Source organism: Chitinophaga eiseniae (genome assembly GCF_012641265.1).
GTDB lineage: Bacteria > Bacteroidota > Bacteroidia > Chitinophagales > Chitinophagaceae > Chitinophaga > Chitinophaga eiseniae_A.
Window position 1 is genome coordinate 57672 of the sequence record NZ_JABAHZ010000012.1, and the last position, 57671, is coordinate 115342.

At 46.1% G+C, this 57671-nt stretch carries 41 protein-coding genes (1 of these 41 only partly in view); 18 read left to right on the forward strand and 23 right to left on the reverse strand.

Going from position 1 to position 57671, the window contains the following annotated elements:
* The 3 genes from HGH91_RS29330 to HGH91_RS29340 all read right to left on the reverse strand — a co-directional run.
* A protein-coding gene (locus tag HGH91_RS29330; RefSeq protein ID WP_168742808.1) for a SusC/RagA family TonB-linked outer membrane protein crosses the window boundary here: on the reverse strand, nt 1-3155 show its 5' portion. Its footprint begins 28 nt before the window's first position; 3155 of the gene's 3183 nt are visible here — the first part of the coding sequence; its start codon is at nt 3153-3155; its stop codon lies beyond the left edge, outside the window.
* A gap of 276 nt (nt 3156-3431) precedes the next feature.
* Nucleotides 3432-3821: a hypothetical protein gene (locus HGH91_RS29335; RefSeq protein ID WP_168742809.1), complete on the reverse strand. Its 390-nt coding sequence runs from the start codon at nt 3819-3821 to the stop codon at nt 3432-3434.
* A 182-nt stretch (nt 3822-4003) separates the two neighbouring features.
* Entirely contained in the window at nt 4004-4837 is an 834-nt protein-coding gene (locus HGH91_RS29340) for an N-acetylmuramoyl-L-alanine amidase (protein ID WP_168742810.1), read from the reverse strand.
* Between the two features lie 153 nt (nt 4838-4990).
* Between HGH91_RS29340 and HGH91_RS29345 the strand changes: the two genes are divergently transcribed.
* Both HGH91_RS29345 and HGH91_RS29350 read left to right on the forward strand, forming a co-directional pair.
* Nucleotides 4991-5881 carry a lysophospholipid acyltransferase family protein gene (locus HGH91_RS29345; protein ID WP_247651876.1) on the forward strand — a complete coding sequence of 297 codons (891 nt, stop codon included), beginning with the start codon at nt 4991-4993 and terminating at the stop codon, nt 5879-5881.
* 41 nt (nt 5882-5922) lie between these two features.
* Nucleotides 5923-6951 (forward strand): fatty acid desaturase family protein, encoded by a 1029-nt coding sequence (locus HGH91_RS29350; protein ID WP_168742812.1) that lies wholly within the window; start codon nt 5923-5925, stop codon nt 6949-6951.
* On the opposite strand, the gene HGH91_RS29355 is transcribed toward HGH91_RS29350, so the two are convergent.
* On the reverse strand, nt 6902-7606 hold the full coding sequence (locus HGH91_RS29355; RefSeq protein ID WP_168742813.1) for a DJ-1/PfpI family protein: 705 nt from the start codon (nt 7604-7606) through the stop codon (nt 6902-6904). The genes HGH91_RS29350 and HGH91_RS29355 overlap by 50 nt on opposite strands.
* Before the next feature lie 140 nt (nt 7607-7746).
* Complete coding sequence (locus tag HGH91_RS29360; RefSeq protein WP_168742814.1) at nt 7747-8643, reverse strand: aldo/keto reductase; 897 nt, start codon at nt 8641-8643, stop codon at nt 7747-7749.
* A 1748-nt stretch (nt 8644-10391) separates the two neighbouring features.
* On the opposite strand from HGH91_RS29360, the gene HGH91_RS29365 reads away from it, so the two are divergent.
* Both HGH91_RS29365 and HGH91_RS29370 read left to right on the forward strand, forming a co-directional pair.
* A complete protein-coding gene (locus HGH91_RS29365; protein ID WP_168742815.1) occupies nt 10392-11345 on the forward strand; it encodes an ADP-ribosylglycohydrolase family protein in 954 nt (317 codons plus the stop codon).
* A gap of 134 nt (nt 11346-11479) precedes the next feature.
* Nucleotides 11480-12340: a DUF6515 family protein gene (locus tag HGH91_RS29370; protein WP_168742816.1), complete on the forward strand. Its 861-nt coding sequence runs from the start codon at nt 11480-11482 to the stop codon at nt 12338-12340.
* 68 nt (nt 12341-12408) lie between these two features.
* On the opposite strand, the gene HGH91_RS29375 is transcribed toward HGH91_RS29370, so the two are convergent.
* Nucleotides 12409-14103 (reverse strand): TPM domain-containing protein, encoded by a 1695-nt coding sequence (locus HGH91_RS29375; RefSeq protein WP_168742817.1) that lies wholly within the window; start codon nt 14101-14103, stop codon nt 12409-12411.
* Between the two features lie 52 nt (nt 14104-14155).
* On the opposite strand from HGH91_RS29375, the gene HGH91_RS29380 reads away from it, so the two are divergent.
* The 4 genes from HGH91_RS29380 to HGH91_RS29395 all read left to right on the forward strand — a co-directional run bounded on the left by HGH91_RS29380 (nt 14156) and on the right by HGH91_RS29395 (nt 17270).
* Nucleotides 14156-14683 (forward strand): hypothetical protein, encoded by a 528-nt coding sequence (locus tag HGH91_RS29380; RefSeq protein WP_168742818.1) that lies wholly within the window; start codon nt 14156-14158, stop codon nt 14681-14683.
* 186 nt (nt 14684-14869) lie between these two features.
* The gene (locus HGH91_RS29385; protein ID WP_168742819.1) at nt 14870-15979 is read left to right on the forward strand and encodes a hypothetical protein; all 1110 of its coding nucleotides are present in this window, start codon (nt 14870-14872) and stop codon (nt 15977-15979) included.
* Between the two features lie 37 nt (nt 15980-16016).
* Entirely contained in the window at nt 16017-16481 is a 465-nt protein-coding gene (locus tag HGH91_RS29390) for a VOC family protein (protein ID WP_168742820.1), read from the forward strand.
* A 147-nt stretch (nt 16482-16628) separates the two neighbouring features.
* On the forward strand, nt 16629-17270 hold the full coding sequence (locus tag HGH91_RS29395) for a hypothetical protein (RefSeq protein WP_168742821.1): 642 nt from the start codon (nt 16629-16631) through the stop codon (nt 17268-17270).
* Here the strand turns inward: HGH91_RS29395 and HGH91_RS29400 are convergent, their stop codons facing one another.
* The 3 genes from HGH91_RS29400 to yhdJ are packed head-to-tail and all read right to left on the reverse strand — an operon-like array spanning nt 17271 to nt 19769.
* The gene (locus HGH91_RS29400) at nt 17271-18005 is read right to left on the reverse strand and encodes a hypothetical protein (protein ID WP_168742822.1); all 735 of its coding nucleotides are present in this window, start codon (nt 18003-18005) and stop codon (nt 17271-17273) included.
* Between the two features lie 33 nt (nt 18006-18038).
* Entirely contained in the window at nt 18039-18893 is an 855-nt protein-coding gene (locus tag HGH91_RS31145) for a tetratricopeptide repeat protein (protein WP_211092468.1), read from the reverse strand.
* Nucleotides 18894-18953: 60 nt separating this feature from the next.
* A complete protein-coding gene (yhdJ, locus tag HGH91_RS29410; RefSeq protein WP_168742823.1) occupies nt 18954-19769 on the reverse strand; it encodes an adenine-specific DNA-methyltransferase in 816 nt (271 codons plus the stop codon).
* A gap of 134 nt (nt 19770-19903) precedes the next feature.
* Here yhdJ and HGH91_RS29415 point away from each other — a divergent pair, with 134 nt between their 5' ends.
* From HGH91_RS29415 to HGH91_RS29455, 9 genes are all read left to right on the forward strand, one after another.
* Nucleotides 19904-20935, forward strand: coding sequence for an aldo/keto reductase (locus HGH91_RS29415; RefSeq protein WP_168742824.1), 1032 nt, complete (start codon nt 19904-19906; stop codon nt 20933-20935).
* Between the two features lie 117 nt (nt 20936-21052).
* Complete coding sequence (locus HGH91_RS29420; RefSeq protein ID WP_168742825.1) at nt 21053-22147, forward strand: helix-turn-helix domain-containing protein; 1095 nt, start codon at nt 21053-21055, stop codon at nt 22145-22147.
* 192 nt (nt 22148-22339) lie between these two features.
* Nucleotides 22340-24655: an outer membrane beta-barrel family protein gene (locus tag HGH91_RS29425; RefSeq protein WP_168742826.1), complete on the forward strand. Its 2316-nt coding sequence runs from the start codon at nt 22340-22342 to the stop codon at nt 24653-24655.
* A gap of 855 nt (nt 24656-25510) precedes the next feature.
* A complete protein-coding gene (locus HGH91_RS29430) occupies nt 25511-28738 on the forward strand; it encodes a SusC/RagA family TonB-linked outer membrane protein (protein ID WP_168742827.1) in 3228 nt (1075 codons plus the stop codon).
* A gap of 14 nt (nt 28739-28752) precedes the next feature.
* Complete coding sequence (locus HGH91_RS29435) at nt 28753-30279, forward strand: RagB/SusD family nutrient uptake outer membrane protein (RefSeq protein WP_168742828.1); 1527 nt, start codon at nt 28753-28755, stop codon at nt 30277-30279.
* Between the two features lie 197 nt (nt 30280-30476).
* Nucleotides 30477-31421 (forward strand): SDR family NAD(P)-dependent oxidoreductase, encoded by a 945-nt coding sequence (locus HGH91_RS29440; protein ID WP_168742829.1) that lies wholly within the window; start codon nt 30477-30479, stop codon nt 31419-31421.
* Between the two features lie 30 nt (nt 31422-31451).
* Nucleotides 31452-32348: an AraC family transcriptional regulator gene (locus HGH91_RS29445; RefSeq protein ID WP_168742830.1), complete on the forward strand. Its 897-nt coding sequence runs from the start codon at nt 31452-31454 to the stop codon at nt 32346-32348.
* A gap of 75 nt (nt 32349-32423) precedes the next feature.
* Nucleotides 32424-33461: a bifunctional transcriptional activator/DNA repair enzyme AdaA gene (locus tag HGH91_RS29450; protein ID WP_168742831.1), complete on the forward strand. Its 1038-nt coding sequence runs from the start codon at nt 32424-32426 to the stop codon at nt 33459-33461.
* A gap of 90 nt (nt 33462-33551) precedes the next feature.
* Nucleotides 33552-34979 carry an MFS transporter gene (locus HGH91_RS29455; RefSeq protein ID WP_168742832.1) on the forward strand — a complete coding sequence of 476 codons (1428 nt, stop codon included), beginning with the start codon at nt 33552-33554 and terminating at the stop codon, nt 34977-34979.
* Nucleotides 34980-35016: 37 nt separating this feature from the next.
* Here HGH91_RS29455 and HGH91_RS29460 read toward each other — a convergent pair whose 3' ends face one another.
* Both HGH91_RS29460 and kynU read right to left on the reverse strand, forming a co-directional pair.
* Nucleotides 35017-35976, reverse strand: a complete 960-nt coding sequence (locus HGH91_RS29460; protein ID WP_168742833.1) for a tryptophan 2,3-dioxygenase family protein — start codon at nt 35974-35976, stop codon at nt 35017-35019.
* Between the two features lie 7 nt (nt 35977-35983).
* Nucleotides 35984-37282, reverse strand: coding sequence for a kynureninase (gene kynU, locus HGH91_RS29465; protein WP_168742834.1), 1299 nt, complete (start codon nt 37280-37282; stop codon nt 35984-35986).
* 368 nt (nt 37283-37650) lie between these two features.
* Between kynU and HGH91_RS29470 the strand changes: the two genes are divergently transcribed.
* Nucleotides 37651-40242: a bifunctional YncE family protein/alkaline phosphatase family protein gene (locus HGH91_RS29470; protein ID WP_168742835.1), complete on the forward strand. Its 2592-nt coding sequence runs from the start codon at nt 37651-37653 to the stop codon at nt 40240-40242.
* Nucleotides 40243-40305: 63 nt separating this feature from the next.
* Here HGH91_RS29470 and HGH91_RS29475 read toward each other — a convergent pair whose 3' ends face one another.
* The 12 genes from HGH91_RS29475 to HGH91_RS29530 form a co-directional block, all read right to left on the reverse strand.
* Nucleotides 40306-40719: an LIC_13387 family protein gene (locus HGH91_RS29475; protein ID WP_168742836.1), complete on the reverse strand. Its 414-nt coding sequence runs from the start codon at nt 40717-40719 to the stop codon at nt 40306-40308.
* Nucleotides 40720-40722: 3 nt separating this feature from the next.
* On the reverse strand, nt 40723-41418 hold the full coding sequence (locus HGH91_RS29480) for a class I SAM-dependent methyltransferase (RefSeq protein WP_168742837.1): 696 nt from the start codon (nt 41416-41418) through the stop codon (nt 40723-40725).
* Nucleotides 41419-41476: 58 nt separating this feature from the next.
* Entirely contained in the window at nt 41477-42046 is a 570-nt protein-coding gene (locus tag HGH91_RS29485) for a Crp/Fnr family transcriptional regulator (protein WP_168742838.1), read from the reverse strand.
* 134 nt (nt 42047-42180) lie between these two features.
* On the reverse strand, nt 42181-44160 hold the full coding sequence (locus tag HGH91_RS29490) for a SusD/RagB family nutrient-binding outer membrane lipoprotein (RefSeq protein ID WP_168742839.1): 1980 nt from the start codon (nt 44158-44160) through the stop codon (nt 42181-42183).
* A gap of 11 nt (nt 44161-44171) precedes the next feature.
* Entirely contained in the window at nt 44172-47426 is a 3255-nt protein-coding gene (locus tag HGH91_RS29495; RefSeq protein ID WP_211092469.1) for a SusC/RagA family TonB-linked outer membrane protein, read from the reverse strand.
* A gap of 918 nt (nt 47427-48344) precedes the next feature.
* Nucleotides 48345-51221: a DUF5107 domain-containing protein gene (locus tag HGH91_RS29500; RefSeq protein WP_168742841.1), complete on the reverse strand. Its 2877-nt coding sequence runs from the start codon at nt 51219-51221 to the stop codon at nt 48345-48347.
* A gap of 330 nt (nt 51222-51551) precedes the next feature.
* Nucleotides 51552-52535 carry a virulence protein RhuM/Fic/DOC family protein gene (rhuM, locus tag HGH91_RS29505; protein ID WP_168742842.1) on the reverse strand — a complete coding sequence of 328 codons (984 nt, stop codon included), beginning with the start codon at nt 52533-52535 and terminating at the stop codon, nt 51552-51554.
* A gap of 233 nt (nt 52536-52768) precedes the next feature.
* Nucleotides 52769-54151 carry a tRNA uridine-5-carboxymethylaminomethyl(34) synthesis GTPase MnmE gene (gene mnmE, locus HGH91_RS29510; RefSeq protein ID WP_168742843.1) on the reverse strand — a complete coding sequence of 461 codons (1383 nt, stop codon included), beginning with the start codon at nt 54149-54151 and terminating at the stop codon, nt 52769-52771.
* Nucleotides 54152-54288: 137 nt separating this feature from the next.
* A complete protein-coding gene (locus HGH91_RS29515) occupies nt 54289-54963 on the reverse strand; it encodes an energy transducer TonB (RefSeq protein WP_168742844.1) in 675 nt (224 codons plus the stop codon).
* A 227-nt stretch (nt 54964-55190) separates the two neighbouring features.
* Nucleotides 55191-55781 carry an ExbD/TolR family protein gene (locus tag HGH91_RS29520; RefSeq protein ID WP_168742845.1) on the reverse strand — a complete coding sequence of 197 codons (591 nt, stop codon included), beginning with the start codon at nt 55779-55781 and terminating at the stop codon, nt 55191-55193.
* A 64-nt stretch (nt 55782-55845) separates the two neighbouring features.
* Entirely contained in the window at nt 55846-56505 is a 660-nt protein-coding gene (locus tag HGH91_RS29525; protein WP_168742846.1) for an ExbD/TolR family protein, read from the reverse strand.
* A 70-nt stretch (nt 56506-56575) separates the two neighbouring features.
* Complete coding sequence (locus HGH91_RS29530; protein WP_168742847.1) at nt 56576-57430, reverse strand: MotA/TolQ/ExbB proton channel family protein; 855 nt, start codon at nt 57428-57430, stop codon at nt 56576-56578.
* Nucleotides 57431-57671: the final 241 nt, after the last annotated feature.

Consider the following 57671-nt stretch of genomic DNA (forward strand, 5'->3'; position numbering starts at 1 on the left):
AAGCTGCGGGTAGTGGGTATCTGCAGCGTTTCCAGCCCCTGGCCGTTGCCGGTGTTAAAGGCAGTTTCAGGATCGATATTTGGCGTGTTCTTATGCAGATAAGCCAGGTTGCGGCCTACCAGCGCTACATTCACCGCCTGTAATCCCCATTTCTTCACCAGCGATGCCGGCAGAGTATAACCCAGTTTTATTTCTCTCAGCTTAATGAAGGAGGCGTCATACACCGCGCTTTCGTTCAGGTTACTGCTATATACTGCCTTGTAATAGTTTTGTGCAGAAAGAATAGCGGTATTCTTTTTCCCGTCCACGGTATAGCCATCGAAGATGATACCGTCGTGCCTTACTGTAGCGCCACCCGGTGCGGTTGCGTTATGATCCGGCAAAGGAATATTCTGGGTGCCATTATTGTAGTACGGTAACCCGCCATGTTCCTGGTCACGGCCCGGCATGGTAGCCGCCAGTACACCAGTACTCATCCCTGTGGCGTTGGTTCCTGACCAGATAGAACCACCTTGTTTGGTATCTACCAGGAAGCTCAGATTAAAGCCCTTGAAAGAAAAGTTGTTGTTGATGCTACCAGTCCATTTCGGTGTATAGTAGCCCAGTATTTTCTTACTCGGATCTACCATCGGCGTACCATCTGTGTTTACGAGGATACGATTTTCGCCATCTCTCTTATAGGCGGTGCCATACAGGGCGCCATAACGCTGCCCCTGGCTGGCCAGTACCTGTATATTGCCGGAACTACCAAGTACATAGTTGGTAAGGAAGCCATCGGCATCCAGCTTTACCACCTCGCTTACGTTACGGGCGTAATTCACGTTAACATCCCAACGAAATCCTGAGCGGGTGCTGATGGGCGTTAATCCCAGCATTACTTCTACCCCACGGTTACTGAGTTCGCCCGTGTTCAATGTTTTCTTCAGGTAACCGGTGGTAGCACTCACGTCGGCCAGGAGGATCTGGTTGCGGCTGTGGGAGCTATAATAGGTAAGATCCAGTCTTACCCGGTTATCCAGGAATCCTGCTTCCACACCCACTTCCGTAGAGGTGGTAATTTCCGGGCGAAGATTTTTATTTAAGAACTTATCCGATACGGTGAGCAAGGGTAATGAACCAAAGGGCTGGTTAAACGGATACGTATTTACCAATTGGTAAGGGTCGGTATCTTTACCTACCTGGGCCCATCCACCACGTACTTTCAGCAGCGATAAAGCGGGACTTTGTATATGTAATGCTTCCGTTAAGATGAGGCTGGCATTGGCAGAGGGATAGAAATAAGAATTGCTGCCCCGGGGTAACGTAGAAGACCAGTCATTACGTGCGGTTAAGTTCAGGAAAGCGTAGTTGCGATATCCTACCTGTGCGGCTGCAAATCCACTATATACTTTCTGCCTGGTCAATAAGCTGGTAGAAATCAGCGGATCGCGGGAGTTGTTGAGCGTGTATACGCCTTTTACAGCCAGACGCGGCGCCTGTTGGTAGTTTTGCTCAAACTGGTTGGTGCGCAGGTTAGCGCCCGCCAGTACATCGATATCAAAATCGCTGCCTAACTTCTTTTTGGCATTCAGCGTAAACTCGCCATTGGTTTCACTTACCGCGTATGCATCTTCTGTATAAGAGCCAAACGGCGTACCGTTGGTATAGTAAGCTACGCGGTATTTACGTCTGTCCTGGTAGTAGTCTGTTCCTACGCGTAAGTTGGCGGTAAGCCAGTCGAGCACCTGGTAGGAAAGGCGGGCGTTGCCGAGGAAACGGTTACGCTGCATCCCTACGGTGTTTTCGTACTGGATCCAATAAGGGTTGCTATAATAGCTGTGGTTCCAGTTATAGTCGGTACCATCGGCATTCTTATAATTTTTCAGCCTGCTCACATCTACCTGGCGACCAAACCAGATGAACTGCAGGGTAACGCTGTTTCCTCTTCTTCCATCTACGCCGGGTAGATTGTCTGCGCCGCTGCGTACATAATCAGCATACGTGCTGAGCGTGAGTTTGGGAGTAATACGGAAAGTATTGCTGGCGGTAAAAGTATTCCGCGTGATACCAGTATTGGGCAGTATGCCTTGTTGCTTGGTATTATTGTAAGAGAAGCGATAGTCAATTTTATCGGTAGTACCACCTATAGACAAGCCGTTATTCAGCGTATAGCCGGTAACGTAGAAATCCTTTACGTTATTGGGATGGGCTACGAATGGTACCGCTTCTCCATTGGAAAAGAATTGCGGGATCAGGCGGCCATCCAGTTTCGGCCCCCAGCTTTCATCCACGCCATCATTGATACCTCCTCCTTTACCATCTTTATAGGAGAATTGTCCGCCGGTACCCTGACCGTAGGAATTCTGAAAGTCAGGCAGGATCAGTACTTTATCGAAGGTAGCACCGGAGTTAAGGGTAACGCCCATGCCTCCTTTTGTATCCTTACCGGTTTTGGTTTTGATGACAATAACGCCGCTGGAAGCCCTGGAGCCATATAATGCGGCGGCATTGGGTCCTTTCAGTACACTGACAGATGCAATATCGTCCGGGTTGATATCGGAGATAGCATTGGCAAAGTCGCGCCCGGTACCCACTCCCAGCTGGCTATTATCTACCGGCACACCATCCAGTACGAACAGTGGTTGGTTATTTCCGGCGATGGAGGTTTCGCCGCGGATAATGATACGGGAAGATCCCATATTACCCTGGCTATTGGTTACCTGCACCCCGGCTATCTTTCCGGAGAGGGCGTTTACCAGGTTAGTTTCTTTCGCTTCCGAAATATCTTTCGATTTCAGCTCCTGTACGGCATATCCGAGCGATTTCTTTTCCCTGGAAATGCCCAGTGCGGTTACGACTACCTCTTCCAGTTTCCGGTTGCTGTTTTCGAGAGAGATATTAATTACTTTATTGCTTCCTACGGCTACGACTACTGTCTGGAAGCCGAGAGAAGAGAACTGCAAACTATCATTTGCTTGTGCGGTGATGGCATATTTTCCATCGGGATCCGACTGAGTACCACGATTGGTTCCTTTCACCTGGATGATCACACCAGGGATACGTTGTGCATCTGAGCGGGCAGTAACTACCCCATTGATCCTGATTTCCTGGGCAATACCCTGCTGCAGCCACAGTAATCCTGGCAGCAGGCATAACAGCCTTTTTACGTAATTCATGCTGAATACTTGATTTAATAATTGAGTCCGATCTCGCGGAGAGTGGTTAGCCCGTTATACCCGTTTTGATTTTGGCATATTGTTATTGGTGCATAATTAGCGTGTATTTCCGGGGCAAAAGTAAGGCAGAATTATTAATCTACAAAATTTATAGACTAAATAGGTATTTAGAAGACAATAAATTCAGCACGCAAAGGCGCGGAGAAGCAAAGCAGCAAAGTATGTTGTTAAATACTTTGCTGCTTTGCTTCTCCGCGCCTTTGCGTGAACCAGGTATTACTGGTTGTTCAACAACTTTTTCAGCGCTGCTTTACAGTCCTCTACGTTTTGCCAGATGAGCCGGTCCTGGCATACGATGCCTTTGTAGTGGATAGTGACTTTCGTTTTACGCAGAATCACCTGGTAATATTCCGGGGCATCGGGAGAATTTTCCCAGGTAGTTTTACCGCCTTCTTCAATACCGCCGGCGAATTTGTCTTCAATTACATCCGTCACCTTCTTTCTCATATTTTCTGCAAAGTCAAAGCTAACGTCTGTTTTCACAAGACAGGAGGAGTCTTGTACGGGGAGCTGATGGGTACCTGCGCGGAGGTGTTGACTGGGAATGGTTAACAACAAGGCGCTGGCTGCCAGCAGCGATAACGGGATCAGGTGTGTGTATTTCATAACAAGTAGATTAAGATAACAAGTAGAAATAGGTATATAATAAGTCCGGGAAGATGATTTATGCTATTGATCCGATTTTGGTCTGGTTCTAACTCATTATTAAAATAACATATTTATCCCACTTTACAAAATAAAGTGTGAATGCGTAGGGGTAAACGTAAACAGGGGTGTCTTTATTCAGGTCATTGATATTGCTGCTGCAGGTTAAGCAGAATTTTCTTACCGGCATCACTGAGACCAGGCAGGCTGTCGGCCGGCATAAAATGGCGTTTAAAGGCCATGATGGCGGCGGAAGAATCTTTTACATCATACCCGATAATGCGAAGGGCCAGCAGGGAGTTAAAAGATTCGGGCACTACCGTGGCGCTGGTGTCTTTATACCAGAGGCCAAAGCCTTTATCAGCTAATTGTTGCCAGGGGAAAAATGCGCTGGGATCCACTTTCCTGCCGGGAGCAATATCACCGTGACCTACAAAGTTAGCAGCGGGAATATTGTAGCGGTGCTGAAGCGTATCCAGCAACACCAGCAGGCTGTTGATCTGGGCGGAATCGAAGGGTTCCTTGCCGTTATTGTCCAGCTCAATCCCGATAGAAGAAGAGTTAATATCCGTGAGGTTGCCCCATTTGGCAACGCCTCCGTGCCAGGCGCGGAGGTAATCATTCAGCATATGATGAATGGTTCCATTACGACATATCACATAGTGCGCGCTTACCTGTGTTTTTTGCAGGGTAAATGTTTGCAGTGTTTGTTCACATGAATTCTGAGCGGTATGATGGATGATCACCAGGTTGGGTTTACGCATATTAAAGTTTACCGTTCCTACCCAGGAGGGAGCGCCTATGCCATTGGCGCCAGCCAATGCCCCGGGTTGCTCCCGCAATACTTTCGCATAGGATTTAGCCGTATGCCGGTATTCCTTATTGGTGGCAGCATAAGGGTTGCGGGCGCAATAAGTAGCGCCAAAAACTACTGCTGCAAGGCAGCTAACCCGTATAAAAAAGGAAATGGTTTTCATATGCTAACGTTAAAGTTTAACAAACATGCCTGGATAAAGATACTAAATGAATGGAGGAATCGTTTTTTTCACGGATACTATGAAAAGTGTGCTATAAACCATATATTTACGTTTTCAGTAATACTTTTCGGAGTATCAAAAACCTGTGCCATATTGTCTGCTATTGCCTACTACTTACTCTTACCACTGATCTACGCGTTATCGCTACTGCCATTTCGTGTACTTTACCTGGTTGCTGACACGGTGTACGTGTTGTTATATTATGTGCTGGGCTACCGTAAAAAGGTAGTGCTTGCCAACCTGCGGAATTCGTTTCCGGAAAAGAGTGAAAAAGAAATTCATCGTATCTGCAAAGATTTTTATCATTATCTCTGCGATCTTTTCCTGGAAACATTCAAAACGCTGACCATCAGCAAAACAGCGATGGTGAAGCACTGCAGTTTTACACCGGCAACGGTAGAGCTGTTTAAACGCCTGGCGGCCGAAAAGAAGAGTGCGGTGCTGGTGATGGGCCATAAAGGCAACTGGGAATGGGCTGGCAATACTTTTAGTATATTGTGTCCGCAACAGCTGTATGTGATCTATCATCCATTGGCTAATAAACATTTCAATGGCCTCATGTACCGCATGCGCACCCGCTTTGGCACTAAGCTGATTGCCATGCAGGATACTTTCCGCGACATGGTGCAAAACCGCCATGAAGTGAATGCAACCGCCTTTATTGCAGACCAGGCGCCACAGCCTAAAACAGCGCAGTGGCTTACCTTCCTGCACCAGGACACCCCTGTATTCAAAGGCACCGAAAAAATTGCCCAGAAAATGAATTACCCGGTAGTGTATGTGACCGTTACACGCGAAAAAAGAGGTTACTACACGGTATCAGCGGAAATACTGACGGCCACACCTGCCGACGAAAAAGAAGGAGCTATCACGATAGCGCATACACGTAAACTGGAAGAAGATATTGTAGCACAACCGTCTACCTGGCTGTGGTCGCACAAAAGGTGGAAGCATAAACGGGCAGCTGTTACAACAGAATCATAAGCAACAATTTTAGACACGATTATCCTACAACGAATATTGTTATGCTGGAAGGGAAAGAACTGATCCTGGCTACCAAGCCATATGCATGTGAACACAGGGCCAAAAGCTGGCTATTGACACTTTCTACATTAGCACTGCTGATAGTATCGCTCACCGGTACGCTGGTACTGCCCTACCTGGCCCTGAGGATATTGGCCAGCGTTCTTTCGGGGTTGCTGATTGTACGCATGTTTGTAATTTATCATGATCATCAGCACCATGCTATTTTACATCATTCTGTAATCGCAGAAGCGATCATGCTGACTTTCGGCATTTATGTGCTGGCCCCTTCCAGCATATGGAAACGTTCGCATGATTATCACCACAAGCATAACTCAAAATTATTCAGCGCCAGTATTGGTTCCTACCCGATTATTACCCGTAAAAAATTCGACTCCATCACGGCATCAGAGCGGCGCAGCTATCTTTTCAGCCGCCACCCGCTTACTATTGCAGCAGGCTACCTCTCGATGTTTATGCTGGGTATGTGTGTACAGTCATTTGTGAGCAGCCCCAAAAAGCATATCGACTCCTTAATGGCGCTGCTGATCCACCTGGGCGGTAGCATAGCCGTGTGTTATTTCTGGGGATGGGAAAGTTGGTTGCTTTTTGTTGTAGTGCCATTTACCATTGCCTGTGGACTGGGCGCCTACCTCTTTTATGCCCAGCATAATTTCCCGGGGGTTACGTTTAATGTGAACCAGGAATGGTGCTATGATAAAGCAGCTTTACTGTCTTCCAGCTATATGGTGATGAACCCGGTAATGAAATGGTTTACTGGTAATATCGGCTACCATCATATTCATCACCTGAATGCCCGCATTCCTTTTTATCGTTTGCCGGAAGTGATGCAAAACATCCCGGCTTTACAGCGCGCCAAAGTAACGTCCCTCGGCTTCCGGGATGTATGTGCCTGTTTCCGGCTCAAAGTATGGGATCCGGAGCAAGACAGGATGATCAGTTTACGGGAGGCTCGTTCTATCAGGTTGGCGTTACTGATGCCGAAGCCTGATCCTGCAATAGTTGCCTGATAATTTTCTTCCTGGCTTCCAGCATGGGCTGGGTTAGTTCTTTCGCTTTTTGCAACACCGGCAATCCTGCCGTATGCGGCGAACCCGCTCTGAATGGAGGTTCCGGGCTATATTCCAATTGCAGTTGTATCATCTTGGCCATTTCCTCACCGCCTACCAGGGCTGTGAGCACCAATCCGAAATCGATGCCGGCGGTAACGCCACCGCCGGTGATCCGGTTGCCATCCCGCACTACCCGCGCCTCCACGGTTTCCACTCCAAACATCCGTAACAGCTCCAGCGATCGCCAATGCGTAGTTGCCTTATAGCCGTTCAACAACCCTGCCGCTGCCAGCACCAGTGCGCCGGTGCATACTGACGTAAAATATTTTGCTTTCCCGGCCTGCTGTTGTAAAAACTGCAATACGTTGGTATTGGTGAGTAACGCATTGATCCCCCGACCACCTGGCACAAAAATAATATCCAGTTGAGGGCAATCCGCCATCGCTACTTCGGGCTGGAGGATTAATCCACCTTCTGCCCGGAGCGGCGCTGTACTTTCTCCAATGATAATCACTTCAAAACACGGCGCCTTCACAAATACGTCGTAAGGGCCTGTAAAATCGAGGATAGTCAGATCCGGGAAGAGTAACATCCCCACTTTTAATTTTTGCATACATGGAGGTTTAAACACGATACAATAATACTGCGGCCTGCTGTAAAGAGGGAGCAGCCATTGACGCAAGATACTATGGTACCTATTCATTGCAAAGGACAAATCCAGGAAGCCCTGTACCGCAGCAGCGTCGACCGTTTCTACCGGTGTTGCTCATATTTATTGACGGGAACTGCCAGACGTAATGCTGCCAGCTCACCGTCCGATAGCGCAGGCACTGATACCGCCCGAAGGGCATCTTCGAGTTGTGCGGTGGTGCGTATGCCAACAATGGCGCTGCTCACCGCAGGTTGCTGCAGTACAAAGCGAAGCGCGGTTTGTGCAGCGTCTCTCTCCGGGGAGCTCTCCTGCCGAATGGCTTCCGCAGCCCTGGCCACCTCTTCTGCGGAGTAGTTGAGATAAGGAGCAGCTGGCTTATTCACCAGTACGCCCCTGGCAACGCTGCCCCGCGCCAGTACGCCAATATTATTTTCCAGCAACAAAGGAAATGCACTTTCTTCCGGACGCCGGTCCAGCAGGCTGTATTGCATCATTACACTCACGATATGCGAACGTTGTACATACTCGCGGATCACGTTTGGCCGGATAGATGAAATACCATAGTACCTGATTTTTCCTTGCTGCAGCAATGTTTCAAAGGCTGCAATAGTGTCATCGATCGGATCTTCAAGGGTGCCTCCATGCAGCTGATACAGGTCTATATAGTCTGTTTGCAGTCGCTTCAGGCTGGCTTCTACACAGCTGATAATATACGCTTTACCAGGGTTCCAGTCCCAGCCACTTCCATCTTCCCTCCATTGATTCCCTACTTTGGTAGCAATCACTACATCGGATCTATGTCCCTTTAATGCTTTTCCTACGCTCACTTCATTTTGTCCGTGATCATAAAGATCGGCTGTGTCAAAGAAATTAATGCCCTGTTCAATCGCCTGGTGAATAAGGCGGGCATTGTCGGCATCCGGGCCTGCAAGCGACATACAGCCAAATCCGATTTCGCTGACAGAGAGTGTTGATTTTCCGAGGAGATGATATTGCATGATAACCGGGTTTTAATCTTGATACCTTAGCTAAAGTAAAGTTTTTAATGCTAAGGTTACGTCTTCCCTGGAATGCGCCGCCCCGCCCGGATTCCGGATGCTGATGCTGACCTGGCTGGTAAACAGGTAATGGGCTGTTTTGACAAACAGCCCCCATATTAATTGTTACGTCCACCTCAAAAAAAGAAGTTGTGAGTCATCGCCTATGTACTCCCGTTTTACAACCAGTTAAAAAGTTTGGGCTGCCTGGAAAAACAGCCCGCCGTTTTTTTAGTATGTCCGATCCATCGTATTCACTTCATGAGTAGTTGTTTGGTTAGGAAAAATGGGACCAGCTAGACAGAAGGTCCCTTCCATTCCCAAATCAAATTCGTACTTATGAAAACTCGTTCTTATGTAGAAGACTACCTATGGCAGCCTGATTTTTCTATAGAAAGGGACCGCCTGGAAAAACAGTCCCTGACTTCCGAATCAATCGCAGTATAAATAGTGATTTGTATCTACACTGGGATGTTAACATATGGCGATTACGACTATATAATTGACAATATGCAGCGCATATTGATGTTTTCCTGATAGGGACCGCCTGGAAAAACGGTCCATCAGCTAAGCTTCCATTGTATATTGTTGCACTCCAATAATTATTGCTGAGGGGATGATAAAACAAGGGGACTACCTGGATAAGTGGTCCCGGTCAGCAAGCGTCGCAAAGACTATTTCGTTTATCTCAATTTTCAGAAAAAGTCGGACTGCCTGGAAAAACAGTCCCTTTCAGTTGTATGTACTATTTCCCATTATTGAAAGAAATTAGTGGTTAACAAACAATGATGATCATGTTGATTACTGCATGGCAGCAGCATACGTTTTGCTGTCGGTTAACAGACAGTAAAAAGGTGTCCCCGGTTAGTAGCCGGTTGTATATAAAGGTTCCGGTAAAATCAGTTCAGTTCAAAGAAGAAAAGTTGATGATGATAATACCCTAGAAAAGTGCATGTTTGAAAACGTCTGCTAAATAAAAAAGACTGCATATGGGTTACGGTTTTTCGAGTAAAAAAGAGAATGGTCAGCTGTTCAGGTGTGATGCCCCATCATAATATGTGCCTGTAATGCTATCCAGGGACATGCCTATCATGCTACCGTGGTACATGCTTTTAATGCTACCTTGGAACATGTTTATAATGCTATCCTGATACATGTTTATAATGCTACTCTGGTACATGCTTATGAGGTACTACACAGCATATCCGTATATCACTGCGCAGCAATGCTACAATACGTCATTGTAATATTTCACTGTAAGTGTTTACAATGACAATGCCCAGGAAAATTTCTGTTTGAAACACACTTGCAATAAAGTCTGCATTGGGGTTGATATCGCATATTAAAAAGCATTTAATGGTCAGTTATTCACAATAAAATTGGTTGGTTAACCTCTGTGATAATACCGCCAATAACGGTAACAAAGGATTTTTCAATGGCTACGGACAGTCTAAAAAAATAGATTTCGGGGTAATCTTTCAACGATTGTTATCGTTATAATGCAAAGGTAGGGAGGAATAACACTTGGCAAACACCCATCAACGCTATTATTTCAATGAACGGGAATGAATATTTTCAAAAATGCTGAATAAAATGACAATAACAGGTAGGAGAAAAAATTGTATAAAAGTTATACCTGGTTCTGGCCAATCAACCGTATATTTCATGATATCATTTCATATGTACCTTAACGTTAGTGATCCTATCTCATGCAACAACAAATAACAGGCGCCTTTTATGGTATCGCTATAGGCGACGCGCTGGGTGTACCGGTAGAATTCAAAACGCGCAGCTATCTCTCTGAAAATCCTATTACTACGTTCACCGGTTATGGTTGCTGGAATCAGCCTCCCGGCACTTTTTCAGATGATGCCTCCCTTACGTTTTGTACTGCAGAAAGCCTGATCAACGGCTACGACCTCCATGCGATGGCCCAAACATTTGCGCAATGGGCGCAACATGGATACTGGGGCGCCCACAACGAAGTATTTGATATTGGCCATACTACACGCAGGGCGCTGCAACGCGTGGCTGCCGGCACCGATCCACTGATCAGCGGCGGCTTTGAAGAATTCGAGAACGGTAATGGCTCCCTGATGCGCATGATGCCAATAGCCTTTTACCTATTAAACGAAAATGACATCCACCTGCGTTACCTGCTGGTAAAGGAAGTATCCGGCGTCACCCACCAGCATTTCCGGTCAGTACTGGGTTGCTTTATATACGTAGAGTTCCTCCGGGCCCTGGTTACTGGTAAAAGTCGGCCTGACGCCTATATCCAGATGCAGCGTTCTGTGAATGCCTATCTAAGCAATCAGTCATTTAACCCGGCTGAAATCAAATACTATGAGCGGGTTTTACAACAAAACATCGCAAACCTGTCTAACGAATGGCTGTATAGTTCCGGCTATGTGGTACATACACTGGAAAGCGCACTCTGGTGCCTCTTACATACAAACAATTACCGCGACTGCGTACTAGCTGCAGTCAACCTGGGCGGAGATACGGATACTACCGCTGCGGTGGCTGGAGCCGCCGCCGGGCTATACTACGGCATCGACCGGCTACCGGCAGCATGGGTGCAGCAAGTGGCAAAGTCAGGGGAAATAGGGCAGCTCGCCCAACGCTTTGCTGCCACCATTAATACCGCCAGTACCCAGTAGTTGCCGATCGCTGAAACCGGCCGCATTTTTGCTTAATATCGTTTACCAGTTAAACTTTCCTCCTGTTTTTAGGTCTAATAATTGGTTGAAAAATAGGAGCATTGATGAGACGATTACTACTTAATGTTAAGAAAATGAAAAACAGATTCTATATACTGTTTGTGCTGATAGGCCTCTTAGGCACATTTTCAGTAAGCAGCGCTTACGCCCAGCGATTTGGCGGCGGCCATGGTGGCGGCGGAAGTCATTTTGGGGGTGGTCGCTCTGGCTTTGGCGGAAGTGGACGGGTATATGCCGCTCCACGCATGTCTTCTCCCCGGATTTCAGCTCCTATTAACAGAGGTTATTATCACGGTTCCGGCTATACCGGACGGGTATATGTAGGAGGACATTACTATGGAAGACCTTACTACCGCTACAGGTACAGGTATCCTTACTATAACCCGTTCTATCCCCCTTTAGGCTTGTATGTATCTACACTGCCTTTTGGTTACTTCTCACTGGGAGCCGCTTTCGGTCCTATGTATTACTACGGCGGTAGCTATTACCAATCTACCGGCGATGACAGGGGGTATAAAGTAGTGGAAGCCCCAGTAGGCGCAGCAGTGCCTAACCTTCCTGAGGGAGCCCAGGAAATACAGGTAGACGGAAATACCTATTATGAACTGAACGGCACCTATTACCAGGAAACCATGACAGACAACGGCAGACGTTATGTGGTGGTTGGGAAAAATGGTAAAATAGGCGACAAAACAGTGACAATCACGAACGATCAGGGAAATAATAGCAATACAGCCCCAAACAACAACACCGGCAATAACAACAATCCAGACAATGATCTGATTTCCCAGTTGCCGGACAACTGCCACACCGTGAATATCAACGGTCAACAGTACTTTTTATCACCAGACGGCATGTATTATCAACCTGTTCTAAACAGCGATAATTCTGTAGCGGGATATAAAGTGGTTGGTAAAATGAATGCCGATAATTAACTACAACAGTTATACCCTATAACGAGGAGCCGGTTATTAAACCGGCTCTTTTTTTTGCAGTATACCGGCTACCAGCTGCTGCTGGCCCCTCCCCCTCCCGACGATCCGCCTCCCCAGCTGGAGGAAGAAGACGACGAAGAAGAAAAAGATGATCCGGAAGAAGAACTACCGGAGGAGGAAGAAGATACCTTAGGAATAATAAACATATAATCGTGCTTAAACTTACAGGCCGCGCAGGAAAACTGTTGCGATCCCATGCCCTGTGAGGAGGTAGTTGCTCGTTTCAATGTGACTGTTTTATCACAGCGGAAGGTGTAGTGGTGACAGGAAGGACATTCTGAACAGGTAGAACGCATGTTGGTATAATTTAATACCAGCTGTGTACTACAGCTATCGCACCGCCATATATCATAATCTACCGACTCCAAATGCTCTTCTACCACCTGCGCTTTATCCAGGTAATCATTGTCTTCTACATCATTCAGCCTATGCATGGGATGATTACATTTAGGGCATTCGTATACCTCATTACGCAAGCGATCCATCCGCTTTTTCAGCGCCCACACATATAACCCGAGCAATGGCAATGGAAACGCATAGGCAGCAGGTCCTACGTCGCGCTTTACCATGGCCAGGCAGGCCCACTTTTCGTGCCTGTCTTTTTCATGGAGAACAGCGGCAGCACGTAATAACAGTATGATCACTACGCCGGACATAAACAAACACCAGGCGAGATAGAATATCACAAAGGTTTTGAGGAAACCTACATCTGTATGTCTGACGGAGGCCATATATCCTACTCCCAACAGCCCCAAACCGTATACCAGTATGAATCCCAGGGTACCTGGCCGCAACAGCTCATTGGGGGCATCTTTCAATCGTACCGGCGCGTTGTCTTCTCCCTTCCTGGCCTTTATTTTCCGGCTGAAGAAAACACGTATCATCACTAAAGACGCGATAAACCAGAAAATGAGGCCGGGGAGGGAAGGTTCCCCTATATAGGAAGAGCTGACTGAGGGCGTATTATCAGCGAAATAGCTGGGTGGGGCCTCCACCAGCCCCGGATCTTCTGCTGCGGTATTGCCGGCCACTGCGCTGTCGGCCGCCGCGGTTAAGCCGGGATAATCGGCATTCACCGGGCCGGCAACTGCTGCATCTGCCACCACCAGCGAACTATCCACCACGGGAGGCTCCGGCAGCTGATCATAGGCATAATTGCCATTATTAAATAATGCGGCTACCGACAAGATGCCATCCCGGAAAGCGGCATCATAGTCGTGCTCTTTGATGCGGGGAATCATGTACTCCTGCTGAATGCGGAAACAGATAATATCCGGCATATCTGCTTCAATGCCGGTTCCCGTTTCGAACTCCAGTTTACGGGCATCTTCTACCATCAGGATCAATAAACCGTTGTTCTTCTCCTTACTTCCTATCTTCCAATAGTTAAATAACTGGTGGACAAAATCGCGGGTATCGTTCTGTCCTATGCTGTGCACCACTACAATACCTACCTGCACTTTCCCGGCCCGGTCGAGAGTGCCCAGCTGCTCATTCAGCGAACTTACGGCGGCATCTGACAGCAGATGATCGGGATTACTGACATAACCGCCATCCGTCTTTTTAGGATCTGGTATGTCTGCTACGGTAAATTGTTTTGTTGTACTTTGATCACATGACGCCAAAAATGCTAACAGTAACAACACTAACAGGCGTTTCACTGGAAACGGACAAACTTTCATGGGGATAATTTCTGACCCCAAGATATGTTTATTTAACTTTTTTTTAAAACAGAAAAAGGTACTTTAATAGCCCATGAAACCCTTGCTAAGCATATGGATATTGTTGTTATGCGGCATAGCCGGCCGTAGTTTTGCACAAACCAAAACGCCTGTCGATACGGTAGTGAAGCCCCCGGTACAATTAAAAACCGTGCATATTGTGCAATACAACTTCTTTAAGGATTCCCTGGCCTTCCGCGAGGAATATGCAAAATCCCTTACGTTTCGGCGTCTCAAATGGCATGAGGTATACCAGGGATTCAGTGTAAACATCAATAACCTGTACCGGGTAACTCAGTTTAAGAACAATAAAAAGAAAATAGCGCTCAAACATATGCTGTTAAATAAGGAACAGGAGATGTTTGTAAGCCGTGTTTACACGTCTTCCCTGGTCAACAAGGTAACCCACCTGGATGGCGACAGCCTGCAATTATTTATGCAGCATTACCAGCCTGATTATGCTTTTATTAAAAATGCCTCGGATTATGACCTGTACCTGGCGATAAAAAAGGAATATGAGGCGTTTATGAAAACCCGCGACAGTATCCCCGTTCAGCCGTAAATGGAAGCGGGGCGCTATTTCTTTAGCATTCCGGGCGCATAAAAAATACTATATTCCGGTATCGTTACGTTTTACTAATTACCGTTATAATTGGCTGTAATAGTATGCCTGTAACAAAGATTACATAAATTAGTGATCTCAAACCAGTTAACGTTGTCAGTTTTTAAGATGATCAATACAGCTCACATGAAAAGGTTTTTCATATTGGTGGCGCTATTCGTCCCGGTAATGCTGAGTGCGCAAGCGAAACTCAGTCAAACCGTTATCAACGATTTTTCCGCGAGGGTAGCCGCACACTACCAGCTCCCGCATGATTCCATTACAGGATACATCGCTGAGCAGCTTACCCGCAGCGGCAATGCCGGACTGGACATAGACTCCACCGTATTTGACCTGAAGAAAGACCCGGTAGCACTGGATGCTGCCCTGAAATACCTGTACCAGTACAGTGATTGCAACCGGCAACGGTTTATTGCCAACCTGCGTAGTATGAACCTGGAAACCAACAGCGTATTCCCGTTGGCCACCTATACCGCCAATAAATATAAAAATGATACAAAAGCATTACTGGACGATAAGAAAGACTTCCTGGCTACCTATACCGGTCCGGTTACCGGCAAGAAGCCACCGGCCAGCATTGCAGATGTAGCTGCTGCTAACCAGGCTGCCGCTGTGGCCGAATCCAATGCCAATGCCGCCGCGGAAAGCAATACTGCAGCTGCCGGCAACAACAATACCGGCACAGAAAATACTGCAGCTCCTACTGCCCCGGCTACGGATACACGTAACTGGGAAGTACGGCCGTTATTCCAGGTACGTACCCCCGAACAACTGGTAGAAATGTATGGCGCCAATAACGTTACCCAACACGATGCCATCAACCTGGCAGGTGATAAAGACGGAGAGGCCTACATTATTTATCCGGATACCGACAATGAACTGGAAGTGCAATTTGATGGTGAAAATGGAAATATTGTCACTTTTTCCCATTATCCGTCCAAGTGGAAGTCGCCCTACGGTATTAAAGCCGGCGACCCGCTAGACAAACTGGCCAAAGTAAATGGCCGTCCATTTAAGCTCAACGCTTTTGAGTGGACCAATGGCGGTATGGTATCCAGCTGGAATGGCGGCTCCCTGGAAGGCAAAAGTGTGATTGTGGTGCTGAAAGCCAACAATACCGGCGATCCCAAACAATACGACCAGGTTACCGGCGATAAAACACTACGTTCCGACCTGCCGGCCCTGAAAAAGCTGGACGTTATCGTTGAATCTATTGCGTTTAAAGCAGCAAATTAAGCTTGCACTTTTCAATCCGGCTGATTATCTTGTTAGTATGAAACAAGCTATATTAGCCGGCTGCCTCCTGATATTGGCACTGACCGGGATTTCCACTAACATGAATGCACAAACGAAGAAATATCCATCGCTGAACCATATGGCGTTATACGTGGTGGATCTGGATAAAAGCACGGCCTTTTACCGCGATATTATAGGACTGGAGCCCATGGAGGAACCGTTTAAAGATGGCAGGCACAGCTGGTTTAAAGTAGGCCCGCATAGCCAGGTACATATCATTTCTGGTGCTGCCAGTGCCACCAGCCATGATAAAAACACCCATCTCTGTTTCAGTGTCCCTTCTATGAAGGAATTCCTGACCGTATTACAGGCCCATCACGTTGCCTGGGAGGACTGGCCGGGCAAGGCCGGCGCAGTGAATAAGCGGGTAGATGGCGTACAGCAGATATATCTCCGTGATCCGGACGGCTACTGGCTGGAAATTAACGACGATAAATACTAACTATATTTCAGCTGGGTAACCAGTATTGACACGGCATTGGCGGAAAGATCCACCAATGCCGTTTTCATTATAAGTGATAAAGTTAATACCGGAATCCCCCGTTTTTTCCTTAAATTCCATAACGAGCGTCACTCATACCCAAGCATTATGTCATTATTACTGAATGTTCCTCCAACAGAGAAAGCATATGCCATGTCATTGGGCGTCCTTTGGGATCAGGTAGCCCAGACCTGCTATTTGCCGGAAGGGCAATATGACCGGTTAACTGCGGTAGAACAGTGGATTCCGGAGAAACATCCGGCTATCATCCTGCCCAGCGAAATTACCACCGTGCATGCAGTGGCCGCCTGCCCTAAATGTCAGTGCGATAACCGCGTGGTAGCCCTTGCCGGCAACTATTTCTTCGAAAAAGATGTAAATGACCGGGATGAAGCGGTGTGGCTGGCGCAGGACTTTTTTACACTCTTTCAACAGGTATCGGCGCTCTCCGATAATTTACGGGTATTCCTGAAAGAGCATTATCCACATTTTAAGCAAAGCTGGTCCGACACCGCAGAAGGCCACTTCTGGTACAATCACTGCGAACATTGCCAGCATATACAAGACGACTGGTTCCTGTTTGAAGAAGCAGGGAGCATTTTCCATCCGGTGGAAAAAGAAGCAGCAGGTAAATTGCGCCTACGGCATTTCACCCTCAAATACGCACCGATTATAGATGCCGTGTATTCCCTGGGGGATCAGCTAAGATTGATCAACGAATTTGCCGAGCGTCCCCCTGCTGTTGAATGATTATTCAAACAGCGAATACGGTCTTTCTACATCGAAAAAAACACGCTTCAGTACCTGCTGCGTCCCGTCGGTAAATGTAATCGGGAATACACCTGATAAGCGGGAATCTTCCGTTTCTTCCTCTACTGTATATTGTAACAATTGCGGATCGGTATCTATCATACGTCGTATAGAGGTATCCGTAGTATTGGCCACATAGTACCATACGGCAGCGTCTATTTCCTGTTTACCGGTATCGCTCAGGTCTTTTTGCCGATAGATAGCCTCCAGTGCTGGCTTCTTGCTCTTCAGCAAAGTAACCTTACCAGGATGCAGCAAACGATAATCTACTACAAACTCCCTGGGAAGCGGATTTTCGGGATCGCCCGCAGGCTCGTACACATCCATATTCCACTGCACCAGTACCTGGTCGCCGTTATTTAATTCCGGGGGATTGTTGGTATTAAAGATCAGGAAAGCGGTATCGCGGTTCCGGGCGCAAACGAACAGGCCATCGTCGCCATTTTCATTATAATTGATAAAGGACAGGGTGTCGATATAGGTCTTTCCTTTTATGAGCGTATCCCCATTTCTCAGGTTACTCAGGAATACAAACCGGGCGGTATCTGTTACAGGCGTTGCAACGATGGTGCTGTCAGATCTTTTCCCCGGCGCCTCATCCGCGCGGGTAGTACTTTTGGGGTTGTTGCAGGCTACTGCCGTCAGCAAACAGGCAACAAGGTGAATCGGTTTCATTTTGGATGTCATTTGGATGTTTAAGACAGGGGACTACAATTCCACGCGTCCTTTCAGAAAGTCAAAATACCGCTTATCTTCTTCCGCAAATATTTCGGGGCCTTCCAGCATATATGCTCTCAGTAAATGTTCTACTGCCTTTTCTTCCTGTTTAATTTCGTACAGGCATTCTCCCAGGCGCAGGTGTACAAATCCCACGGCCTGTGCATCGGGGCCGTTTAATGCCTCGTAAAACTGGTGTGCGGCGGCCGCATAATCGGCTTTAAAGAAATACATGTCGCCGATGCTGGCATACAGCCAGGTACTGGCTTCCCACTCATGCCGGGGATCGGGCAACAGCTGCAGCGCAGCGGTGAACTTCGCGATGGCGGCATCGTATTGTTCTTCATCTGCCAGTTCATTGCCTTCTTCCGACAATATCTCTACCTGCTTATAAATTGCTTCGGGGAGTTCTTCTTCCACCACAGCGCTAACGCCTTCAAATACATGCAGGTACTTTTCGTCTTCACCTTCAAACACACGCCCTGCGGAGGCTTGCATAGCTGTAGCAAAGTATCCGGTGGCTTCTGTGATCATCCCATTCTCAAACAACGCTTTTCCCAGCATAAAGATTCTCTCTCCTTCGTCGTCCCGGTCACGGTCGCAGTGTTCCAAGGTTTTGGCCCATTTCAGCATGTTGGGGTAATCTCTCAAGGCGAAATAAGTATCGGCTATGCTAAAGGCAATATCATAACTTTCTTCGTAGCTTTCCCGGGGCCAGGGCAATACATTCCAGGCTTCTTCCAGTTTCAGTGCGTAGCGGGCGGGATCCTGCTCCTCATAGAGCTTTTCTGCTTCCTGCCAGATGGTTTCCAGTGCCGCAATAATTTTCTGATCCTGTAATTGCATATGTTGGTATTAAAAGTCAATGTGCAGTGGATGCCTGCACATTGGCAAAAATAGGATGGATTATTCAAAGGACCGGGATTCCCGTTGCAATTTTTGTCCCTTATATTCCGCTGCGAGGTCCAATCTCCTTAAACCAATTTTAATATATTCTTCTTCTAACTCAATACCAATGCACTTTCTGCCCAATGCTTTGGCTATAGCGCAGGTGGTAAAAGTGCCGGAAAAAGGATCCAGTACCAGGTCGCCGGCATTGGAGCTGGCCCTGATAATCCGCTCCAGCAGGGCCTCCGGCTTCTGTGTAGGATGATGTTCATATTCATCCATCCGATACCTTACCCGGGGAAATTCCCATACATTGCCGGGTACTTTTTCGGTATTGTAGGTAGTGGGTACTGCCTTGCGGTAATCAATCAGCTTACGCCGGGCACCGGTTTTGGCTTCAATCAGGATATCCGTAGCATTGAAGGTGTAATTATGTTTATCCTTTACGCAAAAAAGAATGGGCTCATACATAGACCCAAAATATTTCCTGGCTTGCACGCCGGAGCTGTCGTAGTGCCATATGATGCGGGAAAGGATATTTATTTTATGCCGTAACCAGATATCAAAGTAGGGCATAAACTGGGTAGCGGTCATCACGTAGAAACTACCGCCAGGCTTGAGCTTTCTGATACATATCTCCAACCACCGGTAGCACCATTCGAGGTAGGCATCTTCCGTATCCCACTTTTCAATATGTCCATTAAAATTCTTTCCTATGTTGTAGGGAGGGTCGGCAAAGATCAGGTCCACCGTTTGATCCGGCACCATTGTTTCCAATGCCTGTAGGGCATCTCCATAAATGATTTTATGATGATCCGTGCCGAAAACTTCCATGCTCCTGTTAGTTTCTGTTGATAAATTTACTCAAAAAAAGGCCAGGATTTTAACTTATTCCATGTCACTACATAGATTAATAATAGGTGGTTTTGCGATAAAAATTTTACATTCAGCATCCATTTGTTACTCATATGAAATATACCACACTCGGCAACACCGGCCTGGTTGTATCCAGGCTTTCTTTTGGCGCTATGACCTTTGGCAGCGACCCTTCTATCCCCAGTATTTACAAAGTATCGCTGGATGACGCCCGGAAAATGATAGACACCTCATTGGCGGCAGGCATTAATTTTTTCGATACCGCAGATGGCTATGCCGGAGGACAATCGGAAGAAATGCTGGGCAAGCTGCTGGCCGATCGCCGGCATGAAGCGGTTATTGCCACTAAGGTAGGTTTTCGCAATGGTGCGCCTATCACGCAATCCGGCCTCTCCCGGCGGCATATCCTGTATTCCTGCGAGCAAAGCCTGAAGCGCCTTGGCACCGATTACATTGACCTCTACATTGTACACCGGGAAGACCCGGTTACCCCGCTGGAAGAAACATTGGAGACACTGGACTCCCTGGTAAAAAGCGGTAAGGTAAGGTATATCGGCTTTTCTAACTGGTCGGTATGGAAATCGGCCCTGGCATGGCAGATGCAACGTGATAATGGATGGGCCACTTTCTGCAACGGGCAAATGAATTATACCCTCGTGGGCCGCGATGCCGAACATGACATTACTCCTTTTATGCTGCATGCCGGAATTGGTATGACCGTATGGGGCCCGCTGGCCGGCGGTTTCCTCAGTGGTAAATATACCAGGGAAAACCTGAAGGATGAGAACAACCGGTTGTCTGGCTTCGATTTGCTGCCGTTTGATAAAGAAAAAGGATTTGTACTATTAGACAGGCTAAAAGAAATAGCTGCAACGCATGATGCTACCCCTGCTCAAATATCGCTGGCATGGCTGCTCACCAAACGGGTAGTATCCAGTGTAATTATTGGCGCGAGCAAACTGCACCAACTGGAAGACAATCTAAAAGCCGCCGCTATCAACCTTACAGCGGATGAAATAGAAATATTAAATAACCTCTCCCAGCCTACGCCTATGTATCCGCAATGGTTTAACCAGCAACTGGCAGATCCTGCACACAAGGCTGCGGGGCTGGTAGGCGCTTAATTCAAACAGGCGGAGTGCAGGCATTCCGCCTGTTTTTTTCGGCTACCGGCTATCAAAATTTCAGCTCCATAAATAAAGCATTAACTTAGTCAGGTAGCAGCTGCCTTCCTGGCGGGCATGACAAGATTAACTATGGATATCAGTCAGCAAATACTATTTCTGGTCGGTACATTAGGTGCTGTAAATGGACTGATGGTGAGCATTTATCTTTTTCTGAGTAAGAAGATGAAGTCGCCTGCAGCCCTGTTTCTCGCGATTTTCCTGTTGGCCATCAGCGTCCGTGTCGGAAAATCTGCCTTCCTGTATTTCAACCCTAAACTGGCGAAGATATATTTACAGATAGGGCTTTCGGCCTGCTGGCTGATTGGGCCGTCACTCTTTTATTTCTATAAATCAGCTTTAGGAGAAGTCAGGACCATACCCGTTTCCTGGAAATGGACCTATGGTATACTCATTGGCATTATCATACTGACAGGTGTAATATGGCCTTATAGCTTACAACCTTATGCATGGAGGAAGATCATTGCACCGCTCATTTACCTGGAATGGTGTATCTACCTGGTAGCTACCGGCGTTCTCCTAAAAACGGTATGGCGCAAAGCCTTCTCTGCCGACGCTCAGCTACAACCTGCAGAAAAATTCTGGTTATTGCTGTTCCTGAGTAACTGCATTATTCATCTGGCCTACCTGCTGTCTTATGCCGCCGTGATACATGGTATGTACATTGTTGGCGCAGTATCGTTTTCCTTCTTCCTGTACCTGACCTTTTTCTTCCTGTATAATTCCAATCTCCAAAGCATATACCTGGATGCCCCCATAGGAACGGGTGAAAAGTCGGCCAAAAGAAAGATTCCGCTGCCGGATGCCAGCAATTGGATAGATAAACTGGAAAGAGTTATCCACGAGGAACAACTCTACAAAGACCCCCAGCTTAAACTGAGCGATCTGGCAAAGAAGATCCAGATTTCCAGCCACCAGCTGTCGCAATTGCTCAACGACAACCTCGGAAAAAGTTTTTCCACCTACATTAATGAATACAGGATCAGGGAAGCTTGTCAGTTAATTACTACCGATGACCGTCTCACCCTGGAAGCCATTGGCTACGAAGTAGGTTTTAACTCCAAGTCTACCTTTTATACTGCTTTTAAAAAGATAAAAGACACGACACCAGCCCTATACAAGGAAAATCCAAAAATTCGCAACAACATATAAATCAATAGTTTACTATTTTAAAAGATACGGATTTATAAATCCGGACACCCGGTTTTAAAAATCCGGACCTTGCTCCTCCCCGGCTATTTTAGGTTTGCAGGAAAGCCTTTATGCATGCCGGATACCATAAAAAAATCCCTGATTATTACTTGCGGGATCCTGTTAAGTTTGTCAGCCCAATCTCAAACAACGATGACGGGAAAAATAACCAGTACACATGGCCAACCTATGGGTTATGCTACCATAAGTTTGCTTGCTCACCCCGATTCAACTATTGTTACCCAACAGCTAACAGATTCCGTGGGCGCCTTTACTTTCAACCATATCCGCAACGGCCGGTACTGGTTACGATGCCTGGCCATGGGCTATGAAACAGTGTACCGGGATATTTCAGTTACTAACAATACCCCGCTGCATACCGGCAATATTACCATGACGCCGGTCAGTAGCCTGCTGGGGGAAGTTGTGGTAAGCGGCAGCCAGCCATCGATACAACGGGTGAATGGCAAACTGGTACTCAACATATCCGGCAACCGGCTTTTTAAAGCGGACGTCAATGTATTATCTATTTTAAAGAAAGTACCCGGCCTGGAAGTAGATGGAGAAGGGGCCATCCAATTATCAGGCCGGGTAACCCCAGCCATTTTCATCAATGGGAAACCCACTACAATGAACGCTGCTGAGCTGCAACACTACCTGTCCAGCCTCTCCCCCGACATGATATCCTCTATTGAAGTAGATGCCACTCCTTCCGCCAGGTTTGATGCTGAACATAAAGCCATCATCAACATTCAACTCAAACAAGATATCAACAGGGGCTGGAACGGTAGTATCAGCAGCAGTGTACAGCAAAATGCCTATACACAGGCCAACAACAACCTGCTATTGCAATACAACACCTCCAGGATAACCTATACAGCGAGGTTAGGCTATATCAATGGAAATACCCACCGGCGATACCAGGCTTTACAACACCTCGCCAGCACAGATGTGCTGACTACCCACACCCATACCGTTACCAGGTATAACGATTTCAGTTATCAGCTGGGCGCCGCCTACCATTTCCGGAAAAATCAACAGCTGGAAATAACCGGGCGGGCATACCAGGCTAACCAGGGAATCAATTCCGTTAATACGCTGCTTAGTACCGATGCCGCCGGGAAAAAGGTGGTATTTAGCACCTATACCGGTAACAACGCAGCTCCCAAACGTAGCAACTACGCGGCAGACATTTACTATAACGGGCAGGCAGGCAATAATAGCTGGCAGGTATTAACTACTATTGCCCGGCTAAAAAATCGCAATGCAGAAGAGATACAAACCTATGATGCGCTTAACTCGCAGTTACAGCAATATTGGAAAACAAACCTGAACAACGATATTGTTATCCGTAGTATTCAGGCAGATTTCACTCACCAGGCAGGTAACGCCAGACTTATTGGCGGCGGGAAATTTGCTTACACCACTACGCAAAATAACATTCGTTATGACACCCTGAATACGACAAATCAATTTGAATGGGACAGCAGTAGAAGTAACAATTTCCTGTATCGCGAATATATCAGCGCCGGATACCTGTCGTATGAGGGTAAGTTCCGGAAATTCAGTTATTCAGCAGGCCTGCGGGCCGAGTACACGCGCAGCGTTGCCAACAGCCTGACCACCTTACAAATTACCACCCGGAACTACCTCACCTGGCTACCCAGTGCTACCATCACCTTCGCGGTTAACGAGCAGCAACAATACCAACTCTCTTTTACCAGCAAAATGACGCGGCCCAACTTTGTTCAATTAAATCCTTTCCGGTTTTATAACAGTCCGCTGAATTACTGGATTGGTAATCCGTACCTGTTGGCATCTACCACACGCACGCTCAGCCTGTCTTATAGCAACGGCCCGTTTAATATTTCCGGGAATATTGGGAGAGAATTGTTACCCATGGCCCGTTACCCGGAATACAATCCTGTTACCAATGTGCTGGAATACCTGGGTACTAACTTACCTTACAGCGATTTCGCCGATATCGAAGCCGGCTTTCCCATCAAGGTCAATCAATGGTGGCATATGAACTACAACCTGGGCGGACATTATCGAAAAGAACTTAACCCTTATCACCAGGTAACTTATGCGATTCCGATACTGGATTATACGATCAACAGCAGCCAGGTATTCACCCTGCCCTATCGCTTCACTCTGTATATTAACTACTATTACAAATCTGTTAGTGGAAATAGCTTATACATTTCCCGGCCTATGTCAAATTTCGATGTAGGTTTACAGCGCACCTGGTTGAAAGAAAAGTTGAACACCAAAATCAACGTCTATGACCTCTTCGATACCTATCGGGTGCGATTTATCTTCCGTGAAAAAAGCATTATCGACAATCAACTCTCTCATTGGTTTGGTACAAGACGGGCGGTGTTTACCCTCAGTTATCAACTTGGTAAAGCAGCAGGCAAATCGCCCAAAAGCACTAAAAATGAAGAAGAAGGGCGTGCCAACATGTGATGCATGGCTCATTTCAAAAAAATGCTGCGCACATTTTTTTCTAAAGGCTAGAAAAGTTTAACTTTTTTATTATTTTTGTCGTAGAGCACTAACATCTGTGTAACGTTGAAAAAAGAAAACCGAGCGAGCGATCAATATTCATTTTATCTGCATACTTTTTTGCTATAATGAGAAACAACGTTACAACGAACTAAAACCAAAATGTAGAATTAAAAAACGATAGATTTTACTTAACAACAAACATCTGAACTGATAGCCCAAACCTATACCTGATAGGCCTGTGCATCATTTATGTATCAAACAAAAATAAAGACTGTTAACTATAAAGCCCTTCGCTTTGTACTGGTATATTTTTGTGTTTTAAGATGGGAATTTAAAGATCAAAATCTGAACTAAGGGCGGTAAAAGCAACAACTTTTTACGCCAGGTATTTTGCTATGTATGAACGCTTAAAATCTGTATTCAAACTGGTAGCCATATAGGTATGCAGCCCCTATGGCAGAGAGTTTTTATGTACTGAAATTTTCAATCCGGCATCCGGCATAGTTGCTGTAATCATGTAAAACCTTACAGACAGGGCATTCTATGCCTCCAGGTCAAATACGGAGGTTTGTACTCAGCGCCATAAAGAAACAACTTCTTTATGGTGATGGAATTTCCATGACCATCAAAGTATGGATTCCTCACTAAAGCTATATACGCAAAAACGCAGTATATAGTTAAGGGGGCTTGCCATGCCCGGTAAATAAAATTACTATCAACATCACATGCAGAGGGCTACGGTCCTTATGGCTAACTATTGCCTGCATATAGCGACAATTATCTTTTTATCTCTAACATCTAAATCTGAACTTCATGGGAAAAAGATCACTTATTTTTTTCTTTCTGAGCCTCCTGCCAACACTGCTTGTTGCGCAGGGAAAAAAGATCAGCGGCAAAGTAACCAACACCGTTGATGGAACCGGTATACCGGGCATTTCTGTCATCATCCAGGGTACTTCTTCCGGTACACAAACAGATGCGCAGGGTAACTATACTATCCAGGTACCGCCGGGGAAAGTATTAATATTCCGCGCTGTCGGATTCAACTCCAAAATCGCAACAGTAGGCAACAGCAATGTTATCAACGTGTCGTTGAACACACGGCCCGATGATCTGAGCGAAGTAATTGTAGTCGCCTATGGCCAGTCTAAGAAAGAAGCCCTCACCGGATCGGTAGCCGCTATCAAAACAAAAGATATTGAGAAACGTCCCGTATCCAACGCCATTAGCGTACTGGAAGGAGCGGCCGGTATCCAGGTAAACAACACCACCGGTACTCCGGGCGCCACGCCCAGCGTACGTATCCGTGGTTTTACTTCTGTAAATGGCGACAACTCGCCGCTGTATGTCATCGACGGCGTACCCTTTGCAGGCAATGTTACCGATATCAATCCCGCAGATATTGAATCCGTATCTGTGCTGAAAGACGCCGCCGCCGGCGCATTGTATGGTAACAAAGCATCCAACGGGGTCATCATCATGACCACCAAAAGAGCCGCCAAAGGCAACAGCAGTGTCAACTTCATCATGAACCAGGGCGTGTATACCCGTGGTATCAAAGAATATGAAGTACTGAACGCTAACGAATTTATGGAAACAATGTGGAAAGGATACCGTAACAACCTGCTGTCTACCAATCCTACTACCTACCCTACCAAAGAAGCCGCCGGCGCCAAAGCTACCAGCAGCCTCATTTCCGACTACCTGTACCTCAACATTTACGACAAACCTGCTAACCAGCTATTTGACGCCAACGGTAAAATGGTAGCCGATGCCAAAATTTTACCTGGATATGCCGGCGACCTGAACTGGTTCCACGACATTGAAAAAACCGGCTATCGCCAGGACTATGCCCTGAATGGTAGCGCCAACAACAAAAAGAACAGTCTTTATTATTCTGTTGGCTACCTGGATGAAAACGGGTATATCACCAACACCAGCTATAAAAGGTTTACCGGAAGAATTAACGCCGACATACAGGCAAGAGACTGGTTCAAATACGGATTTAACCTCTCCGGTACCCACCAGATCACCAGCAATGTTTCTGCTACCTCTTCCAGCGCGGCTGCCTTCGTGAATCCATTTATGTATGCCAGGAGCATTGCCCCTATCTACCCGGTACATCTGCATGATGCCGCCACCGGCGATTTTAAACTGGATCGTAACGGCCAACCGCAATACGACGATGGCAGCACTTCCCGCAACCAATACGTAGGCAGACACACTATCTGGGAAAATGATTTAAACCGCGACATGATATACAGGAATACGGTAAACGGACAGGTATTCCTCGACTTCAAATTCCTGAAAGACTTTACATTCAGCGTAAAAGGTGATCTGAATGTGCGCAACAGCGACGAACATGTATATAACAATGCTGTTATTGGCGACGGCGCCGGCAACGAAGGCCGCGCCTCCCGCACCAACTATCGCTATAAAAACTATACCGGCCAGGAAATCCTTAACTGGAATAAGTCCTACGGTCTTCATAGCATAGAAGCCCTGGCAGGACACGAAAATTACTACGACAATTACAACTACCTGTACGGTTATAAAACAACCGAAGCATTTGCCAATGCCACAGAGCTGGTGAACTTCACCAAGATCACCAATCTAACCGACTACCAGGTAGACTACCGGTCAGAAGGCTATTTTGCCCGTGCACGTTACAGCTATGACGAAAAATATTTCCTGGATGGTTCTTTCAGAAGAGATGGTTCTTCCAAATTCTACAAAGACAACCGCTGGGGTAATTTCTGGTCACTGGGCGGCAGCTGGCTGATATCCAGGGAAGCATTCTTCGCGCCCCTCTCCAGGTATGCAGACTATGCCAAGCTACGTGCTTCTTACGGCCAGATCGGAAACGACCTGAGTGCCAGTACCTACGCTTACATGACACTCTATACACTCGATCAGAACAGCAATCGTATTGCACTATATAAAACACAAAACGAGGCCAGGGATCTGAGATGGGAAACCTCCTCTTCTATTTCCGCAGCGCTGGAAACCCGCTTATTCAACCGTGCCAATTTAACCGTTGAATACTTCGACAAACGTTCCCAGAACCTCTTATTTGACTTCAACCTGCCATTATCTGCCGGCGCTACCTCCAATAGCAATGCAGAGGCTATCATCAGCAAAAACCTGGGTACTGTTTCCAACAAGGGAATTGAACTATCACTGGATGTAGACGTGCTGAGAAAGAGAGACTTTAAATGGAATGTTGGTGTAAATGCCACCTGGCTGACCAACAAAATTGTTACCCTGCCGGAACAGAACAGGGAAAAAGGTATCATAAGCGGCAACTACAAATACATGGAAGGTCACAGCATCTATGATTTCTGGACTTACCAATACGCAGGGGTAGACCAAATGACCGGTAGCGCCCTGTACCTGGCCGATGATGCTAATTTCGATCCTAAAGATACCAATGGCGCCCATTATAAATACCTGGTAAATATTAACGGCACCAACTATACTACCTATACCACCTATGCTAAGCGCGACTGGTCAGGTAGCGCGATTCCGAAAGTATTTGGCAGCTTCTCCACAGGTATTACCTACAGAGATTTCACCCTGTCTGGTATCTTCACTTATTCCCTGGGCGGCAAAGTGTATGACGACTCTTACCTGAGCCTGATGACGATGTCGGGCAGCGTAGGTCAAATGCACAAAGATGTACTGAAATCATGGGATGGAGCACCGGAAGGCATGACTGCTACCTCTGCAGACCGGATCAATCCCAAAGGAGTGCCGGTAATGGATTTCTCCAAGAGTACCTTCAGTAACAGCATGTCGACCCGGTTCCTGCAAGATGGCTCGTACCTGGTTATTAAAAACATTGCGTTAGCCTACCAGATGCCCGGATCATTACTGCAGAAAATAGATATCAAATCAGCCCGTTTAACAGCCAGCATTGAGAACCTCGCCACCTTCACGAAATTGCAGGGCATGAACCCCCAGCAGTCTTTCAATGGCAGAAGTCTCAACGCTTTTGTAACACCACGTGTGTTATCCTTTGGTATCAACATTGGCTTATAATTAAATTGAAAAGAATGAATAAAATATATCAGGCAGGTTTGCTGGCATTGGCATTATGCGCCGGCTCCTGCAAAAAAGACTATCTCAATACAACGCCCACCAGTTCTACCAATCCGGCCGTTACCTTTGAATCTACCACCAATGCAAAACTGGCGATCAATGGATTGGCTAAGATGATGACCACACAGTACCTGTCCTCCCAGGGATTTAATGGGGAAGGCACCATTAAAATGTACTATGGTAACTATCCCGGCAATCACTTCTTTGTAAACCTTTCAGGATGGGCCACCCTCATCAATGGTACACTGAATGAAAATGTGAGCAGCATTTATGACTATTATCCCTGGTATTATTACTACAAGATAATTGCCAATGCCAATGCTATCATTACCTTCATTGACGCCGCGTCCGGGACAGATGCAGACAAAAGCTTCATTAAGGCACAGGCCTTAACTTACCGCGCCTACAGCTATATGATGCTGGCACAACTATATGGCAACAGGTGGGCTGACTCCGACAATGGCAACTCTCCGGGGCTGGTGCTTAGAGCCGATATGTCTGACGGCGATCTTAAAAGATCTACTTTATCAGAAAGCTATGCTTTTATTTACAAAGACCTGGACAACGCCATCGCGCTATATACTTCTTCCGGCAAATCCCGGGCACAGAACTTTGAAGTAAACGTCAATGTAGCCTATGCGGTATATGCCCGTGCAGCCCTCAACCGCCAGGACTACGCTACCGCTGAAAACTACGCCGTTAAAGCCAGAACAGGGTATCCGCTGATGTCTGTGGCAGATTATAAAGCAGGGTTCTCCAACCCAAACAAGGAATGGATATGGAGCAGTTACGGTGCCTCCGATGAAACATTGTACTTTTACTCCTACCAGGCATATATCGCTTACAACGCCAGCGCATCGGCCGTAAGATCTACGCCTAAGTGTATCAGCCGGGAGTTGTACAATAAAATTCCGGATACCGATATTCGCAAAGACTTGTTCCTGGATCCTAAAACAGATCCTTACACTACCGCTACGGGCGCAGCCGGGGCGGCATTGAAGGCCAGGGCTTTTAAGCTGTACCCTGATATCTATCCCACATCGAACGTTTTCGCCTATATGCAGTTCAAGATTAAAGCCAATGATCAGCCGGGCGTGGGCAATTTAAACCACTTCCGTTCCTCCGAAATGTACCTGATCGAAGCAGAGGCTAAATACTTCCAAAACAAGCCTGCCGCTGAAATTCAGCAGGTGCTTACCGATCTGACCCAAGGTTCTGGCCGGAATGCCAGCTACACCTGTACAAAAACCGGCGCCGATCTGCTGGCCGAAATTAAAACCTATCGCGCCATAGAATTGTGGGGAGAAGGATTCGACTGGTTTGATATGAAGCGTTGGGGCGATACTATCGTACGTCACAACTATGCTGCCGGCGGTAACTTCCTCACTGCGCTGGCTGTGACCATTACACCGCAAAGTAATAATAAATGGACCTGGAAGGTACCATTGAAAGAAACAGATTACAATGGAGCGTTAGAATAGGGTTAATTGTCTATTGTATTTGGAATTGGCAGCCAGGCTTGAAGTCTGGCTGCTTTTTTTTAGATTGGAGAAGAGATAGATCCCATCCAGGAAATGTATGCACCTCAATACTCCTGATCCGCATAACGATTGATTTGATTCGCATAACTTTCAAAAAATCTGCTGGCTTAATTTTGTGCGATTAAGTGTTCTTTTATATGACCAGCATCCAACAACCCATTCACTCCCACTTTAATGCCAATAGCACAGCTGCTGAAATAGCCGCCGGATATGACCTCAAAGGAAAAACCGTTCTGGTGACCGGGGGTAATTCCGGGATCGATTATGAAACCGTAAAGGCGCTGGCTAATGCCGGCGCCACGGTAGTCGCTACCGGGCGGGATGCCCACAAAGCCAGTGACCGGCTTTCGGCACTTCCAAATGTATCTTTTATGCCGTTAGACCTGGCTGACCCGCTATCAGTTGATACGTTTGCGGAACAGTTTCTCGCCACCCACCCTCATCTGCACTTGCTTATCAATAATGCAGGGATCTTTCGCCCACCGCAGCTGCAGAAAGATCAGCGCGGTTATGAGTTCCAATTTGGCGTTAATCATCTCGGGCATTTTCAGCTCACCGGACGGCTGTGGCCGGCCCTAAAAAATGCCGGCGGCGCCAGGGTGGTAGTGCTCTCTTCTGTTGGTCACCGGCGCAGTGAGCTCGAACTCGATGACCTTCAATTTAAGCATCATCCCTACGACAGCGCCAAAGCATATGGGTTGTCGAAAACCGCCAATGTGCTCTTTGCTGCGGAGCTGGACAGGGCGGGTGCACCACACGGCATCAGGGCATTTTCGGTACATCCGGGCGCCGTACAGACCGATATCTTCCGCTATATGACGGATGACGAGCGACAAACCTGGGACCAGCAAATAACCCACTTTAAAAGCCAGGAACAAGGGGCGGCTACCACGGTTTGGTGCGCACTGAGCGACCAGCTGAATGGTATGGGCGGCATTTACTGCGAAGACTGCAACATCGCACCCATTGTTCCTAACGATGCACCTCCAGGACGCGGGGTGCGCGGTTTTGCACTCGATCCCGGCAGGGCCAGGGAGCTATGGAAGTTCAGCGAAGCGGCTACCGGCATATCATGGCCCTGACGCCCTTTTTTATTTTCATACCTTAGTGCAATGAATTCCCGCGAGCAGATAACGCAGTTTTTCACAAGGCATGGTGTTCCCCATAGCCCCAATGAAATATTCCAGGTACAGCTGGTGGAAGGCGATCACCCACCCCGCCCTTCTTCATTAATGCGGAGAGATTACTATAAAATAGCGCTCCTGCTGGAAGGCGAAGCTATTATTACCTATGCCGACAGGAGTATCCAGGCAAAAAGCGGTACGCTGATTTTTAGCAACCCGCTGATACCATATGCCTGGCAACGTGTCACTGAAAAACAACGCTACTATTACTGCCTGTTTACTGAAGCCTTCCTGCATAACCGGTTAAAACGGGAAATACCGGCGGCCGCTTCCTTCTTTAAGGTACAGGGCGACCATATCCTGTTTCCCGACACCACTGCCCGCGAAAGGATCATCCACATCTTTGACCTGATGCTGCAGGAAGCAGCAGGTGACTACGCGCATAAACATGATGTATGGCGAAGTCACCTGCAGCTCCTGATTCACGAAGCACATAAGATCATGCCTCCTGATTCGGAATATACGAAGACTACGTCTGCAGCCAGGATCACGGAGTTATTCCTGGAACTGCTGGCGCGTCAATTTCCATTAAGTGACGCCCGTCAACAGGTACGGCTTAAAGCGGCCAGCGAATTTGCCGCACAGCTCTCCCTGCATGTCAACTACCTGAACAAGTCTGTAAAGGCAGTTACCGGCCACACCACCACTGAGCTAATTGCGCAGCATATGGCCAAAGAAGCCAGGGCGATGCTGCAAAACACCCGCTGGGATGTGGCACAGATCGGGTATTGCCTGGGATTTGGGCATGCCTCCAACTTTAATGCGTTCTTCCGCAGAATGACGGGGGAAACGCCTCATCATTTCCGGGAGAAATCTACCCGATAGCCTCTCTAAAAATAGTTGTCAATTTTCCGGTTGTTCCGGCCTGCCGTGGCGCTTTACTTTTGTAGAAAAAAGATTATGCTTACACATCAAACGATGTATAATGCCATCGTCGCCAAGGATACTTCTTTTGAGGGAACGTTTATCACCGGCGTAAAAACTACCGGTATCTTTTGCAGGCCTACCTGTACCGCCAGGAAGCCCAAAGCAGAAAATGTTGAGTTTTTTAAGACCGCAAATGAAGCCATCAGCAGGGGATACAGGCCTTGCAAGATATGCCGGCCGCTGGAACTGATTGGCGAAACACCCGACGATATAAAACAACTATTGCAGGAGCTGGAAAAGGATCCATCTACAAAACTGAAAGATGAAGACCTGGTGGCAAGGGGACTGGAACCGCATACTATCCGGCGCTGGTTCCTGAAAAATCACGGCCTTACCTTTCATGCTTTTCAGCGGATGAGCCGTATCAATGCTGCCTTCAAAAAAATCCGGGAAGGGGATACCATTACCGCCGTAGCATTTGAAGCCGGCTATGAATCATTGAGCGGCTTCAATGATTCTTTCAAATCTATTTTTGGCATGTCGCCATCGCATCGCAGGGATAAACGGCTGATTAACCTACACCGCCTGGAAACGCCACTGGGCACTATGATTGCCTGTGCCACTGAAGAAGGCATTTGCCTGTTGGAATTCAGCGACCGGAAAATGTTGGAAACAGAATTGAAAGACCTGGCCAGGCGATTAAATGCCGATATTATACAAGCCAGCCATCCTCACTTCGAGTCATTAAAAACGGAGCTGGGAGAGTATTTCCAGGGAAACAGGCAACGGTTTTCCGTACCGCTTTTCACACCGGGAACAACATTTCAGCAACTGGTATGGCAGGCGCTGCAAACCATTCCTTATGGAACAACGGCGTCTTATAAACAACAGTCGCTGTTTATCCGCAAGCCGGAAGCCATTCGTGCCGTAGCCAATGCCAACGGCATGAACCGGGTATCCATCCTGGTTCCCTGTCATCGTGTTATCGGCGAAAATGGCCAGCTTACAGGCTATGGGGGCGGTTTGTACAGAAAGCAGTGGCTGCTGGACCTGGAAAAAGCAAACGGGTAACCTTTATCATCTCTCCCTTATTCATTCAACTATAATTCCCCGTATTACTTTTATCCCAGCGGATAAAGCGGGATACGCCTGCTTAAGATTATGAAAAATAACCCGACATCTAACAAATGGTTCGCGCTGACCATTGTGCTGACAGCACCTTTACTGTATGTTATTGACATCTTTATTATCAATATGGCCATACCTGGCATCCAGCAAGGAGTACACGCCACCAACGGAGAAATGCAGCTGGTAATAGCCGGCTACCTGCTGGGAAGTGCGGCTCTGCTAATCATTGGCGGACGCGCAGGCGATTACCTGGGAAAAAAGAAGGTATTCTTATGGGGTATGATGCTATTTACGCTCAGCTCCTGTTGCTGTGGATTATCGCAAACCGCCATGCAGCTGAACATAATGCGCTTTTTTCAAGGGGTAAGTTCTGCCCTGATGGTACCACAATCTATTGCCTATATACAAGTGCTATTTACAGATTCCAAAGAAAGGGCTAAAGCGATTGGCTGGTATGGAGCTACGCTCAGTATCGCAGCCATTATTGGCCAGATCCTGGGCGGCTGGCTGGTAGATACTCACCTTATAATAGCAGGATGGCGGCTCATCTTTTTTATTAACCTGCCAGTAGGCATAGCTGCTACCTGGGCCATTACGCGGTTTCTCCCCGAAACCGATAAGACAGCCACGGGTAATTTTGATTACACTGGAGCAGGAATACTCACCACAGGCCTCATTTGTTTAATTTATCCGTTGACTAAAGGCCGGGAACTTGGCTGGCCTGCATGGAGCATATGGTTGATGCTGTTATCATTGTTCCTGTTCACTTATCTGTGTATAGATCAAAAAAAGAAGAAAAAACAGCTCAAAATCCCATTGCTCGACATTTCTCTTTTTACCGTGAAGGAATTTAATCTCGGTTTACTGGCAGTGTTATTCCATTTCATGATGCATACAGCTTACCTGTTGATGATCGCCGTTTATTTACAGGATGGCCTTCACCTCAGTGCATTGGAATGCGGAACGTACTTTCTACTTCATGCTGTTTTATTTATGATTACTTCAATGCTGGCAGGGAGGCTGATTCCCCGGTATGGCAAGCGGGTTTTGCTGGCAGGAATAATGATTATATTTTTCTCTTTTTTATTACAGGTAAAAATCTATCAACCTCAAATGCAGTGTTGGTGGCCCATTGCACTTATTGGGTTATATGGGCTTGGCAATGGAATGGTATTGCCGTCTCTCCTGACAATTGTGTTAAGAAGCATCCCGGTAAAATTTGCAGGCACCGCCTCCGGCGTATTCTCCACATTCCAGCAAACAGCTTCCGCACTTGGCATCTGTATTATTGGAGGCGTGTTTTATCATGTGATTGATATTCAGCCCCATCCAGATTACCTCACCGCTTTTAAAAGCGGGATGGCCGCAGATATAGCCTGTTTGATCATGGTAGCGATTATACTCTGGCTATTGCCGGTACCGGTAAGCAACGACAGCCGGGAAGCTATAGCCATGGAATAGCATCGGGCAGGAGCGGCTACCCCCTGCCCGCAACAGGCTATACCCTATATGATTTCAGCACATTCATCACCCAGGACTTGCCCCATTGATCCACCTGCTCTTCTGTCCACAGGTAAGGGAAGAATATCCTTTTCTGGAATCTCGGAGGAAGGTATTTCTGCCAGTTGGTGCCACCGGTAGCGGCAATGTCTACCGGGTCGCGTTCCAGGTAACGAACGGCGGATTTATAGTGTGACAGCGGCCATTCTACATTCACAAATAAATCCAGCTTCCGGAGCTCTTCTTCTACGGATTCCATGTTTTCACCACGTTGACGCAGCGACCGGTACAAGGCAGAGAAGTTGGTATGCACATTGTCTTCTGCGAGTTGCAGGAACTGCGCTGCATATTTGGCGATAAACTGTTGCAGCGTGAGGGTTTGCTTGCCGGTAGATAATTCAGAGGCGCCGGACTTCCAGTAAATATGTTCAAACTTTTCCTTGATAGTAGCGTGCTTCAACTCCTCCCGTTTGGCCAGGCTTACCAACTGTGTGAAATCGGTGGCATAAATTTCTATCATACGGTATTGCCCGGACTGGAAGCCACTGGCAGGAAGCAGTGACATCCTGAATTTCAGGAACTGTTCTTTGTCCATACCATCTACCATGATATCAAAAGAGGATACCAGGGCAGTGAAGTAAGCGTTGATCCGCTTTAGCTTTGTGGCAAAAATATCGGCTGTCAGTGAAGCATTGCCGGCTATTTGTTTGCACTCATGCAAGGTGAGTTTAAAATACAGCTCGGTGATCTGGTGGTACATGATAAAGATTTCCTCATCGGGGTAGGAAGTCTTTGGATGTTGCAGACTCAGTAAAGTATCCAGGTGTATGTAATCCCAATAGGTAAGGTAATCCGCGTAGAGCAGACCGTCGAGATACGCGTTGAGATCCTGCCCCATAGCAGCATATTTCTCCTGTAACCTCAATAATCTATCTTTAATTTCCGGTGTTATTTCCATCGCCTGCTTAGTTTCGGTGAGTGATGATTGTTTTGCTGATGGCCATTAAGCGCTCCCCTACCAGGAATACATCTTCAAAGCTATTGTACAGTGGTACGGGACTGAGTCTGATTAAATTGGGCTCGCGCCAGTCGCCCAAAACATGATGGGCCATTAAAGCATTAAATATTTCTTTGGCGTTATGCTTAGCCACAATAGATACCTGCGCTCCTCTGTCTTCAGCGGTAGCAGGTGTTATGATCTTAAACTGTTCGAACCCCAGCTGTTTATTTACTTCGTCGATGATATAGCACAGGTAGGCGGTGAGTTGTTCGCTCTTTTTTCTCAGCGGCTCAATGAAACCCGCTTTCTCAAAAATTTTCAGGGACGCATAATACAAGGCCATTGGAATCACCTGGGTGCAGCTCACCTGCCAGCCATCGGCGCCGGCTTCCGGAATAAATCCTTTCTCCATCTTAAACCGTTGTTGCTCATTATAGCCCCACCAGCCGGCAAAGCGATGCAGGGACGTATCGGAGAAATGTTTTTCGTGTACAAATATCCCGCTGATACCACCGGGGCCTGCATTCTGATATTTGTAGGAGCACCAGCAGGCGAAGTCAATGTCCCAGTCGTGCAGTTTTAAAGGCACATTGCCCGCAGCATGCGCCAGGTCGAAGCCCACCACTGCGCCTGCGGCGTGTCCCGCCTGGGTAATGGCCGGCATATCGAACCATTGGCCGGTAAAGTAATTAATACCACCGAAGAGTACCAGTGCGATCTGGTCGCCGTTGTCAGCAATAGCAGCCAGGATATCTGCAGTTCTCAACGTGTTTTCCCCCGCTCCGGGCGCCACTTCTATAATCGCTTCCTTCGGATCGTACCCATGAAATCTTACCTGGCTTTCTATAGCATATTGGTCGGAGGGAAAGGCGCCGGCTTCCATGATGATTTTAAATCGCCCGGCTGAAGGCCGGTAAAAGCTCACCATCAGCAGGTGCAGGTTAACCGTCAACGTATTCATAGGGCATACCTCCGCGGCACTGGCGCCAACGATATTGCCCATTAACCATTTCAGCTCCTTATGATAATACATCCAGGGAGTATCTCCTTCAAACCATCCTTCTACGGCCATGTTTTCCCAGTTGTTGAGCTGTTGATCTACATAACTTCGCGCCATTTTAGGCTGTAAGCCCAACGAGTTACCGCATAAGTAAATGAATGGTGTTCCATTTTGCTGTGGAAACAGGAATTCATTTCTGAACGCATGTAATGGGTCTTGCTGATCCAGGCTCTGCGCAAAAGCCCGCTGATTTTCAAAAAGCATCACGTAAAAAATAATTTTAAATGGTCAGTGATTACCTCCATGTTGGTGTATCATGGCTGCGGTATATTGAAAAATAAAATGAGTGGTAAGTAGCAGAAAGGAATATCTGCTAATAGGAGGAACTCCTGCTAGGATGGCCTGTTAATAATATTTTTGAAAATATTTCCCATTGGTTGGAACAGGAAACAAAGCAAGGATAAATTGGGGAGATTGCCAAAAAAATGTTGGTATGAGGTATTAGTCGACACTATAAAGTAGGCAACATTAATTAACGATATGTTTATCCAAAGATTAAACCGCCCAGCGTACTTTTAGTATATATTAATCTGTGTTTAGTATATCTTACACTGAGTTTATAACTATCGAAAATGAATACAGGACCACATTTTTTTCTAAAAACTACTGCTGTTTGCCTTCTATTGGCTGCGCAAAGCTTACAGGCGCAGGTATCAGATCCTCCGGAGAAACATAAGGATATCAGGAAGCCGGTAGATACTTCCTGGCACCAGTCATTGGCAGGTGACAGACTATTGCCAAACGGACAAATACTAACGCCGGCGGGGCAAGGAATCAATTTAGCAGAGGGGACCCGGGTACTAAACCTGGAATGCGCTCACCAGCAAAATGTGCTCATTGCAAAAACCAACAGGCGCCTGGCCTTTATTGATGCCCGCGAATATAACATACTTAAATATTACGACTACCCCAATAAGGAATCGGGCTCTATGAATGGCCTGGCAGTGGGCGAGAACGACTCTACTATCTATTTTACCGGGCTGCAAAAAAATTTATATGTAGGAAATGTGAGCCCTTCGGGAACGTTTACACTGACAAATACCATCGATCTATCTGTTAATAACAAAAGTACTAATCCTTTGGGTATTGGGTTATGTCCCAACAACATTGCGTTTGTAGCCCTGGCCATCACTAACGAGATTGCTGTAGTGGATCTTCCCAAAGGCAAGTTATTAAGCAGGATACCTGTGGGCGTTTGTCCTTATGCCGTTGTTATCAGTAAAGATAAAAAGCTGGCTTTCGTCAGTAATTTCGGAGGACCGCATGCTAAAAAAGGTGACAGAACAGAAAAATCGGCCGGAACAGACGTGGCGGTAGATGACCGGTCGGTAGCGCTACGCGGCTCTGTTACCGTTATTGATATTCAGTCAAGGAAAAAGATCACCGATATCGCCACCCGTATTCACCCCGAGTCGATGGTATTATCGCCCGACGGCAAATCACTATATGTAACGGATGATAGTGGCGATGGCATTAGCGTGATAGATGTAAAGACCCTAAAAATCGTCAATACCATTAGCACCAAGCCGGATCCGTCTCTCCCCTATGGTAGCCTGACAACAGCGCTGGCATTCAGTGCTGATGGGAAAACATTATTGGCTTCCAATGCCGGCAACAACTCCATTGCGCTCATTGATCCGCATCACCCACAGAAAGCTCCTTATGGCTTTATTGCTGCCGGCGGCTTTCCTGGTACTATCTGCACTGAAGGAAATAATTTATTTATTGGCAACGTGACGGCATTGAAAGGGCAGGTGCAAAAAGTTAAACTCCCCGGCAATAAGGCGGAAGTTGAAGCCTATACTGCGGAGGCAAAGAAAGGATTTCACTTTATAGATTTATTGAGGGCACAGGCTGCCGCCAATTCAAATGCGAAGCCTAAGCCTATTCCTGATAACCCGGGTGAACCGTCTTCTATCAAGCATGTAGTATATATCATTAAAGAGAATAAAAAATTTGACCAGGTACTGGGCGACATCGGCAAGGGTAACTGCGATCCTAAGCTCGTTGAATTTGGGAACGAGACAACACCCAATACCCACGCGCTGGCTAAGCAATTTGCGCTGCTGGATAATTATTACTGTAATGGCGTTAACTCCAGCGACGGCCACCAATGGGCTATCCAGGGGATTACTACTCCTTACCATGAAAAAGATTTCTCAAATGGGCATTGCGCCTACGATTTTGGAACAGATCCTCTCTCCTATGCCGGCTGTGGGTTTATCTGGAATCACCTGCTGCGCAAAGGCATTTCATTCCGGAACTTTGGAGAAACAGACCTCGCTGAAATAACCAAGGGGAAAACCTGGACCGATGTATATAATGCCTGGAAAAATAAAAACGATTCCGCCCAGTATAAGTGTTCCTACGCCATGAAAAGCCTGGAAAAATACAGCGACCTGCGTTATCCCGGCTGGAACATGAATATTACAGACCAGGTCAGGGCCGATGCATTTATCAATGCACTGAAGGAATACGAAGCAGCAGGCAGCTTGCCCGAATTCCTGATCATCTATTTACCTAACGACCATACCAGCGGGTACGGCGAGGAAACACCGACTCCCCGCGCTTACGTAACAGATAACGACTGGGCCACCGGCCGGGTGGTGGAAGCGCTTTCTAAAAGTTCTTTCTGGAAGGATATGGCCATATTCATCAATGAAGATGACCCCCAAAGTGGGACAGACCACGTGGATGGGCACCGTTCATTTTGTTTGATTGCCAGTCCCTTTGTAAAGCATGATGCCACCATCAGTAACTTTTACAATCAATCATCTGTACTGCACACCATCTGCCAGATATTTGGCGTGCAGCCCATGAACCAGTTGGTTGCAGCGGCCCCGTTAATGACCGCCTGCTTCCAGGAAACACCCGACTATACTGCATATAACAGCCTGACGCCTACTATCGCGATCAATGAGATGAATCCCAGCAAGGATAAAATCAAAAGCAAAACCACCGCCAGGCTGGCGCCTATGACGCAGAAAATGGATTTTTCCAAACCGGACCTCATTGATAGAGATGCCCTGTTGTTTAGTGAATACGTATGGTCAACGATACATGGCGATAAGCCGTTTCCGAAACAATACTTCGGTGCGCATCAAAAAGGTTTAAAAGCCCTCGGCCTGAAAGTAGATGCTAAGCAGGATGATGATGACGATTGATGTTGAGATAAATATATCCCGTCCTGGAATGGTTTTGCTATTCCAGGACGGGATCATTTCCGGCTATATAAGCATCAGAATATAGGCAACTATGAAACACACCCATGCCACACTAAGCATGATTAATACAACGCTAAGCCAATACTTCCACGCCACCCACACATAAAACCCTACCGTAAGTATCGTTAATAACAGTAAAAATTGACTGGACCTCAAAAAAACAAAACAGTTCAGCGCCAGGTAAAAGTTCCCGATTCCGATAAAAGCAGTACCGCTACTATGTGTGGCATTGAACCCTATCCATGATTTCCACATCATCAGTTTTTCTGAAATCAGTAGCGAAGAATCTCTCATTTCTTCTATCAGTTTTTCATTGCGGGGAAACAATTTATTGGTCCACAGCGTAGCGCGGAGGTGAGAAAGGCCCATCAGTCCAATAATGGCCGAACCTGTCTCCCAGAGATATTGAGCTATCATAGATTAATATATTTTCTGTCCATAAATAAACAACACACTTCCCACCCGGTAACTTTGTACCTGTAGTTGTTCATTGTCAAATAGTGCCAGGTTTTGCCGTTCAGACAATACTTTCCCGAATTCACCGATGGTACGGAATAGCGACATAAAAACACGGCCGATGATCTTCTCGCCCGTCATAGTGTAACAATAGAACCTTCCCCCCTTTTTTAACACCCGCAGGATTTCATTAACAAAATCCTGTTTGTTGTCAAAAAGGTGGATAGTTCCAAAGCTGCAAATGGTGTCGAAAGTATTGTTGGCAAAGGGCAGATCGAAGGCATCCCCCTGTAATAAACCGATATGAGAGGGCAAGACACCCTTTTCTCCCAAAAGCCTGGATTGAGCTATCTTCAACATTTCAAGTGATCTGTCGAAAAGCGTACAGTGATTGGAGGTAGTGCTGTACAACATAGCTGTTTGCGCCAGGCCGCCACAACCGATGTCCAGCACTGTTCCCCGCGAATGCAGGATCGCCTCTGCAGCGAATCTTTGTAACTCCGCTCTACTGCACCCCCAAATAGTCCGGTTAAACATTTCGGCGCCTACCAGGCGTTCATAATACTTTGCCTTGTTATCATACCTGGCTCCTTTAATATTCTTCAGAGATGTATAAATTCCCTGGCCGTCTATCAACTTAAATTTATGTGAATAGCTCATCACCCTTGTTGTTCCGGCAAAATTAGCGGACAACCTGCTCCCGAAAAATGAACCTGGGTTAAGAAATGCGTTTCCGGATCCTGCTTAGTGCCTGGGGTGTAACACCGATGTAGGATGCCAGGTATTTCAGAGGAACCTGCTGTAATAAGTGAGGGGCTTTATGAAAGAGGTCGAGGTAACGCTCTTCAGCGGATTTTAAAAGAAAGGAAAGCTCCCTTTCCGATTTTAGTAAAAGCAGCTGTTCAGTAGCCAGCCGCCCTATTCTTTCCACGATCTTTAACCGGCTGTACATCTCCTGCAAATCATCGTAATGAATACGCCAGAGCGTCGTTTCAGTCAGTGTTTCACCATAATAGAGGGAAGGGTTACGGGTATAAAAAGAACTGAAGACAGTCATAAACCAGCCTTCAAATGAAAAACCGATAGTAGTATCGTTGCCTTCTTGGTCTTCTATATAAAAGCGCAGCAATCCCCGGTCAACAAATGTCAGGTAGTTTTCTGTTTCTCCGGCTTTCAGGTAAAAGGTTTTCGCAGGGTAAATTTTCTGCTCAAAACGGGAAGAAAAAAGAAGCCAGTCTTCGTCAGAGATACCTACCTGTTTTTTCAGGAATTGATGCATGAGTTGCATAGTATGCCATATTGTACGGTGAAGGTAAGCGCTAAAATTCGGACGAACTAATTCTGGGAAGTATCCTAAAACAATAAAGCCGCCCAAAGGCGGCCTTATTGTTGTCTTCACTTTTCTACTAAATCACTACCATTCTATTCTAATACATTCTTCCATTTGGTAGTACGGCCGGTAAACCATACCGGAAGATCTGGATTATTAGAAGGACTAATAATTGACCAACCTTCCGGATCCGCAGCCTGAATGCTACTTGGATAAGTCATTCTTTCTTTCCACTTGAATGTTTCATAAATGGAAGCCGGATTGGTACCCAGGTATTTAATTAACCTGCGGGCAGCAGTATAGGGCACTTCAAAGTTCAGCATATTGTAATGCAGCTGAAGCTGGTTGAAAATTGCCTGAACCTTCTGTGTGCTTGACATGGCATCAAATTTCTGCGCTGCATTCTCTGCATAAACGCTTGCATTATATTCCATGGCTGGCTTCGCATTGATTCTTGCATCATCCATGGTTGTTGGCATGGCTGGTAAAGTTGTCTTGGAATATTGATTTGAGTTATTCAGGTCATACCAATATTTGCAGGACAGGATAATCGCATTCTTATAGTGGTCGCGGGCAGCACCATTCAGCTGACCGAAACCTCTTACTGCTGCTTCAGCCAGTGAAAGCTCGGTTTCAACCGCATGGATGGTTGGATATTTTAGGGCAAAGTTGAATTCCGGGCGAACATTGTACTCAGCCACCAGGTTGCTTGCTGTACCTACGTTTCCATCATTGTCATCGCCATTGGCAACGGCGCTGCGAAGTGCACTTAACAGGAATGCCTCCCGTTTACTCAGATCTGCCTTTGACGCTGCATCCAATTGGATGGACTTATTTACGCCGTAGTTGAAGGTTGTTTTGGAAATATCGGTCAAAATAGGATCGTTGATATATAAGCCACGCAAAACTTTATTTAAATAACTATTTGGATCCGTATTACCATCCCATTTTGTATCAGCCCCCAGGTATCTGCCACTCCAGTCCGGAGCGAAGATATAAGCAACACGTGGATCAACAGTACCATCCACTAACCCTGCTGCGGAATTTTCACCACTAAAATAGGATAACGTTTGTCCGTTTACCACTTTACTGCCTACGGTTGGCTGGCAATTCATCACATCCTGCAGGAATTTCTTCCCGGCACGGAAATCAAGCCCCCTTTCTCTGAACGAACGTGTAATACCTAATTCATTACAAATACGGTTCAGTGCAATAACAGCGATGTCCGCCACACCAGCCACGTCATTATAGTCGCTCATTAAAGGCTTGCCCTGCAACTCGGTCAGCACCTGCCGGGTAAGCGTAGGAGTAACTTCGCTTACATTCATCGCACAACGCAATCTTAATGAATTAATATATTTACGCCATTTCAGGATATTTCCTCCAAAAAGGACATCTTGTTGGTTGAATGCGGCCTGCTGGGTAGGAGTCAGCGTTAGCGTTGACAATGCGTCGTCGGCAGCTTTAAAATCACTGATTATTTTCGGATAGATATCAGCTTGGCCCAGGTATTTCGCTTTAACGCCATCTAGTCCGCCTGCTGATCCTGTTTCTATATACGGAACCTTATCGTACATGTCGGTTGCTCTCTGGTAAGCATAACCTTTTAAAACATGCATTAAGGTGATGTACAGGCTATCTAAATTGGTCCGTTTAGCTTGGGGTGTGTTATTGTATTCACGTTGCGCCCAGAGTATAGGCGTAATCCATTGCGTATTAACAAAGTTAAAAATAGACTCGTTAAAACCGCCGGTACCCCAGTCATGCTCCACATCATGGAGCGTGTAAGCGCCCCCTTCAGTAGTGGTGTTATAAATCTGGATGGCACTTGCCATAGTCCTCCCTCCACTTCTTACCTGGTGGTAAACGGAACCATAGTCACCACTCAGAAAGAATCCCTGGGTTAGCTGAGAGGTGAAAAATCCGGAGATAACGCTTACCCCTGACTTATCAGCCATGTCTTTCGAATATCCATCAGGATTCTGGTATAAATCCTCCAGCTTCTTCTTACATGCTACAGAAGACAGTAACAACGTAAGTACGAAAAATGATTTTAATTTGTTGTATTTCATCTTAGTTGTTTTTAGAATTTAGTTTTGATAGAAATACCTATTGAACGCTGAGCAGGCAATGCAGTTGTTCCATAGGAACCTACACCCCAGCCTGTTCCGTTAGTTGATTCAGGTATTGCATTCGGAGCAGCTTTGTAGAGATAAGCCACATTGTTTGCAAAAACTGATACCACCAGGTTGCTCATACGCACCTTGCGGGCAATATTTGAGCTCAATGTGTAGTCGATAGCTACGTTACGCAGTGCTATGTAATCACTTTTAAAGATCCTGTCTTCAGGGAAGAAGCCATTAGAAAAATAAGAATCGTAGTAATAGTTATCAGCAGACACCACTTTGGTGTTTGGCTTACCATCAGTACCAACACCATCTAATATTACACCATCATGGAAGGTTGGACCACCATTAGGGTTTGTACCTGCCACTTTCTTTGAACTTGCATCCAAATAATAAGCAACTCCACCATGCGCCTCATCTCTATATTTCAATGTTTCTTTCAACGCACCTGCAGCCATCATATAAGTTTCTGAACCAGACAGGAAAGTAGCTCCAAACTGGTAGTCCAGGTTTGCAATAAGGCGTATGTTTTTGTAGGCAAAAGAAGTGAAAAATCCTCCTGTTACATCAGGAATTGTTTTACCGATCAACTTCGCGGTGCTGGTATAGTCATAGGATGATCCGGCAGCATTCACCACTTTCTTTCCATTGCTTGGATCATTTGCATTATTAGGATTGTTATAAGTGTAGGTTGACTTAGTCAGGTAAATCTGACCATATTCCTGGCCCACGTTAGCCACCGTATTCACTGCGCCGAAAGAATTCCACAGGGTAAGAGACTGCAGTTTACCATCCAGTTTTTCAACAGTAGTTTTGCCACGTGCAAATGTCAGGTTTACATCCCACTCAAAATTCTTCGATAAAACTGGTTTTGTTTTAATAGCCAGCTCCCATCCTGTGCTCATCACGTCACCGGCGTTCATACGAACGTTTTTAACACCCATTCCCGGAGGTGCAGCTACCGCCATGATCTGGTCGTAGATATGGGATCTGTAATAAGAGAAGTCTACACCAATTCTTTTGTTCTGGAGCAGGTAAGTTTCAAAACCTAATTCAAACTCACGTTTACGCTCAGGTTTTAAGTTTGGCTTACCGTTGGCGTCCATTGGAGGAAGATCAGACGGAGGAGTCAACACATAACCACCGCCAGTTTGAGAGGTAGTATAGTTCACGTTACTGAAGTAGCGTGGGCCCGGACGACCTACTGTAGCAAACGATCCTCTTACTTTAGCATATTCAAACGCCGCTGGTAATTTAAAGGTTTCACTTAATATCCACGCTGCACTTACACCAGGATAGAAATAATGATTATACCCCGGAGGCAAAATAGATGACCAATCTTGCCTTCCCTGCGCTTCAATATACACCTGGTTTCTCCACGCCAACTGGGCTGACCCGATTAAACTGTATAACAAATCCTGACCGTTTGTAAACTGGTACTGAGGCTGTACGCCTAATGGTAAGTTATTAAATGAGAAATAGTTAGGGATAACAAGCTGTCCATAACCATTCACTGATGCACCTTTTCCTTCTGTGTAATTCTTTCTGACTACACCACCCACAAAACCAGATAAATCAAAATCAGAATTTATTTTGGTATCGAAGTTCAACATGCCCTGTCCATAGGTAGTCTTAAAGGTATTCGTTACATCGCTGTACATGAAACCGCTATTAGGTCCTAATAACTGGGGATCCAATAATTTACCTTTATACTCATTCCGCTCAGTACTGTAATCCAGACCGCCCATTAATGTGGCGCTGAATATTTTTGTGAGTTTTATATCAGCAGATAAAGACTGGATATTATGCAATCTTGTGAAAATAGACTGATTCTCGAGCTGATCCCAGAGGAAACCTACTACTCCCTTCCGGCCATTAGAGATTAAGTTTCTCAGGCTTGGGTTGGCAAAGTAATTATATCCATCAGGTGTGAGTAAATGCGACTTTAACAAGCCTACATTAATATCGGAACTAAATGCGCCAATTTCCGCCTGCTGACCTTCTCCGTTCATGGTACTCAGGTTGGCCGCATTTAGGTTTCTGGAGATAAAAAAGTTGCCGGTATATTTAAGGGTGACGTTATCGTTTACCTTGTAAGATGTGTTAAGGCTAAACGTATTTTTGTCGAACCGAGACCCTGGCCTGATAGGGGTCATATTGGTATTAGTGTATGAAAAACGGATCTGTCCCTGATCATTACCGCCGCTTAAAGCAACGTTGGTGGAGTTTTGATGCCCGGTTTGGTAAAGATCATTATAGATATTTTTGGTTTGTGCCACCCATGGTCTTTCTACACCATCCCACCACATCACTTTTACGCTTGGATCGAATTTTGGTCCAAATGCCTGTGCACCAGTACCATCTCCCAATGTAGTGGCTAATGTCCTTTTTCCATCCACCAGATAATATCCCTGAGGATCATTCTTAGAGTTGCTGGGGCTGGAACCTGTTCCATATTCATTTTGTAATTTAGGCAGGAACGCTGCGCGGTCCCATGAGGTGGTAAAAGATGCTGCCACTCCCAGTCCTTTTCCTTTAGCACCGCTTTTGGTAGTAATCAACAACACACCGTTGGCACCTTCGCTACCGTACAGCACTGACGCTTTAGCTCCTTTCAAAATTTCCATAGAGGCAATGTCATCAGGGTTGATATCGTTGATACCTGTTCCGTTATCACGATCGGTAGCGCCGTAACCCATTTGCGTATTCTGGTCATGAATGGGAACACCATCTACAACGATCAGCGGACGTGTGGTGGAATTTTGGTCGAAAGATACCGCGTTACGAATATTGATTTTCATCCCGGCAGTAGGACCAGCTGCTGTAGCTCCCACCTGCACGCCAGGTGCAGCTCCATAGAGTGCCTGTAAGGGATTGGAGGGTGTACCGCTGACCATAATCCGGTCGTTATCAATTTTAGACACAGCATAACCTAATGCCTTCGCTTGTTTTTTGATACCCAAGGCCGTAACCACTACCTCTTCAGTAGTTCGAACACTAGACGCCAATGTTATCTGCATAGAAGCGGTAGCTGGCAGTTCCTGCGTTACAAATCCAATGTAAGAAATGATCAGCTTCGCATCTGGTTTTACTTTAATGGTAAATGTACCTTGTTTGCCGGTCAAAACGCCATTGGTCGAACCTTTTTCGCCTACGGTAGCTCCTTCCAGAACGGCTCCCGTCGCATCCTTGACGATACCTGTAACCGTCATTTTTTCTTGCCCATAGGCAAACATGCTTCCTATGCAAAAGAGCATAAAAAGCAAGAGACATCTTTTGGTTGACTGCATCATTTTTTTGTTTTTAAATTGAATAGAACTTATTTGGTATAGATTATAAGTGGAAAAGTATACTTGACTGAAATCATCGAAGATGCTCAGCTTGTTCATGGTTTCAGCACTATGGCCTGTAACGCCGTTATCCTCTCTTCTACGCAATTCAATCCCCGCTGCTGATAATGGCCAGATTTATAGGAGTACTGTCCTGTGTGTTTAGTACTCATTCTTTTGATTGATATTTTTCTGCAAAGCGGTAGCTATTGCGCTATTCATAACATAAAAGCCAATATTCAGATGACTTGATTGAGTGAAATGGAATAAAGGTATTCTGCCTGCAAGGCATCACTCATTGCTCAACAACGTGACTTTGTGATGGATACATTTTGACGTACATATGCTTACAAATGACAAGTGAATGATAAAAACGCCCGATTTAGTGAAATTCTGGTTGACTGCTTAAAAACAATCTAATCTTTTCAATTGTTGTTGATCCTGATTGAATTTATCGTTTAGGAAATAAATGGTTGTAGGCTGATATGCGTTGGACGAAATGGCTATCAGTTTTCTATAAAACGTTTTAGCTATCCCCCAATGGCGAAATGACTCGCGTGTCCTCTGCCCTAATGCTTTTTTTCCTCTTCTCAAACCTAGGCAAAGTTTTTTTAGTCGCCCAACTTTTTGAAAACTTTTTTAAAGAAATGTTAAAATAAAATCATTATTTACTAAAATAGAATTAAAAACACCAACAAACCAGCGATTTCTCCCGATTTTATAAGGCATAGTAAGCAGCCAAACGAGGCTATAACGATCCTCGTATGTTCCTGTAATGATTTATTTAGTGGAAGTGGTGTTTTACATTGCTTCAATGGCTTGCTGGAGCTCAGCTGGAACCGTATGTTTACTACCTGCTGCTATTTCATCCAGTGCATCTTCCTGCTGCTCATGACGTTCCGCAGGATAGGGCGCACCAGCCCCTAAGTGCAACGGCCATAGCCGTGCCTCCCCGATCTTTTGCCGGGCAATACCGTAGCGCTGTTTCCCAATAGCATCTATCGCGAGCAATAACTTCACTTTGCGATACAAACGTTGCCCTTCCATAGCGCCTTCATAGGGTAACACCCTGATATCGGCCAAAGCCCGCTCTGCTGTCGCATATTGCTTGTTTAAAACCAGGCAGCGTATATACAACATGCCAATGATATAATTCTCAGGCGTACGGCGATGATAAGTAGTAATCAGCTCCAGCGCTTTATCATATGATTTTTCGGCTATCAGCTGTTCAACCAGCATTTTTCCATAACGCCATTCCTTTGGCGCTATTTGCGCAGCCCGCGCCAGATCAGTATGCCGTTGCACAGCGTCTTCTGGAGCGTATAGGCGTGCACGTAATGCATACAACGGTGCGAAGTGCACGGATGCCGGAACGGACTGTAATAGTTTCATAGCTTCAACACTGTCATTCCGGAAGAGGTAGATCAATGCCAGGTAATAAGTCGGCTTCCAGTCGCGACTATGGGCTATCGCCCATTGCATCACCGGCACACTTTCTTCCCGGAATGGAAATACCATTGTGGCGTTGCTGCTGTCTGCCGCAGCGATGCAGCGTAATACCTCTGCATCTCCCTGGTGCAGGTAGGCTTTCCAGTAGAGGATTTCCGACTGGGCGGGCGCCAGGTCCAGCAAAAGACGGGCGTCATCCGTCAGACCCATTTCCCCGTACCAGGCAGCCATTTCCAGGTAAGTTTCATGCGGCAGCTCATTCCTCAACTGTGAACGGAAAGTCGCTTTGCCGGCTTCATCTTTATGCTGAAGGTATTGCTCAAAATAGGCAAAATGAAATAAGGGATCGATCGTGAGCAGTCTGTCACATGCCGCCCTGGCCTCCTCCAGCTTGCCGGAACGGCGGCTGGCAACCGCCTGCAATAATAGTCCGCTGATGTTCCGGTTATTGTCCACACAACTTTTCACAGCGTAAGCAATGGCTTTTTCACCGTCATTTTTTTGCAGGTACAACTTTGATAGTACGGTATAGGCAGCACTGCGGAAAGAGGGCGTAAGCGCCGCTACCTCCAATCCGTCCAGCGCATCATAAAACCGGCCCAGCTTTGCTGCGGCAAGGGCATAGTTATAGTTGGCGCCGGCATCATAAGTATCAATAGAGAGCGCCAACTTAGCACAATAGAAAGCGGAATCGTACTGCAACTTACGATAGTGAATAAACGACATTTCCGTTAAAGCAGGAACAAAATATGGATCTATGCCGAGGGCTTGCCTGATCTTACTTTCTCCACCGGCATAGTCCCTGAAACGCAGCTGGTCGCGCCCCATCAGGTAAAGGCCATATGCCCCCTGCTCATTGAATCCTGCAGGTCGCTCCAGCGGGCGTTCCAGTGCTGTTGGTATTGCAGTATCGCCGGGTGAGGTCTCTATATCTTTTAATACAATCTTCCCTGCACGTGTACCCTCTGGCAGCGGGCATGCGTAGCGCACCGTCTGCAAAGGTTGCAGTTGCACCGCATGGCGGTACAAGAGGTGATTGTTGGCATCATATACTTTCAATGTATCCGTGAGCGATACCACAGGCGAAAACACCACCGATAATTCATTACCGGCTTGCTTAGCATATATTACGCCCTGCAAGCTGGCATCCGTAAAGCCGCCGGTGCTACTGAAAGGATACCAATATTCTTCCCAGCTGTCGGTAGCATAAGGCTGAAACCCGGTCTGGCGGAATGGCGTATGACTGCTGCCCACGACATTCTGGTTGAACAGGCGCCCACTCTGTATCTCGCAATACTGGCCGCTCTTGTCAGTCAACAACTGTTCCCATATCTTCCCTTGGTCCGACAATGCCCACAGAAAGATCTTTTTACCCAGCTTGTCTTCCCGGCTGGCGTAACGGATCATGCCGGCATCCTGCTGTTGCCAGTAAGCACCGAAATAATTACTGTGTACACCCAGCACATGGAACGATTTATCTGCCCCGAAATCATTCTGCGCATATAAAGACAGCTGTTTACCATGGGAGCTGTCAACCGGCCAAGGTCCGGGTTTTCCATCATGTCCGATATAGTGATTGCCCGGATATAGGAATTGCAGGTCATTGCCCACCGGAATGCCTACATTCGACCAGGAATAATAAGGCTGTACAAAAGGCGTAGCATTATGCCAGGTAGAGCGCGTAGCGAAATAAGCTTTATCAGCAGGCAGGCGTATCTCAACGGTCCATTTAGTACGCGTAAGCAAGTCCAGTGTGCTGATAAAGCAACTGGCGCTGCCATCGCTGTTTTTACGCACCAGGTAATCCACCGGTGTGGCGCAGTTAGGCGTATGGCCAATGATCCCGTAATTGGATTCTATTCCACCGCTTGTCCAAGGTCCCCGCATGGCAATATCCCGGAACTTCACTACGTCATTTTCATAGAGGAAAGACTTACCTGTTTGTTTGTCAATGGCCGTCCATATCTTCCCTCCTATCTCCGGCATAATCATCAGGCGGATATAATCATTTTCCAGCTCTACTACCTTCCAATCCTGCTGGTGTGGCTCATCGGTGAAGCCGTCGTACCGAAAGTACGGGTATATCCGTTGCCCTGCTACAGGATCGGGATCGGAAAAAGGGTATGTCTTATAGCTCTTTTTATACTCTTTTATAGACGCTGTATGCTGCGCTGTCACAAATAAAGGCAGTAACGCGAATAAAAGTATCCGACGGGTGAGAAGAAGCATGCCTTGCTGATTTTGGTGATAACCAAATTAGGCTGTTTTAGAGACATTGTCAATAGGCAAAAATCTGCGAATGGTGCTTTTGCACCTATAACAACCCTATTTTTCCTATCTGATGAAATATGTTAACTTAATACTGAGTGTCTCATGAGCAAGAAACAAAAGGGATTGAAACAAGTCGATAATTCAAGATTGGGTTAGCCAAACTGTCTTCCTGCTTTTAGTTTTATACCCTTTGGGGTATAAATTAATTATGAGAAATTAAACTATACCTTTAAGGGTATAACAATTCGTTATTTCATTATCTTTATACCCTAAAGGGTATAAAATGAACTAGTTTCTAAGGTTTATTAAGTTTACCACAACCTTAATCATCATCTCCTTCTCGTCCGGCTTAGACTCTGCTATCATCAGTGTCAACGCCACCAGCGCATTATCAGCAATCTTCTTTGAACCATCAGAATGATAAAGAATACTATTCTTCTCTAGAAACCAAACGAACAAGAAAGCGGCAATACGTTTATTCCCATCTGAAAAAGAATGATTCTTGGTAACGAAATATAGCAGGTTCGCGGCTTTCTCCTCAACGCTTGGATAAAGATACTGCCCTCCGAACGTTTGATAAATCGCAGCCAATGATCCCTGGAAAGATTCGTCTTTTTCATTTCCAAAAAGCGAACTGCCACCAAATTTATCACGGAGTCCATTAATAGCATCCATCGCTGACTGGTAGGTAATTTCAAAAAGATTCTCCGACGTTGTTGATTCAATTTGCAAAACTTGATGATCATACTTATCTAATACGTCAAGTGCATAAGTATAATCAGTAATTACCTTTAGCAGGCCGATGGCCTCATCCGAATTAGGGTGCTTACTTTCTATCACGTTTCCTAATAACTTCACTGTTTGCTTCAACTCTTCCAACTGACTTGATTTCTCTTGCAGTTGCTTCTTATTTAACACATAACCTTTGGTTAAATATTCTTTTAAGGTCCTATTTGCCCACATACGGAATTGGGTACCTCTTTGAGATTTGACGCGGTAGCCAATTGAGATGATGACATCTAAATTAAAATACTCAACTTGATAAATTTTCCCATCTGTTCCAGTTGTTGCATTTTTTGCAACAACTGAATTTCTTTCTAACTCCTTCTCTTTGAATATATTAGATATGTGCCGAGATACTACAGACTTATCACGCGAAAAAAGCTCTGCAATATGATTCAAGCTTAGCCAAACTGTCTCGTTCTCTATTTTTACATCAATAGTCGTTTCTCCATCTCCTGTCTGATAAATAAGAATCTGATTACTTTCCATAAAATATAGCTATTAAGTTTGGTTGGCAATTTGCTCATAAAAATGATTTCAACTTTTAAATACTCCTTGCTACATATATTGATTAACATATTCCGCCTCTGAATACTCCGAACCATTCTCCAGCGATTCAATAGTTAAAAACCAGAAGAAGATATAAAAAATTTATTCGGATAAAATCGTTTGCCAGATAGCGTTAGAAAGAACATGAAAATAGGAAGATGTATGAGCCCCCCCTACTTCCCGATACAAAACTTACTAAAAATATAATCCAACCTATCTTCATTCGTCACCTCTCCAGTAATCTCACCCAGGTAATGCAGGCAAAGGCGGATATCCAGTGCCAACAAATCACCGGGCAAACCGTTGTCCATGCCGGTCTTCACATCATTGAGCGATTTATGCACTTCCAGCAGTGCTGCATGGTGACGGGCATTGGTGATAATAGTATCTTCTGTATTGATGTCGCCGGCCATTACTTTGTGTACGAGGGCATCTTTGAGGTCCTGGATGTGCGCATGATTTTTTGCGGAGATGAATAGAATATCGGGGAATTCGGCAAATTTGGTTTTGATGGCGTCTTCTCCGGTGATGTCGGTCTTGTTACCTACGAGGAGATAGTTGATCTGGTCGTTTTCAAAACTATCAACCTGCTGACGTATATCCGTAACAGTTAGTTCATTTACATCGAAGAGGTATACGACCACGCCGGCTTCTTTGATTTTCTCCATGGTTTTTTGCACGCCGATGCTTTCGATGGTGTCGATGCTTTCGCGTATGCCGGCGGTATCTATGAGGCGGAAGAGGATACCGTCTATGTTGAGAACTTCTTCGATAGTGTCGCGGGTGGTGCCAGCGATATCGCTCACGATGGCCCTGTTTTCATTGAGGAGGGTATTCAGGAGAGTCGATTTGCCGGCGTTGGGTTTACCGACGATGGCGGTGTTGACCCCGTTCTTGATCACATTGCCCATACGGAAAGAATCGATCAGATGCTGAACGACAGCAGTGGCATTGATTACAAGCGAATACAGGCCGCTACGGTCGGCAAATTCCACGTCTTCCTGGCTGAAGTCCAGCTCAAGTTCAATAAGGGCAGAAAAGGTGATTAATTGCTCGCGGAGGATATGTAGTTCTTTAGAGAACCCACCCCTCATTTGTTGCATGGCCGTCTGGTGGGAGGCGGCGGAATTGCTGGCAATCAGATCGGCAACGGACTCTGCCTGAGTTAGATCCAATTTACCATTCAGGAAAGCCCGTTGGGTAAATTCGCCTGGTTTAGCCAGGCGGGCGCCAGCTTTGATGGTGGCGTCTATGATTTGTTGCTGGATATAGGGAGATCCATGACAGGATATTTCTATCACGTCTTCGCCGGTATAGGAGCGGGGACCTTTATACAGGCTGACCACTACTTCGTCTATGACATGGCCTTCGGCAACGATGCTGCCGAAGTGGAGGGTATGGGTGGCTTGCTGGGTGAGATCTTTGGCGGGAAATAGGCGATTACAGATGGGATAGGCGACGGGGCCGCTCAATCTTATCACGGCAATGGCGCCGAGGCCTGGTGCGGTGGCAACGGCCACAATAGTATCATCAAATCCTGTTAATTTACCCAGCATACCTTATTTCGTTTATGAATAATCCCAAAGGCCACAAATTTACGCACAATAGCGGCGATCACCAATTCTGCCAAAAATCAAAGGTCCCGTTCCAACGACGTTGAAACGGGACCTTTGAAAAACTATGTTATACAGTACTACTCTTGCAAAGTAAAGCGGATAGGGAGGTTGAACTGTACAGAAACCTGGCGGCCATTTTGCTTACCAGCTTTCCATTTAGGCATGGTTTTCACCACGCGAACAGCTTCTTCTTCCAGGCCACCACCTTTTGCGGCACCTACTGTTTTTACATCTTTAATGTTTCCTTCAGAATCTACTACGAACTGAACGAATACGGTTCCTGAGATACCATTTTCCTGCGCAACGCGTGGATAACGGATGTTTTTGCTCAGGTATTTTGCCAGTGCTTCCTCACCACCTGGGAAGGTTGGAGGTTGTTCTACGAAGGTGAAGATCTCTTCTTTCGCAGGAGCAGCTGGAGCGGTTACCACACCGGTACCTTTACTATCTTCCAGTAATCCTGGATCGATACCGTTTGGATCACCTTCCACAGTTTTAGTACTGATGGCTTTATCCTTAATATCCTCGTGTTTAGGAGGTTCCTCATCCGGTGGTACTTCGTTATCCTTCTTGATAACCGGAGGAGTAAATTGTACTGACGGTTTTACTGGTGGCGGTGGCGCAGGCGGAGGTGGAGGCGGAGGTGGTGTCTTCGGATCATCCGGTAACTTCACATCCTCCATCTTAATTTCCTGTATCACCGGCTTCTTGAGGTTATCTCCCTCAGCAGCCTTTACCCACTGTGATATCATGTACGTTGCAAAGAATATTACAAACAATGACGCGGTTCCCAAAATAGCATTCCGCACACGCTTATTATACTGTCTCCGCAAATCGTACGCCCCATATTCTTTATTCCTGCCGTCAAACAGGATATCAAGAAAATCGGACTTTAAGACTTTAGCAGAATCCATTGTTGTTGTTTTATGATGGATGCAAAAAAATAATTAATTCCACAAAACTTTTAGCAGCTGGCCGATTATTTTACACCGTTTGCAGCTTCAGTAGACTGTATCCATTTTTTATCCTGGTCACTGATGTCTACAGTTGCATAACGTTGTATTCTATTGATAGCCATTTCGTCAAGGATGTCAACGAAATTCTTATAATTGGCATCGTTATCTGCCTTTATAATTACTACCACGTCTTCTGGTTCACCTTTTGCATTTCTCAGTTTAGCAACTTCGTCCCTCTTCTTAATGATCTCATCTCTGATTCCTCCGGTATTAGCAAAAGTAGTTGCTTTGAAGAAGTCAGGATTAGCAGAAGCATTAGGGTCTTGTGCCAAACCTTCGTAATAGTAAACTCGATTATCTTTTCCGAGTAAGATAGTCAGGGCCGTACTTTCTTTTACTTTATTCTGGTCCTTTTCGTTCTCGGTATCTTTTGGCATGATCAAGTCCATTGTTTTGGGCTTGGACATGGTAGTGGTCAGCATGAAGAAGGTGATCAACAGAAAACCTAAATCCACCATGGGCGTCATATCTACACGGGTAGACTGTTTCTTGGATTTCGTCCCACCGTGTTTCTTCCCTTTCCCACCACTACTACTGGTATCCATTTCTGCCATAGTAGCCAATTTTTTTTAGTTCTTAAATCAACAGCCTTCCAGGTCAGGAAGTAGTTGCTGTCGTTTACTTCTTGTGCCCTGCTGTCTGTTGTTCTTCCCAGGCCGCAGTGCCTTTAGGTGCTTCTTCCAGGTTAGTTACCAGGTTCAGCTTCTGAATTTTCTTCTTTTTGAAAGTATCCAGAATTTCCTTGATCTTAGGATAAGGAGTTTGGTTATCCGCCTTGATACAGTACTTTACCTTATTCAGGTTAGTACCCTGTGCTGCGTTACCATAATCAATCCATGCTCCTAATTCACCATTAGCAGAATCTGTAGGGATACCTTTATCCAGACCGGCAGTTTTACGTTGCTCTTCGCTGAGAGACAAGTATTGCTTCAGGTCTTTGATTTGTGCTCCTACGCTGGCTCCAACTACAAAGTTTCTCATTTCTTTTTCGTCGAGACCCAGTTTATACTGCGTATTCAGATCTTCTATCAGCTTTCTTCTTTTCGGCTGGCCATCCATGCTGAAAAACACTCTTCCGTCCTTATCTACTGTGAATAACAACACATCAGAATCAGGTAAAAGGGTTGTGTTTATAGAGGATGGGGTAACTACTGTTACCGGCTCATCCGGCTTGAATTTAGTTGCCAGCATAAAGAAAGTTAATAGCAGGAAGGCCACATCACACATCGCCGTCATGTCGATGTTGGTGCTTTTCCTTGGCATTTTAACTTTAGGCATCTTTACTCTTTTTTATGGTTTACTTTAAATAGATTCAAAACCGCTCAAATTCCACAAAATAATCTCAAAATTATTTGTGGTTAGCAGCGAAGCTCTGTGTTAAAGTAAAGCCAGATTCGTCAATAGCGTAAGTGATGCTATCGATATTGGTAGTAAAGTAGTTATACATGATGATCGCTACAGCGGAAGTACCGATACCCAGAGCGGTGTTGATCAACGCTTCAGAGATACCACCTGCCAGCTGTGCAGAGTCTGGTGCACCACCGGTAGACATCGCCGCAAACGCACGGATCATACCCAATACTGTACCGAACAGACCTAACAGGGTAGCTACGGAAGCAATGGTAGACAGGAACACCAGGTTCTTTTCCATCATTGGCAGTTCCAATGCAGTTGTTTCTTCAATTTCATTTTTGATAGTCAGGATCTTCTGCTCAGTATCCAGTTCGGTGTTAGTCACCATTTCTTTATACTTCTTCAGACCAGCTTTCAATACGTTACCTACAGAACCTTTCTGTTTGTCGCACTCAGCCAAAGCTGCATCTATATTGCGGTTAGCCAGGTGATACTGTACTTTGCGCACCAGCTCAGAACCACTGAATTTACCTTTAGCTTTAGACAGGTACATGAAACGCTCAATAACGAAAGTCAGACATACCAGTAATACAGAGATCAGGATAGGTACGATCAATCCTCCTTTGTACACAGTACCAAACCATTTACCAATACCAGAATCAATCGGATGTCCCTCTGGATTGTTACCCTGGAAGTTGGCTGGATTACCTAATACAAAAAAGTAAAACAGAAAACCTATCACTAAACAGATAGGCACAGCCAACGCAGCGAACAGGTTGGATGACTTTTTAGGTTGATGAGAAGATGCCTTAGCTGTAGCTGCAGTCACAGTTGTTTTAGTCTCAGCCATGTTGATTGAAATTTTAGTGTTAAAAATTAAACTATTGTTTGTTAGAAGTTACTAAATACGATTGTTGTTACCATGGAATGCCCCTCAGCACTCAATTTACTGTTTTATTCAGTGATTCGCAAAGTTATAAGGTTGGTCCAAAAAAACAAGTGCAGCTCAAAAAAACCCACAAAAATTAACTTTCACACGTAAAAGCCCCATCACAGGGCTTTTTGACCACTCATTTTTTTAGAGCAAACAC

Coding starts and splice junctions, on each gene's coding strand:
- HGH91_RS31145 (WP_211092468.1), bottom strand. CDS start 18,893: ATGCAATTACAGGATCAGAAAATTATTGCGGCACTGGAAACCATCTGG.
- HGH91_RS29530 (WP_168742847.1), bottom strand. CDS start 57,430: ATGGCTGAGACTAAAACAACTGTGACTGCAGCTACAGCTAAGGCATCT.
- HGH91_RS29520 (WP_168742845.1), bottom strand. CDS start 55,781: ATGGCAGAAATGGATACCAGTAGTAGTGGTGGGAAAGGGAAGAAACAC.
- yhdJ (WP_168742823.1), bottom strand. CDS start 19,769: ATGGAAGTTTTCGGCACGGATCATCATAAAATCATTTATGGAGATGCC.
- HGH91_RS29445 (WP_168742830.1), top strand. CDS start 31,452: ATGAATTCCCGCGAGCAGATAACGCAGTTTTTCACAAGGCATGGTGTT.
- HGH91_RS29340 (WP_168742810.1), bottom strand. CDS start 4,837: ATGAAAACCATTTCCTTTTTTATACGGGTTAGCTGCCTTGCAGCAGTA.
- HGH91_RS29440 (WP_168742829.1), top strand. CDS start 30,477: ATGACCAGCATCCAACAACCCATTCACTCCCACTTTAATGCCAATAGC.
- HGH91_RS29515 (WP_168742844.1), bottom strand. CDS start 54,963: ATGATATCACAGTGGGTAAAGGCTGCTGAGGGAGATAACCTCAAGAAG.
- HGH91_RS29420 (WP_168742825.1), top strand. CDS start 21,053: ATGACAAGATTAACTATGGATATCAGTCAGCAAATACTATTTCTGGTC.
- HGH91_RS29460 (WP_168742833.1), bottom strand. CDS start 35,976: ATGGAAATAACACCGGAAATTAAAGATAGATTATTGAGGTTACAGGAG.
- HGH91_RS29370 (WP_168742816.1), top strand. CDS start 11,480: ATGAAAAACAGATTCTATATACTGTTTGTGCTGATAGGCCTCTTAGGC.
- HGH91_RS29455 (WP_168742832.1), top strand. CDS start 33,552: ATGAAAAATAACCCGACATCTAACAAATGGTTCGCGCTGACCATTGTG.
- HGH91_RS29450 (WP_168742831.1), top strand. CDS start 32,424: ATGCTTACACATCAAACGATGTATAATGCCATCGTCGCCAAGGATACT.
- HGH91_RS29365 (WP_168742815.1), top strand. CDS start 10,392: ATGCAACAACAAATAACAGGCGCCTTTTATGGTATCGCTATAGGCGAC.
- HGH91_RS29480 (WP_168742837.1), bottom strand. CDS start 41,418: ATGAGCTATTCACATAAATTTAAGTTGATAGACGGCCAGGGAATTTAT.
- rhuM (WP_168742842.1), bottom strand. CDS start 52,535: ATGGAAAGTAATCAGATTCTTATTTATCAGACAGGAGATGGAGAAACG.
- HGH91_RS29470 (WP_168742835.1), top strand. CDS start 37,651: ATGAATACAGGACCACATTTTTTTCTAAAAACTACTGCTGTTTGCCTT.
- HGH91_RS29385 (WP_168742819.1), top strand. CDS start 14,870: ATGAAAAGGTTTTTCATATTGGTGGCGCTATTCGTCCCGGTAATGCTG.
- HGH91_RS29360 (WP_168742814.1), bottom strand. CDS start 8,643: ATGCAATATCATCTCCTCGGAAAATCAACACTCTCTGTCAGCGAAATC.
- HGH91_RS29500 (WP_168742841.1), bottom strand. CDS start 51,221: ATGCTTCTTCTCACCCGTCGGATACTTTTATTCGCGTTACTGCCTTTA.
- HGH91_RS29400 (WP_168742822.1), bottom strand. CDS start 18,005: ATGAAACCGATTCACCTTGTTGCCTGTTTGCTGACGGCAGTAGCCTGC.
- HGH91_RS29415 (WP_168742824.1), top strand. CDS start 19,904: ATGAAATATACCACACTCGGCAACACCGGCCTGGTTGTATCCAGGCTT.
- HGH91_RS29380 (WP_168742818.1), top strand. CDS start 14,156: ATGAAACCCTTGCTAAGCATATGGATATTGTTGTTATGCGGCATAGCC.
- HGH91_RS29390 (WP_168742820.1), top strand. CDS start 16,017: ATGAAACAAGCTATATTAGCCGGCTGCCTCCTGATATTGGCACTGACC.
- HGH91_RS29435 (WP_168742828.1), top strand. CDS start 28,753: ATGAATAAAATATATCAGGCAGGTTTGCTGGCATTGGCATTATGCGCC.
- kynU (WP_168742834.1), bottom strand. CDS start 37,282: ATGCTTTTTGAAAATCAGCGGGCTTTTGCGCAGAGCCTGGATCAGCAA.
- HGH91_RS29355 (WP_168742813.1), bottom strand. CDS start 7,606: ATGCAAAAATTAAAAGTGGGGATGTTACTCTTCCCGGATCTGACTATC.
- HGH91_RS29485 (WP_168742838.1), bottom strand. CDS start 42,046: ATGCAACTCATGCATCAATTCCTGAAAAAACAGGTAGGTATCTCTGAC.
- HGH91_RS29495 (WP_211092469.1), bottom strand. CDS start 47,426: ATGACGGTTACAGGTATCGTCAAGGATGCGACGGGAGCCGTTCTGGAA.
- HGH91_RS29430 (WP_168742827.1), top strand. CDS start 25,511: ATGGGAAAAAGATCACTTATTTTTTTCTTTCTGAGCCTCCTGCCAACA.
- HGH91_RS29395 (WP_168742821.1), top strand. CDS start 16,629: ATGTCATTATTACTGAATGTTCCTCCAACAGAGAAAGCATATGCCATG.
- mnmE (WP_168742843.1), bottom strand. CDS start 54,151: ATGCTGGGTAAATTAACAGGATTTGATGATACTATTGTGGCCGTTGCC.
- HGH91_RS29490 (WP_168742839.1), bottom strand. CDS start 44,160: ATGAAATACAACAAATTAAAATCATTTTTCGTACTTACGTTGTTACTG.
- HGH91_RS29425 (WP_168742826.1), top strand. CDS start 22,340: ATGACGGGAAAAATAACCAGTACACATGGCCAACCTATGGGTTATGCT.
- HGH91_RS29350 (WP_168742812.1), top strand. CDS start 5,923: ATGCTGGAAGGGAAAGAACTGATCCTGGCTACCAAGCCATATGCATGT.
- HGH91_RS29475 (WP_168742836.1), bottom strand. CDS start 40,719: ATGATAGCTCAATATCTCTGGGAGACAGGTTCGGCCATTATTGGACTG.
- HGH91_RS29335 (WP_168742809.1), bottom strand. CDS start 3,821: ATGAAATACACACACCTGATCCCGTTATCGCTGCTGGCAGCCAGCGCC.
- HGH91_RS29525 (WP_168742846.1), bottom strand. CDS start 56,505: ATGCCTAAAGTTAAAATGCCAAGGAAAAGCACCAACATCGACATGACG.